Below are 40,802 nucleotides of genomic sequence, written 5' to 3'. Positions count from 1 at the left end.
CCCTACTACAAACAAACAAAAGGTTTGACAATATAATATCTATTTTAGGGCTAAAACCCTACTACAAACAAACAAAAGGTTTGACAATATAATATCTTTGTGGCATTGAGATTCAGTGTTGGGTTTCGTATCCTCAACCCAACCTACAAAGAGCAAATTTTTGGAGATGTCTATTGAAATGAATATAATATTAAAACCAAAGCAATAAATTAATAATAATGCATAGACAAGTTGTTATCAAAATCGAAGAAGGCAGTTTTGAATTAGGTTTTCCTGTTTCCCTGGAGTTTTGGCAAGATGGTAGTATCATTGCCACAGAACGCAAGTGTCCTCAATTGCCCCCTAACCCAGATTTTCCTATAGTTTATGATGAATGGAGAAAGATTTATATTGAGTTGGGAGGACACCGACGAGGGATACATATACCAGATGGGCAAACTACCAACATCTCCAGTTTAGAAGGCTGTCAAAATGCCACTCTAACCCTAGAATCTAATGTCAGAAATTGGTTGGGGCAACCTATCTTTGGAGCTATAACAGCGCGAATTATAGGAGAACTTCAATACAGAACTACAAATGAATCAGTACGAGTTATAATCGATACATCAAATCCTTATCTGCGTAAGTTATCCTGGGATTGTTGGGATTTATTTGAGAAATCATATTTTTTACCCCAGGCAGAATTTTCCCTTTTATCTAAGCATAATCGACCAACAGAAACCTTGGAGAAACCGATTCACATTCTAGCAATTTTTGGCAGCGATGAAGGAGGATTAAAACTGCAAGAGGATCGGGAACTGATTGAGAACTTAAATATACATGGAGCAAGTATTACCTCTATTCCAGGGAGAGCAAATTCTCTGACTCCTCAAGAACTATTTGATACTCTTTGGCTCGGAAATTGGGATATTATTTTTTATGCTGGGCACAGTTCTGGTCAGACTATTCATGTCGATCATGCCTTAAATTTATCAATCGATCTTTTGAGAGAAGCTTTGAGGAGAAATGCTCCTAGAGTCAAGCTGGCAATTTTTAATTCCTGTGATGGACTGGGTATTGCTGAATATTTAGCTGATTTTAATATTCCCCATTTGATTGTGATGCGAGAACCTGTTCCGGATTTAGTGGCACGGCGTTTTTTAAAATATTTCCTGGAAGAATTTACTCAAGGGCAACCTCTCCACACCTCCGTTAGAAAAGCACGGAGACGTTTGCAACAACTGGAAATTGCTATTCCCAATGAATTGTTTTATCCAAGAGCATCTAGACTGCCTGTACTCATCCAAAATCCTGCTACACCTGAACTATATTGGTCTCTACCTGAACCTGAACCTGAACCTGAACCTCCAATAAAACCCAAGCACATAATTCTGTTTTTCTTGACGACCGTTGGTGTTTTGGGAATTTGTCGTTGGTTTTATCCTCAACCTGAAACCCTTGGAGATAACATCAGTAAAGGTGAGGAAATTCTGATAAAACTATTTCAACCACGAGACAAACAAAGGGGTGTGGATGCAGTTGCCCAATGCCAAAAACCATTGAATCATTTTCTACCTATTTGGAATAGTCATATTCGGCAAAAGTGGAATGATTGTTTTGTCACCAAAAAAAGTTATCAGGAGGCAGCTCAAAATCTTCAGCAAAGTTGGAAGACGGAACGAAGAGACCCAGAAACTTTAATTTATCTCAATAATACTCTTTTAGAAGCGACGGGTGTTGATTACTATACTATTGCAGTTGTGGTTCCAGTTTTACAAGATGAAACGGGGAATGTGAGTAATGTAGAACTCGCTGAAGAAATCTTGCGGGGAGTAGCTCAAGCGCAAATGGAAGCTAACTTGAATTTATTTTATCAGGCAAAATCCTCTAATTTCACTTTACCAGATGCAAATTTTCTAGACTTGAAAAGCTTGAATGGAAAAGGTTTAAAAGTTATCATTGCTAATGATGCTAACTTAGAGACTCAAGCGCAGAAGGTTGCCCAAACCCTGGTCAAACGGTCAGATATTTTAGGTGTTATTGCTTCTTGGACCAGTGATATGACGATGGCAACTGTAGATATATATAACCGAAATCAATTAGTATCAGTTTCTCCTGGTGCAAGCACATCTGAACTCACAGAACCACCTAGACCATTTTTCTTCCGAGTTGTCACAACTAATCATCTGCGAGCAGAAGCAATGGTTGATGTCTTGATGAATAAAATTAATCAAAATAGAGCTACAATTTTTTATAATCCTGCTAGTCCCTATTCTAGTGATTACAAAAAACATTTTAAACAAAAACTCTCAGAAAAAGGAGGATATGTTATTGATTTATTTGATATTTCTCAGCCTAATTTTAATGCTAAAAATGCTATCCAAAAAGTCAGAAAATATGGTAAATCAGCTATTGTTCTCATCCCAGATGGGCAAGTGACTAATGCTCTAGTTAATGCTCTGAAAATCATCGAAGAAAATGATGGTCAAAACTGGATAATTGGTGATTCGTCAATTTACAGTCCCAAAACCCTGAAATTCTCTCAACCAGAACTCTTGGAAAAACTGATGATCACCGTTAACTGGCATCCCCTAAGCAATCCAAAATCCTATTTTTCTCAGACCACTGAGCAGCTTTGGGGAGGGTCTGTTAGTAACCGTACAGCTTTGAGCTATGACGCAGCTCAGGTTCTCCTTGAAGGGATTCGGCAACAACCTACCCGCTTAGGAATTCAGAAGATATTAGCAGATAAAAATTTCAACTTTGAGGGGGTAACAGGACAAATTGAATTTAAACCAGGGACTGGCGATCGTAAAGAACAATCTATTGAGTTAGTTAAGGTTGTTCCTTGTCCAACGAGTCAGGAGTACAGTTTTACATTTATTCCTGTGAAGTTTTCAACACCTGAAGATGCAGGGTTGAACTGTTCTATTTCTGTCGATTTCTGACTCCTAATACCAACAGGAATTACGCCAAGACACATATATAGCCTTTAGCACTTGAAGCAATTGCTTCAAGTTAATCTTAATTCTCATTCCTAATTTATTTAGTATTTAGTTAGACCTCTCATATCGCTTATTCCAGGGTCCAAGTATTCCTAAAACTTGATTTCCATCCCATATTACTGTAGCAGTAGTATGACCATGATCAAAGTACGGACAATCTTTCCCAACTTTAAGTATTTCTCTATGTTTTGTTGCGTGAAGTGTCCAGGTTATACCAAGACGATTTTTCCATTGAAGTGTGTTATCATCGATCCGACTAATAGTCACATAATGCCAATCGTTTTTTCCACCAGAATGATACAAATGATTTTCATAGTTTCCCACAATTGAATTGACAACCGAATCAGTACCAACCTTTTCCATCAAGCGGTTCAAGATTACATATCCTTGTGGGTTGACAACAGTCAGGCGGATAATTGATGGATTTTTAGGGCGGTGAGCAATAATATATTTGTGATTTCCGTTTTTAAAGGTATAAGTATAGCCTTTGTTATTCCCTTTAATATCAGGATTTTTCAAAGTTATAAAAGCACCACTTTTTCTAGATTTAGCTTCATAAGTATAGTTTCTGAACTCATCTAATTTCAGCAAAACAACCGAATTTTCCCTATTATCCATGAAAGCTCCAGTTGGACGGACAAAATCGGTAGGCATTGCAGAAGCACTATGAGAATTTCAGGTAATATCTGCGATCGCAGGAACAGATAAACCAATAATAGATGCAAGAGCAATAGCTTTGATGTTCATATTTTTATCTTCCTTTAAGTATTTTGTCAGTTTGTTTTGTTTCCTATCAAACCCAGACAGGAAAATAATTACCAGCGTTTAAATTAGTAATAGCTATAATTCTTACAGAACGAGATATTTAGGGATTTTTTTTAAGCCATAAAGCGACAGGTATATTACTTCTGATCCGAGGCTTTATTATTATTCGTCGCGACATCTACCGGCCTATGGGATTTTTCAAGTTTGTTTAAAAACTTTTTACTTTGAGACAAAAAGACAGTCCCAGTACCTACTAATCCTATTTTATCCATGTTTTCTATTATCCACTTCCAGTTTTTTTTCCAAAAAGCATAAGGCTCAACTGTCACATCTATGTCTAACTCATAAGTCTTTAACTGAAAACTTTCTTGTGACTGATTATCAGTATTAAAACGAGCATAAACCACTAGATAAAGAGTGATATCTTCACCTGCTTCTTTTGCTGTCACACTCCAAACCCATTCAGCTGAACCAGCTTCTGGTAGGGCTTGCTTTCCATCTACGGGATATAGTGGTTTTACTTCAATGTGTTCACCCTCACTTTTTAAAGTTGCCTTCATAAAGTGGCTTATCATTATTTCAGCAGTATCAGAGTTCGATTCAAGATACTCTGATAAATTAGATTCTAAATTTCGAGAGATTCTTAATTTAACTTCTTCAGTATCACCTACCTTCATTTTTTCAGGTGGTTTATTCAGACGAACAAATCCACTTGAAAGATTATCAAAGGCTCTTTTTAAAGCTATTTTTGACAATTCATCAGCACCAAGTCTTGGAGTCTGTCTTGGACTAATTCCAGGCATATCAGGGATAGGCTCTGCTTGAGATGCTGGACTTTGTGATGTAATAGGAGATGATTCTGATAATATTTTTCCTACTCCTACCTCCTTTAAGGCTTCAGGAGTTGGTACGGCTTCAGGAGTTGGTAAGAATTCAGCAGTGTTTTTATGATGTTTAAAATACCAACCAGTAGAAATAAGTACCAATATTCCTATAAGAAAAGAAATTGAGAATTTAGTTGAGATATTTTTTCTTATCATATACAATATTATCCAGAATCCTAATGTTTAGTGCCAACTAATCTTATAATTCTTGTTTGGCAAAACTTTTAATTCCTTACCTAGAAAAGTATGCTATTCCTTTCATCAACTATTTTTAATAAATAGTGAAGACTGAAATCGAGTAAATTCCTTATCTAGTTTGTGATTACAGGGCAGTTGGCACTTAATTACAGTTACCCTAGTTTTACGCCTTTAAGAATGGCAGAAATATTGAGGCGTTTCGGCTGTCGCCGACATGTTTGCGGAGCATTCCGTCAGGAAAAGGCGGAGCAAGTGCGACAGCTATATCGCCTAAATTAGTAGACGCTATGTATAGCGCCCTAGCGTAAGTCCTGATTAGTTTTGATTAGTGAATTCAACTCTAAACATCGATCAATTCTAATCGTTCCCAAGTTTGGGGACCAACAATTCCATCTACAGTTAAACCAGAGGATTTTTGGAAATTCTTCACAGCTTCTTCTGTTGCTACACCAAATATTCCATCAACTACCAAAGAACCAAATCCAATACCATTTTTAACCGTCTTTGTAGATATTCTACATCTTCTCTAGTGCTACCAAAATACAGAGTAGCGCGGACAATTGTATCTACTACTGCCCAAGTTTGGGAACCCACAATTCCATCCGCAGTTAAACCATAGTATTTTTGAAAAGCTATGACAGCTTCCTTTGTAAGATTACCAAATATTCCATCAACTACTAACCTATTATTAGCAACAGTGACATTCAAAACTTTTTGTAAATCTTTCACATCTTCACCAGTGCTACCAAGGGATATAGTAGGACGAGTAGTAGTTGTTTGAGTTGCAGTAAACATAATTTTCTCCTTGTTTTTTGAATTGAGCAGGACTTACGCATTAACGCTATATATAGAGCATTAATTGGTCTTTTTCAAGATAGACCTACTATATTTAGATTCTTTGTGTAAGTCCTGCTCTATATTTTTATCATCTCCTAGTTTTTGGGGAAGTGGGAAAATGTGCATGAGTTATCACAATTAACTTTTTATTGTGGGTGGAGGTGAATTTTCTTACACAATTAACTTTTTATTGTGGGTGGAGGTGAATTTTCTTACACATTGAGCACTCAGGGGTCACATTCTGCCATAACAATAGTTTTGTGAGGAGATATGGTTTAATATTTGAACTTTCACCTATCTGGACTTTAGGAAAAAACAGGTTAAAAATAAGGTCAAACCTTTATACTGTAATGTTTTTACCTGAAATTAAACATTTTCTTGATATATCTAGGTTTCAGCTATTTTAAGCAAGTTCAGGTATTTCCCTTGCTAATACTGGGTTTGAAGCCATTTACACTGTAAAAAATCAAAAAGTCCAGCTATTTAAAAAGAATCAATCCTTTAATTCGACTTTACCTGGTGCAGATTTTCTAAACTCGAAAAACTTGAATGGAAAAGGTTTAAAAGTTATCATTGCTAATGATGCTAATTTTGAGGAGAAAGCAAAGAATGTTGCCAATACAATAGTCAAACGATCAGAGATTCTGGGTGTTATAGCGCTACGCGCTAGGGAATAGGGAATAGGGAATAGGGAATAGGGAATAGTAAAGTGTCAAAGGGTTTCAGGATGTATCAATGTCCTAACCTTAATGCGTAGCGCTATATTGCTTCTTGGACCAGTGAGATGACGATGGCAACTGTAGATATATATAACCAAAATCAATTAGTATCAGTTTCTCCTGGTGCGGCCACATCTGAACTCACAGACCAACCTCGACCATTTTTCTTCCGAGTTGTCACAACTAATCATCTGCGAGCAGAAGCAATGGTTGATGTCTTGATGAATAAAATTAATCAAAATAGAGCTACAATTTTTTATAATCCTGCTAGTCCCTATTCTAGTGATTACAAAAAACGATTTAAAGAAAAATTCCTAGAAAAAGGAGGATACATCGTTGATTCAGTTAATATTTCTCAGTCTAATTTTAATGCTAAAAGTGCCATCCAAAAAGTTAGAAACTCTGAGAAATTAGCAATTGTTTTAATTCCAGATGGTCAAGTGAGTGATGCTCTAGTTAATGCTCTAGAAGTGATCAAAAAAAATAGTGGTCAAAACTGGATAGTTGGTGATTCGTCAATTTACAGTCCCAAAACCCTGAAGATTGGTCAACCCCAAATCTTGGAAAAACTGATTGTCACCGTTAACTGGCATCATTTGAACAATCCCAAAGATAATTTTGCTAAGACTGCTAAAGAATTTTGGAGAGGTCCTGTTAGCGATCGTACAGCTTTGAGTTATGATGCTGCTCAGGTGCTAATCAAAGGAATTGAGTGAGGAAAATGGGGAAAAACATCGTCGGGAAATTAAGAAGATATTGGCAGGTAAAAATTTCCGCGTTGACGGGTAACAGGAGAAATTACATTTCAACCGGGGACTGGCGATCGCAAAAAACACCCCCTGGAGTTAATTAAGGTTGTTCGTTGTGATAATCAAGTGTTTAACTTCGTATTTATTCCTGAGAAGTATTCAACTCCTGAAGATGCAGGGTTAAATTGTTTGAGTTCTAACTAATATTATTTTCTGAATAATAAGTGATAAAAAAGTATATGGTTTGTAGTAGGGCTTTAGCCCTAAGTATAGATAGGGCTAAAGCCCTACTACAAGCTGTAATTATAACTATTTAAAAAGAGATATTAATTTATATAATTACTCAAACTCTGATAAAAATTATGACTGATACTAAAATTTTACACCTAATTAATCGTCTTAGTTTCGGACCAACTCCTGGGCAAATTGAAAAGATTAAAAATATTGGTGTCGAAACTTATATTCAATCTCAACTAAAACCTAATTATATTCCCTATCCAAAAGTATTAACTCAAAAGCTAAAATATCTAGATACATTACCCCTAAATCCCAGTGAAATAATCACAGAATTACAACGACTTCAACAACATGGAAAAAAATTAAAATTAGACCGGATAGGATTAAATAGAATTAAAGGACGTTTTGAACAAAAAATATTTTTACAAGCTACTAAAGGTCGTTTTTTACGAATATTAGAAAGTCCGCGTCATTTAGAAGAAGTGATGGTAGATTTTTGGTACAATCACTTTAATGTTTTTGGTCGTCAAGGACTCAATCGTTTATATTTTAGCTCTTACGAACAGCAGGCAATTAGACCTCATGCTTTGGGAAAGTTTAGAGACTTATTAGGTGCTACTGCTCATCATCCAGCGATGTTAATTTATTTAGATAATTGGCGGAGTCATAGAGGTAGAATAAATGAAAATTATGCGAGAGAATTATTAGAATTACATACTTTAGGTGTGGATGGAGGTTATAGTCAAGATGATGTGATTGCTTTAGCAAAGATTTTTACTGGTTGGGGTCTACCTCCTAATAACAAAAGAGCCGAAGATCCAGATGGATTTTATTTTGATGAAAAACGTCACGAACCAGGAGATAAAATTTTTCTCGGACAAACAATTAAAGAAAATGGCATGGCTGAAGGTGAAACAGCTTTAGATATTTTGGCTAGTCATCCTTCAACAGCTAAACATATTAGTTATAAATTAGCTCAAACTTTTGTTTCAGACCAACCATCAGAGTCTTTAGTAAAAATTTTAGTTCAGAGTTTTTCGGATAGTGAGGGAGATATTTCTGTGCTACTAAATACTCTCTTCAACAGTTCAGAATTTTGGCAGCCATATGTGCATAATTCTAAGTTTAAAAATCCTTATCGGTTTGTGGCTTCTGCCATGAGAGCTATTGGTAATGAGGTTGATAATTTTCGACCTATTAATGGGATTTTAGACCAATTAGGAATGCCTCTTTATGGTTGTGTTACTCCGGACGGTTATAAAAATACAAAAGAAGCATGGTTAGATTCAGATACGATGATTCGACGCAGTAGTTTAGCCATACCTTTATCTGGTGGTTTGCTGGGTCGGGGTAAACCTATTAGTGCAGAAAAATTAATGGCTACTTTGGGTAATAATTTTTCTGCTCAAACTCGTGCAGTAATTGATAAAAGTTCTGCCGATTTAAGGGCAGCTTTAATTTTTGGTAGTCCTGAGTTTATGAGATATTGAAATATAGTGCTAGGGAATAGGGAATAGGGAACAGGGAACAGTAGACTATCAAAGGGTTTCAATATTTAGAAATGTCCGCGCCCTTTGCTTCAACTGCTATAAAGTCAAAAGTCAAAAGTTAAAAGTAAAAAAAGCGGAAATACATTTACAGGAGATTTCAAGTATATGAAGTACAAATATTAACAATTAAATCTTTCTAGTGCGGGCATCTTGCCGACTTCAGGATGTACCTTACCAATGAAATTACCAATGAAATAAAGTCAAAAGTTAAAAGTAAGAAAAGCTTTCAATAATGAATAATGAATAATGAATAATTAATAATTACCTCTCCTTGAAAACGGATAGGATTGACTAATCATGAAAATTTTTATTTATCAAAATCATAAGGGTCTAAAACCCCGCCTTTTAAGGCGAAATATTTTTGGAGCGGGGCTTAAATCCCCGTTACAAAAATCACTGTCTTGAGTGTGTCTTACATTCTGGAGGGGCTGTGTGCGGAAGTAATTCCGCACAGTAGGCGCCCCGTAGGAGACCTCAAAATTACACACTCGCTTCTGACTTCTGACTTCTGACTTCTGACTTCGTTAATATCCCCTTAAAAGGGGAGGCTTTAAACCAAAATTTTTCGGTAAGTTTTTTCCTGATTTTCAAACTTCTTCCTTTTTCCTTTACCCTTGATATGATGATAAAAATTTAGCTTGTTGAATCCATTCTTGAACTAAATCTACCGTCGGACAAAGGTCGCGACGTTGCATAGTTGATACCTGTAATTTGAGGATTTGTTGGTGCAATCTATGAACGGGTATTTGAGCTAATTGGGTAACTGAAGCAATACCAGCATGAAGCACAAGTCCACAGTATTGACAACTAACAGTAGGAACTCTAGCTAAGTCTGCTAATGCCACCCATTTCTTGACATATTGAGGATGAATTTGTAGTTGACTTGCTAGGATTAATTTTTGTTGGGGACTGTGAGTTATTTCTAGTAGTTTTCTAGTAGTGGTAATTCCATATTCTATTAGTAAAGTTTGGTGTTGTTTGCTTAAACCTGGTAATTTTTCAATTGACCAATTTTGAGATTTGATTGAGGGAATTTTTGGCAATTTTTTCATGTTTCCTCATATCTAAATTTACGCTATTACCGAATAATTAATAATTATTAATTAAATAATTCAGGTTAAAAGCCTCTTCTTTCAAGGGAAAAAGCGGTCGTTTGCGGAGCATGACCTTAGAATGGGATGGCGAGGTTTCTCGCTCTTACAGAGCTGCTCCGAAGTGCGCCATATCCAATCACCAATGCGAGAAAAGTGCTAGGATATTTCTTTATATTCAATTCCGTTGCGGTTTTAACCAGAGGTAATTATCCATTATCCATTAATGAAATACTTAGTATATTGTTGTGAGTAATTATCCAGCCATCTTGATAATTAAGATATTTTTAACAGTTTCATAGTAAATATATTTCACAGACATAATTTTGAGGACATTTTGTTAATTTCCAGCATTTCTATACATACATTGATAGTTTCATAGCAAATCCGGTTACTCAAGATATTTAATCTTTTCCTTTGTGTCAAATCCGCTTAATTCCGTATAAAAAAATGTTTCATCTTCAGCCATTAGTAAATCTTTCTAAATTCTCTTCTCTCCAGACTCCTGACTCCTGACTCTTAATTAACTATTCTTATATACCAATGCTACTGGATTTGATATTATGGGTTTAATACACCATCGTCTACAAAGTGTCTACAATTGGTTAGGGCTATAAGAGATGGAGCAGCTTGCTGAAGGCTATACCCATACTCTTTTCCCAAAAATAAAGTTAAACTATTCTACAATTTTATCTGAAAAAGTAGGGGATAACAGTCATTTGCCCCTACTTTAATCCCTCTATCTAATTAAAGCAATCTCTATGGTACTATTTGACTTTTTTTAACACATTAATAATCTCTTCTGGGTCGAGGCGTTTTGTATAATCTGGGTCTACAAAAGCATGAATAACTGTACCATCGGTAGCAATTACATAAGTTCCAGGAATTGGTAATTCAAAACTTTCATCACCGTTATAAGCAGGTAAGTCAATACCAAAATTTTGATAAATTGGGCGTAATTCTTCGGGAACCTGAAAGACTAAACCAAATTCTTTAGCTACTTGATTTCCCAAATCGCTTAATACTTGAAAAGTTAGCTCGTTTTTTTCTGTTGTGGAAAGAGAATTATCTGGAGTTTCTGGAGAAATTGCGATTAATTTTGCTCCTAATTCTGTGATTTGTGGTAGATATTTTTGTAAACCTCTTAATTCCATGTTGCAGTAAGGACACCATCCTCCACGATAGAAGGAAATTACTACAGGATTTTCTGCAAGTAATGATTTTAATTCTACTGTTTTACCTACTGCATTTTGCAAGCTAAACTCAGGAACTTTTTCTCCTACTTTTAAGCTGTTGTTAACAATTCCAGAATCAGCTAAGTCAACTACAGCTTTATTCATTTTTGCTTTTGCATCTTCTGGTAGTTTTCCTTCTATTTCGGTTTGAAGTTGTTGTAAGTTTTCGGTTAAGTTCATAGTATTTGCTATTTGTTTTGAATTTTAATTCCAATTAAGATAAGACTTACGCAGGAACCGGGTTGATCGACCAAACTTCGTGAGAGCGAAAAACAATAATCAGGGCAATAAACTTGGTTTCTTGTTTGGGTGCGTAAATCCTGTAAGACAAAATGTGGATTTTACATTAATTATATCAAAAGTCGTCTGCTTAAGAGCAAGGCTTTAAACCGAAATTTTCGGTAAAATCTAGAATCTAAAAAAAATACTATATAGCACTACCCAAATAGGTCGCAGACATTTATATACCGGTTTTCACAAAGGTAGACTACAGAAACAAGAGAGGTATGTTTAAAGTTTTATAAGTTAGAGACTTGATAGTTGTATTCTATGTTAATGAAAATCGCTATAACTGCTCAAACTTACTCAGGAATTACTTGTGACTTCCAACTTCTGATATCAAATCCGCTCGGGTTCGGTATAAAAAATGTTCCATAAAAAACCATTGCCAAATCTTTCTTTATAGCGCTACTTGAATCGGGAATAGGGAACACTTAACTGGGAACAGTTGACTATCAAAAGGTTTCAGGATTTAGAAATGTCCGCGCCCTATTTGCGTAGTGCTATATCTCCCCACACTCCCGACTCTCCCCACACTCCCGACTCTCCCCACACTCCCGACTCTCCCCATACTCCCCACACTCCCCACACTCCCCATCTCCCCATCTCCCCATCTCCCCACACTCCCCACACTCCCCACACTCCCCACACTCTTTATCTAATTAAACCAATACTACCGGATTTGATATGACTTACCCGTAGCGCTACAGAGCGATCGCCAAGCAACATTTCCTGAAATCAACTTATCAACTGAGCAAAGTAGGCAGCATCTAAGGTCGGAATGCTGGTTAATGTAAGATTTTCTGCCACATGGTTAGGAGATTTCATCCCCACTAGAGCGGAGCATAAACCAGGAACGCTGCGGGTAAATTGGAGAGCGCGTACCGCATCTGTTGCCAGGTTTTCGCCAAGAGCGGTCATAATTTTTTGAGGAAGTTGCTTGAGGTTTTTAGCTTGAGCAATGGAAGCACTGGCGATCGCATTGATTCCTAGTTGGTTTGCTGCGGTAATAGCGGGTAAAATTTTGCCATCTACAAGTTGAGTAGGAGTAATAATTGCTTCTGTCATTGCTAAGTTAACTGGTAGTTGGATGAATTGGAAGCGATCGCCTGTTGCACCTGCTATTTGTTGCGCAATAGATTTCGCTTTGGCTAAGTCAATGTGTTTTGCATCTGTTGGTGGCACTCGAAAACCTTGCCAAGTAGCTATTCCATAAGCAGTTATTTTGCCAGTATCAGCAGCTTTTTCTAGCACTGAAAAAACTGCTTTGAGACGGCGATAAAATTCATCCGCAGGAATAATTCCTAATTGAATTTCTGGATTATGTAAGTAATAAATATCAATAGTCTCTATACCCAAATTTATTAAGCTGCGTTCTAGTTGGTCTTGAATATATTCTGGGTGCATACAGTGAACTCCCGCCACCATATCTGTTGCTTGAATATTAAATTTAGGGTTGTCTATGTATTCTCGTTTAAACCACTCTTCTTTTTGTCGGTTAGGAATAAAACCACCTTTAGAACAAATGATTAATTCTTCTCGCGATACGGTTTTTGATTCTATTAATTTAAGTAGAGCTGCTTTGACACTAATTTCGCCGTGCTGAGACCGATAATTTATGGCAGTATCTATTAAATTTATCCCGTTTTTTACGGATTTAATAATTGCTTCTGTGACTAAATTATCTGTTGCTGCATCTGATGAACCTAGATATGTACCGATACCTATTGAACTGGCAGTAAAGTTATTAAATTCTCGGAAGTGTTCGGGCGGACATTCTGTTTGATGAAGTTGAGCATAAGACTTGGTTTTTGTTGTTGTAGCTTTTCCGGAAATCACTTTTTTGCTCCTAATTTTTTGGTTCAGAAATTTAGATATTTGATTCCTATTTTATAAAGTAATGACAGAATAGTAAAGGTAATTCAATAATTAATAATTAATAATTAACAATTAATAATTACCTCTTCTGATAACGGATAGGATTGGCTAAAAGGATTTTTTTCTTCTCTTGGTCGATTGGAATATGGTGAGGTAACCCATCCATCCCATCCTAGGTCATGCTCCGCAAATGACCGCTCTGTTGGTCGATGGATATGGCGTTTTGCTACGCGACATGAAAAGCGGAGCGGCTTTGTAAGAGCGGGAGACCTCGCCATCCCATCCTAGGTCATGCTCCGCTTTCCGACCGCTTTTTATCGATGAATGGAGAGGCTTTATACCTTAATTTTTCGGTAAGAAGCAAGAAGTTTTAAGTACCAGAAATAAAGTTAGCTTGAAATTAGGAGGAATCAGAATTCAGCCAGGGTTTAGGGAAATGTACTTTATAGAGTTATTTTACTTTGAATTTTTCCTACCTACTTCTAAATAAAGAAGAAAAAAGAGAAACAATGATAGACATAGGTAGGATAACAGGATTGGAGCACCTCCTTGAGGATATATAGCAATCCTATTTAAATTGTAATATTTTGGTGGTAGGGGCGAATGGCCATTCGCCTGTACAGTTAGGAGTCAGGAGTCAGGTTGTCCTTCATTTTCATTGCTGAGGTACTAATCGCTTATAGCTGAATCTTTACTAAGGATTTGGAGACAAAACCTCTACTAACTTCTGATTTAGGAATCATAATTAATTTGTTAGAAATAATACAATACAATATGATTCAGATAAGACCAAAATTTATCTGATAGATAACGTAAAGAAAAGCTATTACACATCACAGTTTTGCCACAACAAATCCTTAACTGAACAGTATCAGGAAATGATATTAATCACCAAGGAAAAGTTGTCACTATCAAGGTCAATATTCAGCTTTTTTGTGAATAATAAGGCACATTTGTTATAGATAGCTAAAGTTAGCTGATTTGCTCTAACCCATACTTTAAATTAGACCTCAGTTTTTCCATACCGATTATAACTTAATTCGGCGATTAAGGTAATAACTAATGGCTGAGTGCTAATGGCTAAATGTTTACAGATAAAGACTATTAATTCCACCTATTTGTGTAGCAAATATATAAACAAATCAGAAATTATTTGGAGAATAACGAAAGTATTAGAGAGAAATTTCCTTGAAGTATAAAGATAAATTTTTCCAACCAAAATACTTCTTTCTGATTCCTTTTATAGGTCATGCTACCCATTCATTTCACCCAGAGAAACAACTACCATGATATTAACGTTCATCGGCTCGTATAACCAATAATACCCTAGTAGTTTTATTAATATCTTCTGGTGCATCTGATAACATAATCATGCTTGTATCTAGATAGTCAATTTTCCAAATATATTCCACACCATCCATTGTCACTCGACCCATTTCATGTTGACCTTTGGGATCATTTTCAGATGTAAAATCAGAAAAATCTTGAATTTCTTTAAAAAGTTCTTTTTGTTTTTTTCTCGGCAATGCTAATACTTGCCGACTCATTCTGTATTCTCCTAAACTTTTATCTCCATTTCTAAAGCGGTCATTTAACTTAGCTATTGTTGTTTCCTTCACTTCTTCTTCTGTTGTTCTGTTCCATAATTCTTGAGCAGAATGTGCTATAGATTTTACTGTATTGAAAGCTGCTAAATCCCAAGACTTTACTGATTCAACTTTGGCTTTCAAACATGACCAATCTATTTGATTATCAATTTTAATCAATCTTTCTGGCTGAGATTTATCTTCTATTAACAATAGAGTTAAATATGGCATTTTTCCCAGTTTATCTAAAGGAGAAGGTAACATATCTCCCCCATAATGATTAATCCAAACTTGATAAATATAATCATTTCCTGATAACTGGAACAGTACATATAGTGGTGCAACAGAAATAGAGCCTACTTTTGTGATAAAAACTCCAGCTTTAGCAGTTACTTTAACAGAACTTTCTAAATCCCAACTTTTCCCAGAAGGAAGTTTTAATAAAAATAATGGTTCATAATCTGTTGTTAAGCCTGCTCCTGTAGAGAGAGGTAAGAAAATTTTACTTTTTTCAGAACGAGGACGAGTTAAAATCCAATTCCAAGTTGATGTACCTATTGGAGACTGACTAAATATTTTAAAAAAATCATTTTGTTGAGGTTCAGGTAATTGTTTATGTTGATTTAATAGTTGTTTATTTCTGCTCATTGTTTCTCCAAATAATTTATTTTTAAATATTCTTTTAAGTTCCTTGGTTTTTATAGTTAAGATTAGCTGTCTATGATTTTTATACTGTGGTTGACACTAGGAATAAATTATACAATAGCAGCTTACCTCCTATATTTTATAATAGCTTACTAGAGAAGAAAATAGAAAAATTGATTAAGATTTCAGTTAATTATGGGTACTAGAATCTAGTGGCATCTAGTATAACTATTTCTGTACCTGGCTCTATGTTAATTTTTTTGGCCAGAATGTCCTATTGCTGAACTTAGTTTGAGTAGTCAAATTTTCTCTAGGTGTGGATGTTAAGTTTTCAAAGGTTGATGGTATATGCAATATATCAAAAGTCATGGAAAATCTGGCTGCAAATATTGGTGGTCGATTCAGGTCAGGAATCAAAATTAAAACTTTATATTTTATATATATTTAAGATGTTGAGAAACCATAGAAAATATTTTATTGGCTGAGGATAATTATGAAAAATTTGCTCCGATAAGCAAGTAGTATTATTAATATAATCTATCTCTATTAATAAATTTAATGTATGTGTTAACTAGGTATTATCTTTTCCTAGGTCATGCTTCCTTTGCCAGCACACAAAAATATACTTATACAATTTCGTGCATACTAATGCTATATCTAGTTTCTATTACCAAAAAATAAGGTTGAAAACCTCTCTTTTTAAGAGGATGAAAAAGCGGTCGTTTTCGGCTCGCCGACATGAAACGCTGCGCGACTGAAAAGCCGAGCTTTCCCTAGGATGGGATGCTCAGGAAACCTAGCCATATCCAATCGACCAAGAGAAAATATTCGGTAGTCCTGCATAGTAATGGTGAAGATATATTAGAACCCATTTGGGGTCTATTGAAAAATAGATGGTGTGATGGGGAGATGGGGTGATAGGGAGAGGGGAGATGGGGAGATGGGGAGATGGGGAGATGGGGTATATTTTTCCATCTTTTTAGTGTATTTCCTATATCTACAGACGACTGCGTACCTCAAAAATTTAGTCCCTGCTTAAAGATACTAAATGGCTTCTATATTTTTTTTAATTTCTTCCCACACTCCCCACACCTCCCACATTCTCTCTACCATTACTATGCACCACCACCAAATATTCACCATACGTATTTCAATCCTGATGCAAAGCGTCGGAGGTAGTGATAACTGATAACTGAAATGACCTATCAATTTCCAATCCCGTTTCTCCCCATCTCTCAATCTCTTCACCTGTATCTATGAATCTTAATTTTAAGAATTGGTATTACCTTATTGCTGAAAAGCCTTAGTTAAAATCTCCAGTTCCTACTATACAAATTCACTTTAAAGATGTCATAAATAGTTTCAAACTATATGTAGCAATCCTATTTCAATTGTAATATTTTGGTGGGAGTTAGGAGTCATAATTTTAAATATTTTTAGTTCAAATTAACTATTATAAAAATTTTCATAACCAATAGGCAGATTGCTATAGAAATCCTATTTTATTTGTGTATAAAAATCTTACTGCTTTTAGGGAACACTTAACACTTAACTGGTGAGAATTTCAGTTTTTTTATCTACTTTTTGATGACCCGCAACCTATGGGCGAATTGCTATATATATATGTGAAATAATTTCAAGTTTTATTTGTGTATAAAAATCTTACTACTTTTAGGGAACACTTAACACTTAACTGGTGAGAATTTCAGTTTTTTTATCTACTTTTTGATTACCCGCAACCTATGGGTGGATTGCTATATATATATGTGAAATAATTTCAATAAATTACTGAGTGTGTCAAAGTTTTGAGCCTATAAAATCTAACTTTTAACTTTTAACTTTTAACTCTCTTGAGTGCGTCTTACATTCTGAGGAAACCTCAGAATTACAAACTCGATGCATGACTTCCGTGAAATGGTATAAGTCGGACAGTTTGAGATGGTTTAAAGATTTTAAACATACCATTTACAGCACTTTTGAGGATGCTGAGGTACAGTCATAAGACTACTTTTATATTCCCTGTTCCCCGTTCCCAGTTAAGTGTTCCCTAGGACAATAAAACTTTGTACCTCACGCGCCTCCGAAACTGCTGTAATTTAAAAGCCGTAAATCCTCAATCTCAAGCCGAGTTGTAATTGCCGCTTCTTTTTTACGATATGATATATAGTATTCCTCCGTGTGGTTATCCAGAAAATATCTTGGAATTAGGGCACAGATAAGTAGGGTAATAATTTCATACTTTTTATCTACTGTCTGGATTTTTTACAAATGATTTCATACTGCTATAATTTTTAACCTAAACTCTTTTTATATTTATCCCTTAATTATTTTTAACATTGAAAATTTTGTATTAAATACTAAATTGAGCTACTATGGCAAATTTAAGTGGAACTTGGCTAGGTACTTATTGGCAACAGGAAAATCCTACAAGGTTTGAAGCTACCTTAATTCAAGCTGGTAATAGTTTAAGTGGCAATATCTTAGATAATAATTATTTAGGAGAAGCGACATTAAGCGGTGAAGTTATTGGACGCAAGATTAGTTTTACAAAGCGATACCTTATAGGTTCACAATACATTATTAATTATGTTGGCACTGTTTCTGAAGATGAAAATTTTATGCAAGGGGAATGGCGAATAAATAGGTTTAATTCTGGCATTTGGGAAGCTCACAAAAGCAATGAAGACCTAATGTTCGAGCTGAAAAATATTTTATCTGAACAGTTACCTCTATCTTTGTAAGCATTTCCTTACCGGAATGCTCTGCAAACAGCTATTAGCTATTAGCATTCAGTAATAAAAATGAATGACGAATTCTTGTAAAATGTCTCAATCTGAAAAATTATTTCTGTAGAATTTGTCTGGTAGATGCCATCTGGTAAGCTGATATCCTTTTATAGCAACTACCAGAAACTTTGCTATACTTGGATTATCTATTTCCAAATATTATTTGTCGGAGTAAATCCTGAGTCTTGACTGGTTATTGTTTTTTTGAAGCTAATTTTTTCCAGCTTCCAAGTATAGCAATAATTTTGATAATTACTATTAATTATTACTCAGTCCCTCAATATTAATTGAGACTTTATCTTGCCATAAGCTGATGACTGAATGCTTACCGAAAAATTAAGGTATAAAGCCTCTCGATTTATAGATAAAAAGCGGTCAAGGGATGGCGAGGAGACCTTGCCATATCCAATCTACCAAGACAGCGGTCGGAAAGCGGAGCATGACCTAGGATGGGATGGATGGGTTACCTAACCATATCCAATCGACCAAGAGAAGAAAAAAAATTCTTTGAATGTCAATCCTTCTATTACAGAAGAGGTAATTATTAATTGTTGAATTATCTTTGAGTTAACCATTAATAATTTGTCCTGTTCTGTAACCAAATAAATTATGCAAAAAAATACTCCTATATATTGTTTTAGAGCAACTTGGAAATCAGAAAGTAAATTTGATACTAATATGATTCCTGAATGGATATGCGTAGAAACTAATTGGCAAGGATACAAAATATCAACTGTTCCTTGGATAGCAGATGTTGCTGTTGCGATCGGGATATTGAATATAGAAAATACCCCTTATGGATGGATTTCATATTTAAAAAAATTTGGATTCCAAGATATTAAACAGGTTTCCTGTGAAGATATATTTGAGGAAAAATTATACTCTTAACTATGATTTGTTTTGATAGTCAATACTTATTGTCACTAATATTAAGTTATTGAAGTCATATCCGTAAATCTATACCATCACTGCTAAATTCATTAATATAAATTTAGGATATAGTTAATGCCTTATGCCAATTTGATAAATTTTTGCTACAAATAGTTAAGTTATTTCTTAGGAGTCAGGAGTCAGGAGTCAGAATGAATAGCTTCTAGATCATTTTATTAGGTCTGAATTTATCTTTTCAGCCAAAAGAACATCTCCTATAAAGTCTTTTAATCGCCCAAATTATTTGTAACATTCTTTTGCTAAATTGGTATTATGCTAGAATACATTAATCAAAACTACTGAATTAGTAGGAAAGTTGAATCAAAAACAACCGTAATGATATTCACCAGAGCAGAACTGTAGAAAATGCTCCAAAAAAGAGTGTTATTAGTTGAAGATAGCTCTACTATTAGGAAAATAATCTCCTACTATCCGATCGGATTAGGAATAAATGTAATAGAAGCTAATGATTGTATAGAAGCAATAGAAAAAATTTATTCTGAGAAACCAGATTTGGTACTTTTAGACATTAAAATACCCAAATTAAGTCAGATCCTAAAACACAGCATATTCCTGTGATTTTTTGCACTAGCAAAAATTATGAAATTTCTTTTTTTATCCCCTTGAAAGGAGAGGGTAGAAGAGATTCAAGACTTTAGCAAAAATCTCAAATCTCTGATAATTACTTAGAAACTTATCCAAACAGTTGTGTTTGACCCTTAACTTGAGCAGACCCCCGATAAATTGTGCGACTACCTTTAGGAATAGAAATCCAACCAAACTCTTGCAGGCGATAAGTTAAATTAGAAATACTCACGCCTAACTCATCTTTCATTTTATAAAGGTTTGACCACTTAGTTAAATCCCTGCCTTGTCTTTTCTCTTCAAGAATTGATTTCGGCATTAATAAACAACCTGCAAAATATTGTGCTTGCCATTCAATAGAGTCTACTTTACTGCCACCTGCACCCCTACAAACAAAAGGTTGTTCTGACTCTTTTGGTTTTCCATAATCACCGAGATCGAGTTCCAATTGTTGAACAACTCCATCTGCTTCGTCTTGGTTAATATGTAGCACCCAATGACCAATTTCATGAGCAAGGGTCGATTCTTGAAACCCTTGAGGTTTGTCTAAAATTTCCTCATTGATTTCAATAAGTCGTTCGGTTGGTAATATTCGAGCAGCGATCGCTCCTTCTTCATCAGGCGGAATGTAATCCCAAACTACTCCCAAATCTAAAAAATCAGCCACTAAGGAAGCATCAAAAGGCCATTTGGGAGCAAAATTTCCGGTTTTGTGCATTTGCCTGAGAATATCATTTGCCCGATGCTCAATCGACTCTTTGTGATAAAAGCTATAGGGTTTGAGGATACTCATACTTCATTCTCCCTTGCCGCTTGAGATATTTTTTGAGCAAATTCAGGATTTTCTTGTACTCGTCGGAATAATGCCAACATCTCTCTTGGGTTTTGCTTGAGAATTTCCTCATATTGTTGAGGAATTCTACCAGCAAGGAATATCAATTCCTCTGGATTCAAATTGAGATTCTTCGCTAATCCGCGAATCACTTCTTCTTTTGGCGCATAGTCTGCGCGATCGTTCTCTAGCTTGGACAAATAGGTGAAGTCTACTCCTAGGTGTTTGGCCAATTCCCTTTGGGAGTATCCTTTGTCCTTGCGGGCCTTTCTAATTAGCTTTCCAAAACTTTTTGCCACGACTTTTTACCTCCTGGTCAGTATTTTAGACCAATTTGACGAAAATTTCAACTTTACTCTTGACGATTAAATCAACAAGCGCTACAATAAATTTAGTTGATAAAAAAATCAATCAAAACACACTACTGGTAAGGTTGAACAGTCAGTCAATTAAAATCATGCTCTATATATAGTGTCATGGTCGAATTTGCTAATTGTAAATTTACCCTTAGTCTTCACAAGTATAGTCCACCTGGAGGATACCATCATGCTAAGAACCTGGACAGACACCCACTACAAACTGGAAGACGAAGATTGGCTGTATGTTGCCACCCATGAAGAACAGAGTTCTGTCTCTCTTGTTTGCCCAGGATATGCAAGGGATGGGGAAGGTTTCAGCATTCACTTTACTCCCGCTCACATAGAAATGTTAGAGCATTTATTGGGAGCATTGCGAATTATTAAAGCTCAGGAAGAAGCAACTACAGATTACAAATATCCAGAACCAGTAAAGTTGTCACATCTTATTAATTAGAAGGAAGAAGGAAGAAGGAAGAAGGAAGAAGTAATATTATTACTTATGCACCACAACCAAGAAACCAGGTTTATTAACCTAATTTAATGCTTGCCCTGTTTCTGCGTAAGTCATGATTCTGTCTGTTAGCGATAGAACTCCGTTCCGCTTACACGAACGCAAAACTTATTCTAGTTTGAAAGGCAAATATTTCTCAACCTTCCTTATTCAAACTTCTAGCATTAGAATTCTCAAAAATTAATCTCAAATCTTTGTCATTCAAGTAGCTCAAATGCGAGAGCTTTTAATCCTCAATTATGCACCTTAAAAAGCTGATAGGTGACTGCTGAATGCTAGTTCAATTAACAACAAAAAATAGGAAATAAATCAAACTCAAATGTCTAATACTAATACAAAACCCAAAATTGATGTTTTTGGAGCTAAACCGAAACAAGCTTTATTAGTACCAGAAATTCCCATTGCAGTTCGTAATAATTGTCAATCAGGACAATGGGTTATTGGAGACACAGATTACGGCTCTAAAGTATCAATGACAATCCTCAAATTCAGCAAATTTTTTGGCAATTTAGGTCAAACAATTAATACTTTGTGGGGTCAACTTTGGTTTGTGGCTGAGTCAGGAGAATTACCTCAAGGAGTGTTGATGGTGACATATATTAAAAGCCGTTCATTGAATGATTTTAATCGTTTAATTGCTTCAGTTCAAGCCAATGGAGTTGAACCAGCAACAGGAATTTTTATTCCTGAATTTGTTAAACATAGTGGTCAAAAACCTGATGAAAATGGTGTTGTAAAACCTATTAATTATTACAGTTTAAAATGGCGTTGGCAAGAACGTAAAGATTGGTCAATTATTCATCAGGCAGCAGCAGTGCTTTCAGAGGAAAGTAATTTATCAAAAATGATTGACTTAGAAGGAACTATAAAAATGGTTTGTTTAGATAATTTATCTGCCCATGAAACTGCGAGTTTGATGGCTGCTCATACTAATAGTAATTCTGATGCTTCGGTGCTAAGTTTAAATGCTAGTAAGGATACAACTTTACCATCTGGAAATGAGTCTGTAGCTACTGCATTATCTTCATAAAAATGTAGAGACGTAATATTAACTACGCACCCAAACAAGAAACCGGGTTTATTACCTTGAATATTGTTGTTTAAATCATAAAATTTTGTCGATAAACCCCGTTTATGTTTAAGTCCTAATATTGCGTCTTTCTTAATAAGAAAAAAATCTGAAAACTCAAAGAAAGACAAATGAGTAAAATTCCTAAATTCACCATTCATCAGGGTGCAAAAACACCACGAAAGCAACGGTGGGAAGACAATTTGCGAGGAAAAATAGAAGTTAAGCATCAAATTCGAGTTGATACTATTAATGACTTGGAAAATTTCAGTCAAGTTATCAGAAAAGCTCACTTCAGAAACTACTAAATTACAAGAAGTTCGACAAAAAGTGGCAGAAGAAATTCAACAATTAAACGATTTGCATAGTTTAGAAAATATTGAGGAAAATACTTTAGATAGTTTGGTTCAACAGTATGAACAAAATGCTAAAGAATTTGAAGCAGAATTTAGTGATCGCCAAGAAAATTTACAACAAGAAATGGAGTCTGGTAAAAAAGCTTGGGAGAAAGAGAAACAGGAAAATCAACGCAGCATAAAAGAACGAAATGAGCAGCAAAATAAAACTCGTCAACGGGAAACTGAAACTTATAAATATGACTTGCAGTTGCAACGAGATTTAGATATTGACGAATATGAGCAAAACAAGAAAAATTTGTATAAAGAATTAGAAGAATCTCAACAACAACAGGAGAAACTTTGGTCAGAAAGAGAGCAGTCTATTTCTGAACGGGAAAAAGAATTTGCCGAAGTAGAATTGAACGTACAAGAATTTGCAAAACAACTAGAAGCTAATGTCAAGAATGGTAAGGAAAATGGGCGAAATCTTGGCAATTATCAGGCGAAGGTTAAATCCGATTTGTTAGCAAAAGAAGTAGAAGGAGAGAAGCAATTTTATGAACTACGCATTCAATCTTTACAACAGACAATTCAAAATCAAGAACAGCGGATTAAAAATTTATCTCAACAATTAGATTCTACTTTAATCCAAGTTCAAGATTTAGCTGTGAAAGCCATTGAAGGTGCATCAAATTCTCGTTCATTTCAAGCTATGAAAGAAATTGTTCTAGAACAAAAGAATCAGCAAAAGAAAAGTTAATTTATAATCTAAAAAATTTAGCGATCGTCAGTCAGCTTTTAGGTATTTACTGACTGCTGATTGCTTCCTTATATTGTAGTAGATGGGCAGAAATAAAGATAATAAGTAATAAAAAAGTTTTTGTTTGTAGTAGGGATTTAGCCCGCCAGATAGATAGGGCTAAAGCCCTACTACGAACTTTAATTATAACTATTCAACCCGACATGATATAATATGCTCCGCAAAAGCCGTTCCTCCTCACACGGAAATGGTACAATTTTTTAACTGTCTACTCCTAAATATTATTTTTTAATCTAAAATCTTATTCAGAGCTTTTTAAAAAAGCGAAAATAAGAGCGATCGCCTGTGCATCTATAGAAACTGTCACTCTACTATCATTCCTATAAATTTATACACCTAGAATCAAAATAAATCAGCCAAAAATATTGATTTGAGGTAGTAATTTTATGACTAATAAATATGTTCAACAAAAAGATACTGCTGCATGGATACTTCAAGTTTGGGCTTCCTTTATTCTCGCTACTTCTGGCACAGCGATCGGCATTATTTACCTACCTGTAGATATTTGGATTAAAAGTTTTATGGGGATGGGTTTAACATTCTCAGTAGGTTCCGCTTTTACCCTAGCAAAAACAATTAGAGATAATCACGAATCTGAAAGAATAACTGCTAGACTTGATGAAGCAAAAGTTGAAAAATTACTCGCAGATCATCATCCTTTAGGCAAATAATATAGCTGAAGTCAGAATTCAGAAGTTATAGCACTACGTTTTTTGCTTAGGAAAATAAATTTTGGTTATCAGAAAACAGGGAATATCAGAACATTGACAGTGGGATTTCTGTGCCCTATTTGTGTAGTGCTTTAATCAAATAAAAATATTGATTTGAGGTATTAATTTTATGACCAACAAATATGTTCAACAAAAAGATACTGCTGCATGGATACTTCAAGTTTGGGCTTCCTTTATTCTTGCTACTGTCGGCACAGCAACTGGCATTATTTACCTACCTGTAGATAATTGGATTAAAAGCTTTGTGGGGATGGGTTTAATATTCTCAATAGGTTCCGCTTTTACCCTAGCAAAAACTATTAGAGATAATTACGAATCTAAAAGTCTGAAAGAATAACTGCTAGACTTGATGAAACAAAAATTGAAAAATTACTCACAGATCATCATCCTTTAGGCAAGTAATACAGCAGTTTCTGAAGTTATGAAGTACATATATTAACGGTTAAGAATTTAGAATGCGCGAATTTAGAATTTAGAGTTTAGAAGTTATCCAGGGTATGACTACTACGAAGTTTACCGGAATGTTTGCAGAGTCAATTGTACCACGTTACTTCGGAACCTATTAGTATTACCATGATTATTTAGGGCTTGCTGATTAAATATCAAAGCATTGACAAATAAAGGCAAGTGCCTTTTTTGGGTCGAAAAAAAGGCTAGCTTTTTAGACCGAAAAGCTGAAAAAGTTGTGATTTTGGCAGAGACTTGGGCGGAAAAATCACTCTGACAATCTTGAGACTACCTGCTTTATAATTCCCCCTTCCTTCTGACTCCTAACTACTCCCTACTCCCTAAAAAGAGCAAAAAGACTTTTTCAGCAAAACCCTATTTACAGAACTTTTGAGGATAGTGAGGTACAGTTTAAGTTTAATACTAATCTCTCTTCCCTATTCCCTATTCCCTATTCCCTCCATACCTAAACTCGTAAAACTTTGTACCTCATCAACTCCAAAACTGCTGTAACTGATATATAAATGTCACTCAAGCTATAAACTCCATCCTTAAAAAACAAGGTTTTATCTAGGAAAATCATAAATTTATTCAGCAACGCCAACAGTTTTGTATCAATTAAATATACTTCTTTTGCAGTGAATTTCTCACTAAACTTGGGATATCAGAAGGTCGTTTTGCTACTGGTATTTTCACTGCTTCAAAAGCTGCAATTTTACTTTCAATCTCACCATTAGAATCATATTTTTCACCAGCAACCCTAGCACTAATTAAACTATTAGCATGACTATGATTTTGATTTATCGGAGCATAAGTACCAGAAATATAAGCAACTACAGGTTTATCAATTGTTTCTGAAATATAAGAAGCTGCTATTTCTTCACTTGCACCCTCAACCTCTCCTATCAAAACAATTAACTCTGTACGCTCATCCTCATCTAATATTTGCAACCATTGGAGAAAAGAAGAACCAACAATTGGATCGCAACCAAGACTCACAGAAATAGACTGCCCCAACCTTGACTTCGTTAGTTCCCAGGCAACTTCATAAGTCAGAGTATTGCTACGACTAATTATACCAATTGGACCTGGAGTATAAAACTGAGTTGGGTGAGTACCTACTAACACCTGATCTGGTACAATAATACCCGCACAGTTTGGTCCAACAATCAGAGTTTCTGTCGCCTCAGCTTTTCTCAATAGCTTGACCATATCTAGGGGAGGCACACCTTCTGTAATAATCACAATTTGTTTAAGACCGGAAGCGATCGCCTCTAAAGCAGCATCTAAAACCTGATAAGCAGGCATAACTATCACGCTGGTATCAATTATACCCACCTTTGCTACTGCCTGCTCTACCAAACTAAAAACAGGAATGCCATGCCATTCTTTTCCCCCTTCTCCAGGACTAATACCTGCCACCACATTTGTGCCACAAGACTTCATCATTAAGGCTATCTGGGTAGATATTTTTTCTGTAACACCCTGAACTATGACTTTGCTATCTCGAGTTAAATTCATAATACTTCAGCCATTATTAATTAAATAGGCATTTATTAAACAGACAATCATCTGTAAATGGTTTTTATTTATTATCTATAATTAATTAAATTTGAGTTGAAATTATCTTATTCCAAACAAGAGGATTGAATAAAAGTATTTTTTGAGCTTTTTTCTCCTTTTTAATTAATAATTCATAATTATTCGTTATTAATTGATTAGTAATCCACCCTTTTTTTACCGTTACTTAGACAGATAAACAGCTTGATTCACTGCATCCTCTAAGTTTTCCAGAACCTCGACTGGTAGACCTGATAAACGTTCCCTAGCTCTGCCAATTCTACCTCCTAATAAACGCAGTACAAACGGAATTGTTTCCCGATCTATACTTTTTAACTTATCAAAATATTCATATATTATAGTAATCAACTCATCACTTGTCTGAACTATACCTATAACATTTATCAAAACCACCTTAACATTTTCTTTTTGACTAACTAAATCCAAAGCTGCAAACATTTGCGATCGTAAACTATCCTTTACTTCCAAATAATCACCCAACTTAATATTCAGAAAATTAGCTGGTTTTCCCTGAGCTTGCATGACCAGATCGACGGTAGCCATTGTTAAACCTTCACCATTACATAAAATTCCGATATTTCCCTGTAATTCTGTAAACTTCAGTCGATAATCTGGAATAATTTTTTCACTACTGACACCATTAACATTACTCGTCACCAATAAAGAATTGTTATCTATTCCCTTTACTTGTTCCTGTTTAATTTCATAGTTATTACTAATATTTTTCCCAACTAAACTTACCAAGTCTGGATGACGACCTAGAGCATAATCGTTAACACTAACCTTACCATCTAAAGCCATTAATTCTCCTCTCGGACTAATACCAAGAGGATTAATTTCTATCAAATCTAAATCCTTTTCGACCAATAATTGATACATTTTTTCCACTATATGGCTCACTGATTCTATCAGTTTTCCTTGTAGTCCAATTTTTACCATTAAACGACGTGCATAAAAAGGGGAAAATTCTTGATTAACAACCACCTGCTGCATATTTTTCATAGCTGTTTCTGTATCAATACCCCCTTGTGCTGAACCAAGAAGTACGGGGCGACGTACTATTGGGTCTAAAACAACTGCCAGATATAATTCCTGGTCAGCATTATATTTTGCCTCTGCTAACAAAACTTCTGGATATTCATCTTTAATTGGCAAATTAAAAATTGTCTGAGCTGCTGCCACAGCATCAATTGTATTTTCAACAAATTTAATTCCGCCTAAGCTACTTCTTTCCCCAGTATGAACTTGAGACTTAAGTACAACTGGATAGGGTATTTTTAATCTTTTTAAATCTTTAGGATAATCTATTCTTTGAGATGGCAAAACAGGTATTCCCATCTCACTAAATAATGCCTTTGCTTGATATTCTAATAGATCCATATCAACTTAATCTTTGTTTTGCTCTAGTTAATAATAGTTTGGGAGATTTCATTTGAGCATTCCCAAGATTTTGATAAATTTGGCAGCTATACTTGACCAAATACTTGCAGATAAAATAGGCATTAATAATGCTAAATTTCTGTAAGGCGTCATGTAAAAATAAGTTGTACAAATTTTATCTGAAATAGATTGTGAAATTTAGCTTCCATCAAAAAAATGTTCAGGTTATTCTTACACGGCTCCTAAGCATTCAGCGGTCAGCTATCAGGTATTAACTTATCCTTTTTGAAGGAAGAATTAGAGTTGAAAGATTGAGGAACAATTAAAAGTTACTCTCAAATCATTCTTTGCTAATCTTTTTCATTAATTACTTAGTGCAGGATTATTACTAAGGAAAAATTGTTTACCTAGCATTCAGCAGGAAAAGCTAAAGGGGAGCTACCTGAATGCTTACAAATTTCTTAATATTATTGAAGGAGTATAATAATTCCTATCACCCATAAATTTATCCATCCAGAATCCAGTTTTCCCAATCTTTTTTTCTCCTTTGCCCTTTTTCTAGCTATTGGATTTTTATAATTCATTTTTGTTATGGACATCAAAAAATAAACATCATTCAAGTATAGCAATTCTCAACCTTAACAATTGTTATGCTTATAACTTTGAGTACAAATATTTTTCTTCAATCATAGCAATTTGTGGGCATATTTGCTACAAAGAGAGCATCAATCATCAAAGATATCCTAGAAATTATCAAAATTAAATCTTTATTTTCTCCATTTTTTATCTCTTTGTTCCCTGTTCCTAGTTAGATATAATTCCTATGCAATCTGCGATATTAATCTTTTAAAAACATTATCAAGAGCTACAGCCACTTGTACAATTACTATCAAAATAAGTCATGGGATAATAACAAGCGTTCTACTAAGAATTGATTGATCGAGTAAATATTAAGAGACTTAATCCCTTGCTAGATTTTGGTTTTGTGAGTTATGGTTCAGTAGATCCTAAATTCCTGAGAGCTAGGTAAAATAAAACTTTTCTTGTGGAATGGTGCGCAAACAACTAAGTTTACACATCAGCTCTAAACTTACCCAAACCCAAAGGTTCCCAGGGAAGCGTTTCGGAGTATTCCTTTAAGAAAGCAATCTCCCAAAATAGAATTTGAGCTTTAGCAGATCCGTTCCTACTTCTATGAGAAGTACGGACTGCAGTCTGTACATTTTCTAGACCAATGCTTATTCTCCGTCGGTACTACACCTACTCATCCATATTGTTTTCTAAATTAACAGCAGCATTAAAGTCTTTGTCCATTTGAGAGCCACATTCTGCACATTGATAAATCTTCTACTAGAAGAGCATTTTCTTTTGATGCCCAGAGTGAGAATATATAGTCATTCTCAATAAGACTGGAGCACTTTTTTAACTGGAATAACTATATTTGAGAACTTGGGTAAAATCTATATGCTTCAGTAGTTAGCCCCAACTTTTAACTTTCCCCATCATCCCCATCACCTCTATGAACTGTTTTTACCCATTTTAGTCGCTTAGGTAATACAGACATCCGAGCAATAGTAATACCCATAACCACAAACCAATGCAACATATAAAAAGTTCCCCGCACGCTTTCTAGGAAAGTCAGCAATAAAGACAATGGATGTTCTTTCCTCAAAGCCAACTCCATCACCTTTTCCTTTTTTGCTAAACTCCTCTGTCGTTTCCGAGTTCGACGTAAACCAATAAACATTCCTAACAAAGAAACCATCACAGTAAACACAGTTAATGGACTGGTTATTGGTAAACGACGTAAAATTATTGACATCAAAAAATCAGGCACAGCAGCAACCGATATTAGATATTGTGTCACCCAAAATTGCCATAAATCCCAGGTTTTACCAAATCCCATTCGGTTACGCAAAATTAATTGCCAGTAGTCTAGATAGCGCTGATATCCTCCTTCAGCCCATCGGGAACGTTGATGCCACAAAGCTATAGAGTTAGTTACTCCTTCTTCCATTACCGCCGGAAAAGCGAGAAAATCTATATCCCATTGATTTAGATGTAGGCGAATAGTTAAATCTAAATCATCAGTAATAGTTTCTTCGTTCCACCCCCCACATTCTTCTAAAGCATTCAGACGCACGAACTGGCCATTTCCTCTAAGTTCTCCAATCCCACCAATGGCAATTCGCTGTTCCTGAAAAAAACCATCTAGGACCATTTCTGCAGATTGTCCCTTTGTCCAAAAGTTTAGACCTGCATTGGCGATCGCTTTTCTTACTTGTACTGCTCCTACTTCTTCCCTAGCAAAAAGTGGTACTACCTGTCGGAGTAAATCAGGTGTTACCTGTGCATCTGCATCAAACACTCCTAAAATTTCTCCCCTCACAAAAGGTACAGCAGTATTTAGAGCACCTGACTTACCTCCCCCAGCATCTGGACCTCTTCTAATCACTTTTAGCTGTTGATATTCCTGAGCCAACTGTTCTAACAATACAGGGGTTTTATCTGTACTATTGTCATCTATTACCCACAGTTCGTAATTATTAGTGGGATAATCCAAAGCACAGATATTTTTTACTAATTTGCTAATTACAGCTTCTTCGTTTTTAGCTGCTACTAACAGAGACACATAAGGCCAGTCTGCCAAGTTTTCTTCTGATAGAGGTTTTGGAGCTAGTTTTGGTTTAGCAAATAGTATTCTCAAAAGTTGAACTGATAGTAAACCTGTCAAACCCAGAATTATCCAATATCCCCAGGAGAGCAAATGCAGTATTATAGTAGTAGTCCATATCAGCGATAGCATAAATGCTGCTTTACCTCTACGACCATCGTAAATATTCTGATTACTGAGCTTTTTTGTATCCACAACTTCCGTTTTTTGCTCTATTTGTTTAGCATCTGAACTTTCCTGTTTTTCTGATACCTGATAATTTTGCTGTTCATTATCTGAGGTATAGTTTTGATAAATTTGGGTTTCCTGATAGTAATCGTTTTTTGGCCAAGAACTGTCCGGCATAATTCAACTAATCTTAAAAGATCCAACAACTAATAATTTTCTTATGTTTAAGAGACTAACCTAATTCTGTCCTAAAAAACTATAAAGATGGTCTTTTTACTTCTGGAGTGGAGGTTTAGAGGAGTTTTGGGTTGAGAATTTTAGTTTTTGATAATTTCAGCACTTACACCTCTTTATAGTTGCAAGCTAATCTATATATTAAATGCTATAGGGGTCTGTCAACTTGGAAATAATGGATAAATTTTTGTAACTTTGATTTAGGGGCAATCCTTTTGACAATTGGTTAATCCTCAAAACTATTTTGACAGCCTAATAGTTATTTTTTCATATATCTAGTGTTTTGCATAAGTCATAAATTTGTTGCAATGATTTGATTTCTTGGAATGGGGAAGTTAGTCTCATCCAATAGCTCGATCTAAGAAGTAGTTCCTCTTTTTGATTTTTCATCCCCAAATCTGCTATATCCTATTTTCAGCTATGACCATTAAATTCAATCTATAATACCAATTTCATAAAATATTGCTACGGTCAAGAAAAAAGGTACACTGCCTCTGGGTTATGGGTAATAATAAGTATGCAAAAAAGGTTTAATTTTTACAATTTATCAGAGGTCTAAAGTGTAAAGTTGCAGGCATAAATCACAGATTTATAAGTAACCACCTTGGGATAATTTTTCATAATAAAAGTAAGATTTAAAATATACTCGGAGTTTTCATTATTGGCTATTTTAGTCTCATATTTGTATGATTTTTTGATGATTTATATATAAATAAAGATAGTTTTGAGTATTCCTAGAACTAATACCAGTTGCAAAAAATATTGCTACAAAGTATTGGGGTTTTAGTCTTAGTGAGTCATTAGCTATGAATTCATATCATTTATTTGGCATTAGACTAAAACAGACTCATAATTAACTAAATACAATTTACTAAGTTTAAGAAATTATTTTTAGATCAATGGCATAATTACATTTTTTACTTCATAGTAGGCAACAAATAGATATATGAACATTTTTGTACTTATTTGACTATAACTATCTATCCATGAATTTGATATAAAATTACCGGTCTTCTCCGCCCAGACTATCCAAGCAGATAAATCCAGGTTGCTTTTTTTCTTAATGAACTAATTTTTTTTAGTAATAGTTAAAATTAGATCCAACTACATTAATAACGACTTGTTCAATAATTAACAATTTTCATGTCGGCGACAGCCGAAACAATTATCTATCCTTAAAAAATAGAGGATTATTGACGAACAGGAAAAATTTTTCTTTTCTCTTGCTCCATTAGATATGGCTAGGAAACATCCCCATCCCTACACCGCTTTTTATCGTTTAAAGGGCTGAATCCTCAGACCCTAATAACATAAGACAATTCCAGGATGATAGCTGTATAAGCTCAAATCTCAAATATAGCACAATACGGTTCAGATAAGACCAAAACTCATAAAGTATAGAACCATTAGATGAGCTTTTTAGATTACATAAATGCCCAAAAAATTCGTAACTGAGCTGTATTAATCTATAGACTCATCTACTTTCCTTTTTCCTTTTTCCTTCTTCAAAAAATCCCTAACTGAACCGTATTGAAATATAGCAATCATATTTCAGCTATAAGATTTTAGTGGTAATTAGCAGTCATAACTCAGAATATAAAAGGATTTTGATTGCTCTTAATTGTTCTTAAATATCTATCAAAATCATTCCTAATTGTTATATAATAATTATAAATATACTTGCTAAATTGCCTAGTTATATAAACAGAAAACGACTAGGCTTTGATAGGTAGTATTTATTACGGAGATGATAAAATAGGATGCCACAAATTAATCAATTAAAGCCAGCCGAGAAGGGAGAAATAGCTGTTTATGCTCCATATTACACAGATAAAAGACGTAAATATCTCGGTCTTGCTATTAGCCTATACAAACAAAAAAATTTAGAAGGAGCAAGAAATATAGAAGGAGGCGAAAATATTCCTTTTGTTATTACCTGGAATGTTTCTATATTACCTGCAGACATAACTCGTTGCAGAATGCAGTTTGATGGTAATCAAGAACTCAGCTATGAAATTATGATGGCTACTTATGAGTTTATTGATTTTTTAATCGATGTCTTACTGAATTATAACAAAACTCGCACTATTGATTTTTCTAAGACTTTCTACGGAAAGCTACTTCGCTACGAGTAATTTAGGTTTGATACTCACTTCTAAGACTGACTCTTGAAAATAGGATTTCAAGTCTCACAATTTTATGGGAGTTCTGACTATCGTTATCAAAACCTTGGCTTTTATACCCGCACTCTCCTGCAAGGGATTGTCTTATGGGAAGGCCCAGCAATTTTGCCCTTTTACCAGAAATTTTCTAGCCTAGATAATGGTGTCTGACTAGCAATTTCGGGAGGAAAAAACCTCTGGACTTTTATACACTGATTTGCTTTGAACAAACTTATTCATAAAAAACCAATCCGGCTAAAGGACTAAGCAACAGGTTACTGCTAACTTTGGACCTATTGTACTAAATCGACCACAATGTTTGCCATATATCCTCAAAAAAGGTTTTATATCCTAGGTTGGAGATATAAACAGGAATACTTGCCCTAAAAATGCGATAATTTCCAAAAGTTCATTAATTGCAGGAGTGAGGATGTGCCAAAATCTGCAAATTATTTGCTAATTGGATCGACTGAACCTTACAGTGGCAAGTCTACAATTACTTTAGGAATAGCCCATGAGTTACAAGGGCAAGGTATAAGCATTGCCTATGGAAAACCTTTGGGAAACTGTTTAACTCCAACATCTATTCCGACAGATGCTGATGTACAGTTCATAACTGAAACTCTCAAGCTTTCACAAAATTGTATTCGACCAACTCTGTTGATGCTCGATCAAAGTACTATAGAGAAGCGGTTGCTCGGAGAAGAAAAAACAGATTATCAAAAATCTCTAGCCCAATATCTACAGATAGAGGGAGAGGATTTAGTAATATTAGAAGGACCGAGTACCCTGGATGAGGGTAGTCTTTTGGAATTATCACTGCCACAAGTTGCGGAAATTCTTAATGCTTCTGTAATTTTGGTAACTCGTCCAAATTCACATTATTATATAGACTCTTTACTCTCAGCTAAACAACGTTTAGGTAGTTCCCTTCTGGGTGTAGTCATTAATGATGTCCCAGGATCGGCACAAGAAACAGTAACTACATTAGTAAGACCTTTTCTCGAAGCTAGGAATATACCTGTATTAGGAATATTGCCTAGAAGCAGTCTCCTACGCAGTGTCACAGTTGAAGAATTAGTTAAGCAATTAAAAGCCCAGGTACTTTGTCGTCCTGACCGCCTGGATTTAATGGTAGAAAGCTTGACAATTGGTGCAATGAATGTTAGCGCAGCGATAAAATATTTCCGTAAGACTACAAATATGGCGGTAGTTACGGGGGGCGATCGGACAGACATTCAGCTAGCAGCTTTAGAAACTTCAACCCATTGTCTAATTTTAACTGGGCAACTTCCACCTGATGAGTTAGTGCTGCGTCGTGCTGAGGATGTAGAAGTACCTGTTTTGTCAGTGGACTATGATACTCTATCTACTGTGGAAATTATAGATCGAACCTTTGGTAGTGTCCGTCTACATGAACCTGTCAAAGTAGAATGTGTTAAAAGACTAATGGCACAAGATTTTGATTTTGAACACTTGTTCAATCATTTTCAGCTACGCTCATAGCTGGGAAATTTGGGAAATTATTGAAATTTTAATGGATCATTAACCCCTGAGAAAAAGGGGGAGAAACAGAAGCTGAAATCTTACCCCAAGATACTTAAACATACTTTTTTTCAGGCATTGCTCATGGTATGGTTCCCGCTGATTTTAAGCCTTTAGAGAGTATAGGTTACAGCCTTCGGGACATTGCAAAGCGCTGAAGCAGGAAGCTTGTCTCCAAAACTCAACTCTCGGTTTGGGAGGTTTTTTGCCTAAATGAATGCTGCGCAAACACTTCTCTCGCAACCTTCGGTTTTGGGTTAAGTTCATAAAAACGGCTAAAGTTCTATATCAGTAGCATAAATATGTTCCATGGGAGAGAAATTTGGCCATAATTTGGCTGTAGTGAGGGTCTGGGTTTCATGGTTAAAACAACCGCTTGCCCCAAACATTTCTCTACTAATATCTACTCCTGGTTTATGAACTAATAGATTAAGTAAAAATGAGCACTCATACACTAAAATCTATGTACCTAATTCTGGTTGCCAATTTCATGCATTGCCAAAGGTTTTGACCTTCGTAAAAGCTGGCAGTACTTGAAACCTACAGGGGAAATGAAAAATATCAGATTTATATCTGGTATTCTGCTCTTTCTTTTCAGAGAACAGTAAACAGCTCATAGTTATTGACCCCCTAAATCAGAGGACTTAAAATTTACTGCTAGAATTGCCCCATCTCCATTAAACCAATGTCCTACTACCTGGACAATTCCGATATAAACCTAAAGAATGATGGGAGGAATTACGCAGTCCCCGCTTTAACGGCTGGTTGAATAACGACATACAGGATTATCCCTTAGTAAAAATCTGCTATACTAGAGGAATAAGGAACAAGGTTTGTCGCCATGACCTCTAGCTAGTACGGTGAGATTCCGGTTGACAGTATAAGGCGAATTAATTTCCTAAGACGGCTGAAAGCAAGCAAGGTAGCTAAAGCAGCGATTTATTGCTCCAACACCTACAGAGTAAAACCACTCGGAAAGCTCAAAAAAAGTAAGCTCACAGCTAGATAATGGTCTATCCATGCCAAGCAAGGAGTCTAGAAGTCTGTTGACAAGCTTAAATAAAACACAGATTTATTCTGTTTTCGGTGGATTCGCCACATAATCCAGGGTGTTTTAACTCCTGGAGATGTCAAAACTCCTTAATCCAGAAGGTACAATACCAGAAATAATTGCTAGGGGAGTGGGTGGAAATTCTTGAGCTAATTTAGCCAAGGATTTTGCCTCTCCTGATTTTTGTCTTGATTGATTTTTCAGGCTCAATTGTTATTTTTCCCACAAAATAAATGTACAAAAAGATATTTACTTGTTATAATCCCTTTGGCAGTTTTATTACAATAGATAAAATCTTTGAGTCAATCAATTGATATACCTAAGGTAGATGATTTTTTAGAGGAACTTTTAGCAATCCAACAAACAGGTTCTAAAAGAATTGCTGTTTTGGGTTCTCGTCATGTTCCTATTACTCATCAACAATTAATTGAGTTGTTAAGTTATGCTTTGGTGTTAGGTTCAAATCATATTATTACATCAGGTGCAACGGGTACTAATTTAGCAGCAGTTCGGGGGGCAATGAGGGCTGACCCTAATTTGATTACGGTTATTTTACCTCAAAGTTTGGGACGACAACCAAGAGAATCTCGCCAAGAATTGGAGAAGGTCATTCATTTGGTGGAAAATCCTAAAAATGATCAATTATCATTAGCTGAAGCAAGTTCTATTTGTAACCAAGAAATTGTTTCTCGATGCCAACAGTTGATTTGTTTTGCTTTTCACGATAGTCATACTTTATTGAAGACTTGTCAAGATGCAGAAGAACAACGTAAAGTAGTAACTCTGTTCTACCTAGATTAATTTTTCTAAAAAAATGAGTTTGTTGGAGTTAGCAGCACCATCTATTTTACTTGATGCCATCGTAATAGGAGCAATGCTAGTTTACGCACCTTTTTTAGTAGTAGCCTACGGTCGTGTTCAAGTAGGCTATGATTTGGGTGCGCCTCGTGCTTTGTTTGAGAAATTGCCTGATTATGCTAAGAGGGCAACTTGGGCACATCAAAATTCTTTTGAAACTTTTATTTTATTTGCAGCAGCTTCTTTTATGGCATATTTGACAGAACAAGATTCTGTGTTAGCTATAGGAGCATCAGTTGCTTTTGTGATTGGACGATTTTTTTATTCTATATTTTATATTTTGGACGTACCTATCGGGCGATCGCTTATGTTTGTTATTAGTTCTTCTGGTACAGCTATTTTGTTTATCCTGAGTTTAATCAGTGTGAATAATTTTTAGTAAGCTGTTTTTGTGATAGGAATTTTTATTAAGTAAAATCAAAATAATATCTGAAAAAATTATGGCATCTACATCATCTTTTGATATAGTCAGCGATTTTGATAGGCAAGAATTAGTTAATGCTATAGATCAAGCGGAGCGAGAAATTAAAGCTCGCTACGACTTGAAAGATTCTAATACAACATTAGAGTTAGGAGAAGATACAATTACGATTAATACCAGTAGTCAATTTAGTTTAGATGCGGTTCATACTGTTTTACAAACTAAAGCAACTAAACGGAATTTATCGTTAAAGATATTTGATTTTGGTAAAGTTGAATCTGCTAGTGGTAATAGAGTTAGGGAAGAAGTAAAGCTGCAAAAAGGCATTAGTCAAGAAAATGCTAAAAAAATTACTAAGTTGATTAAGGATGAATTTAAAAAGGTTCAAGCATCTATTCAAGGTGATGCGGTGAGAGTTTCTGCTAAGTCGAAAGATGAATTACAAGCAGTAATGCAAAGATTAAAAACAGAAGATTTTCCCATGCCATTACAATTTACTAATTATCGTTGATTAGAAAAGAGGGAGTAGGGAGTAGGGAGTAGGAGGAGATAATTGATGATTTATTAGGGATAATTTATTTTATTTCGTATTATTGGAAATATCTAACCAGAGTAAATTTGGTTGTCTATTGTAATTATTTTGGTCAAGGGAGAAGTGGGAACACCTTGCTCTATTGCTATATTTTTATCATCCATATCTAAAATTACTATAACTATGCAGAACTACAGTACATTTTTGGGATAGACTTGACAAATTTGAGATTAATTAATCATCCGGAAATTGCCAACAAGAAATACGCTCAATATGGGTACTATTACAATTAGGGCATATTGCTTCCCAGGATGAGTCTACCCATTCATATTCACACCCATGACAATGACAAAATATATTATTAACATTAGCGTCTTGAATTTTTTTCTGCCAGGCTTGTAATAGAGAAATATTTTGTTGTTTGTTATTATTTGACATTTTTACAATACTTGGAAATATATGTTTACTACAAGATTTAATTTTTGGGCATTTTTGTATAAAATCCGCTTATAGAATAACGTATTTACTACCTATATTGAATGCAAATCTTTCTTTATGCTGATTTCTGATATTATGGTCAGATAAACTGAACATGATATGATTCTCAAAATAGAGGTTAAACTGCAAAAAGACATTAGTCAACAAATACATAAAAAAATTACTAAGTTGATTAAGAGACTGTTTCTAAAAGGAATATTGAATCTAGGCTTAGGGTTGGTTTTACTGGCGCAAAGCTTTCCTACGGAATGCTGCCTCTTCCAGAGGAGCTGCGCTAACGCAAACGCTTTATATGTCCCAGAGCGAAACGGCTGTCGCCAATTCAAGTCGGCGACAATACTTATGAGTTGCTCCGCAAACTCTTAACTGGGAGCCGTAACCCACCGAAAATACCGAAGATTAATTCAATACGCTGTCTTAATTTTTGCTTGTGCATTCACTCTCTAAGGATGAGATGAATTGAAAAAAGTTTAAGCATCTATTCAAGGTGATGTGGTGAGAGTTTCTGCTAAGTCTAAAGATGAATTACAAATAGCCCTGTTTCTGAGGTTGCGTTTAGCCGAGATAGTAAGACTTTAGTGAGCTACGGTTTTAACAGGGAGTATATTCATGTCTTTGAAGACCAAGGAATTTCAAACCAAAAGTCCATTAGGATCATGAAACACTATTGCAGGCATAACTCAGATAATGATAGTGATACCGCAGTTTCCGAGTTGGTTGAAGACCCGCGCTCTCCCGTTGGCGGAGCCTAGCGGCAGCTATTAGGGGAGCGTCGCATGGGAAAACCAATCAATAAGAGCGGTTTTTACAATAGTGTGTTATGGTAAGTCAAACTAGGCTGCTGGGCTAGCAGTGTCAGTCTGTGGAGCGACCGTAAGACCAGAAAGAGGTTTGGCCTCGGAGGCGGGTGCTATGTTTCGCTACGCGACATGAAAAGCGCAGCTCCTCTGCAAGAGGCAGCAGAAAGCCCCTATCAGTGATGTTAGGGAATCCCGCGTTGTCGCGTCAGCGCAACGTAGGGAGGATGTCAAAATTGGTGGTTATGACTCAAATATCAAAATTTGGAATTTGACTTCTCAAGAGGAAGTTACGACTATTCCAAGCAAGCAAGGTACAATTAGAAAGCTGATATTTAGTTATGATGCTAGGCAACTTTTTAGTAACTGTTAGTAGCTATACTGATGACGAATTAGGTACAAATAACTCTGTAAGAATTTGGCTACCTTTTTAGATTAGGGCAAAAAGAAAAAACTATCAGGATAACTTACTCAGGTTTAATTTCCCTTGCCTTCTCCCAACTTTTATTCGCCTCTTCCATCAAACCCAAATCTCTCAAAACATTTCCTCGCTCATACCAACCATCATAAAAATTAGGCTTAATTTCTAATGCCTTGTCATAACAATTAACCGCTTCTGTAAAATTTCCCAAACTAACCAAAAAATTAGCCTTATTATACCAAGCCAAATAATAATTTACCTTAATTTCTAAAGCTTTGTCACAACTAGCGATTGCCTCTTGCCATCTCTCCAATTTTCCCAAAGCTTCTGCACGGTTATTCCAAGCTAAATAGTCATCAGACTTAATTTCTAAAGCTTTGTCATGGCTGGCGATCGCTTCAGACCATCTTTCTAACTGTAGTAATGCTTTGCCTCGGTTGTACCAAACTTGATGATAATCAGGCTTCAAAGCTAAAGCACTTTCCCAACTATCAACTGCCCCAGCTAAGTCTCCAGCTTTTGCTTGCTCTAAACCCAACTTAGCCCATATTTCCGAATTTTGCTCGGCAGACTGTTGCAGATCTTTCACTCCTACCCCAAGCTGATTAACCATTCCCTGAATAACTACTCTTGGGTCACTTGTCTGTATACCTAACTGTTGCGCAACAGTTGCAAATAAATTTGGGTCTTCCTGAAGCTTAACCACCAAATTTTCCAAAGCTTCATTTTCTTGATTTTCTCCTAAAGGTGGTTGAGAAGGAGAGGAGACAACAGCATCAGGCCCATCATATTCCCAAATTGCTCCACTATCATCCCGACTTAAAAGTTCAGTTCCAATATTATTAGCTAGATTTCCCAGAGATTCTAGAGAAGGGAGCAATCGAGTCAAGGTAGCAAAACTAACCATTCTCTGAGCTAACTCATCATTAGGTTTCGGGGATGCTAATAATCTTTCTCCAAATCGTTGTAGCCATTCTTGCCAAAGTTCAGGTTTACCTCGCTCTCCCAGGTCGTCAAAAAAATTCTTTACTCTTTCAGGAGACCAACCTTGGGTAATACCTTCTAAAAGTTGACCGAAGAGAAAATCATAATCTGTATCTGTTAAAGGTGGAGGAGACTGAGAGAGTGGTTGAGTTTCTGAAGAGTTTGTTTGAGGTTGAGAGAATAACCCCAAAAGTTTTTCCCATAAACTTTTTAGCCATTGCCAAATTCTGCGAAACATTTTTTGGTTAGTATATTTTAAAATAAGCTAGGAAAATTATATAAAAGTGTAGCGCGATAGTTTTCTATCTATAACTCATCTTTTATAGGTGAAATTATTAATCAAAAAGGGAAATGATATTTAATTTACTCTCTAGGGTAGATGTTGAGAAGATACTCTTATCTGGAAAATTCCTCGGAACTATTGCGCAATAGTTTTGAATCTGTATATCTG

The 40,802-nt window shown here is 35.4% G+C and carries 36 protein-coding genes; 19 read left to right on the top strand and 17 right to left on the bottom strand.

Going from position 1 to position 40,802, the window contains the following annotated elements; translation table 11 throughout:
* The first annotated feature begins 218 nt into the window (after positions 1 to 218).
* On the top strand, positions 219 to 2,927 hold the full coding sequence (locus ACP6PM_RS34680; RefSeq protein WP_426580960.1) for an ABC transporter substrate-binding protein: 2,709 nt from the start codon (positions 219 to 221) through the stop codon (positions 2,925 to 2,927).
* Positions 2,928 to 3,032: 105 nt separating this feature from the next.
* Here the strand turns inward: ACP6PM_RS34680 and ACP6PM_RS34675 are convergent, their stop codons facing one another.
* The 4 genes from ACP6PM_RS34675 to ACP6PM_RS34660 all read right to left on the bottom strand — a co-directional run bounded on the left by ACP6PM_RS34675 (position 3,033) and on the right by ACP6PM_RS34660 (position 5,626).
* Positions 3,033 to 3,638, bottom strand: coding sequence for a hypothetical protein (locus tag ACP6PM_RS34675; protein WP_426580962.1), 606 nt, complete (start codon positions 3,636 to 3,638; stop codon positions 3,033 to 3,035).
* Positions 3,639 to 3,886: 248 nt separating this feature from the next.
* On the bottom strand, positions 3,887 to 4,789 hold the full coding sequence (locus tag ACP6PM_RS34670) for a hypothetical protein (RefSeq protein ID WP_426580963.1): 903 nt from the start codon (positions 4,787 to 4,789) through the stop codon (positions 3,887 to 3,889).
* A 382-nt stretch (positions 4,790 to 5,171) separates the two neighbouring features.
* Entirely contained in the window at positions 5,172 to 5,303 is a 132-nt protein-coding gene (locus tag ACP6PM_RS34665) for a peptidoglycan-binding domain-containing protein (protein ID WP_426580965.1), read from the bottom strand.
* Positions 5,297 to 5,626, bottom strand: coding sequence for a peptidoglycan-binding domain-containing protein (locus ACP6PM_RS34660; RefSeq protein ID WP_426591414.1), 330 nt, complete (start codon positions 5,624 to 5,626; stop codon positions 5,297 to 5,299). The genes ACP6PM_RS34665 and ACP6PM_RS34660 overlap by 7 nt, the downstream gene beginning before the upstream one ends.
* Positions 5,627 to 6,431: 805 nt before the next feature.
* On the opposite strand from ACP6PM_RS34660, the gene ACP6PM_RS34655 reads away from it, so the two are divergent.
* Both ACP6PM_RS34655 and ACP6PM_RS34650 read left to right on the top strand, forming a co-directional pair.
* Positions 6,432 to 7,103, top strand: coding sequence for an ABC transporter substrate-binding protein (locus ACP6PM_RS34655; protein ID WP_426591417.1), 672 nt, complete (start codon positions 6,432 to 6,434; stop codon positions 7,101 to 7,103).
* 395 nt (positions 7,104 to 7,498) lie between these two features.
* On the top strand, positions 7,499 to 8,863 hold the full coding sequence (locus ACP6PM_RS34650) for a DUF1800 domain-containing protein (protein WP_426591413.1): 1,365 nt from the start codon (positions 7,499 to 7,501) through the stop codon (positions 8,861 to 8,863).
* A gap of 668 nt (positions 8,864 to 9,531) precedes the next feature.
* On the opposite strand, the gene ACP6PM_RS34645 is transcribed toward ACP6PM_RS34650, so the two are convergent.
* Complete coding sequence (locus ACP6PM_RS34645) at positions 9,532 to 9,975, bottom strand: DUF4332 domain-containing protein (RefSeq protein WP_426591412.1); 444 nt, start codon at positions 9,973 to 9,975, stop codon at positions 9,532 to 9,534.
* Positions 9,976 to 10,781: 806 nt separating this feature from the next.
* The gene (locus ACP6PM_RS34640; RefSeq protein ID WP_426591411.1) at positions 10,782 to 11,429 is read right to left on the bottom strand and encodes a peroxiredoxin-like family protein; all 648 of its coding nucleotides are present in this window, start codon (positions 11,427 to 11,429) and stop codon (positions 10,782 to 10,784) included.
* 577 nt (positions 11,430 to 12,006) lie between these two features.
* On the opposite strand from ACP6PM_RS34640, the gene ACP6PM_RS34635 reads away from it, so the two are divergent.
* Positions 12,007 to 12,219: a hypothetical protein gene (locus tag ACP6PM_RS34635; RefSeq protein ID WP_426591410.1), complete on the top strand. Its 213-nt coding sequence runs from the start codon at positions 12,007 to 12,009 to the stop codon at positions 12,217 to 12,219.
* Positions 12,220 to 12,266: 47 nt separating this feature from the next.
* On the opposite strand, the gene ACP6PM_RS34630 is transcribed toward ACP6PM_RS34635, so the two are convergent.
* Positions 12,267 to 13,367, bottom strand: a complete 1,101-nt coding sequence (locus tag ACP6PM_RS34630) for an aldo/keto reductase (protein ID WP_426591409.1) — start codon at positions 13,365 to 13,367, stop codon at positions 12,267 to 12,269.
* A gap of 1,331 nt (positions 13,368 to 14,698) precedes the next feature.
* Complete coding sequence (locus ACP6PM_RS34625; protein WP_426591408.1) at positions 14,699 to 15,640, bottom strand: DUF3768 domain-containing protein; 942 nt, start codon at positions 15,638 to 15,640, stop codon at positions 14,699 to 14,701.
* Between the two features lie 2,369 nt (positions 15,641 to 18,009).
* Between ACP6PM_RS34625 and ACP6PM_RS34620 the strand changes: the two genes are divergently transcribed.
* The 3 genes from ACP6PM_RS34620 (at position 18,010) to ACP6PM_RS34610 (ending at position 19,932) form a co-directional block, all read left to right on the top strand.
* On the top strand, positions 18,010 to 18,378 hold the full coding sequence (locus tag ACP6PM_RS34620) for a hypothetical protein (RefSeq protein WP_426591407.1): 369 nt from the start codon (positions 18,010 to 18,012) through the stop codon (positions 18,376 to 18,378).
* A gap of 654 nt (positions 18,379 to 19,032) precedes the next feature.
* Positions 19,033 to 19,311 carry a hypothetical protein gene (locus ACP6PM_RS34615; RefSeq protein ID WP_426591406.1) on the top strand — a complete coding sequence of 93 codons (279 nt, stop codon included), beginning with the start codon at positions 19,033 to 19,035 and terminating at the stop codon, positions 19,309 to 19,311.
* Between the two features lie 408 nt (positions 19,312 to 19,719).
* Positions 19,720 to 19,932, top strand: coding sequence for a response regulator (locus tag ACP6PM_RS34610; RefSeq protein WP_426591404.1), 213 nt, complete (start codon positions 19,720 to 19,722; stop codon positions 19,930 to 19,932).
* Between the two features lie 115 nt (positions 19,933 to 20,047).
* Here ACP6PM_RS34610 and ACP6PM_RS34605 read toward each other — a convergent pair whose 3' ends face one another.
* Both ACP6PM_RS34605 and ACP6PM_RS34600 read right to left on the bottom strand, forming a co-directional pair.
* Positions 20,048 to 20,731, bottom strand: coding sequence for an ImmA/IrrE family metallo-endopeptidase (locus tag ACP6PM_RS34605; RefSeq protein ID WP_426591403.1), 684 nt, complete (start codon positions 20,729 to 20,731; stop codon positions 20,048 to 20,050).
* On the bottom strand, positions 20,728 to 21,069 hold the full coding sequence (locus ACP6PM_RS34600; RefSeq protein WP_293103213.1) for a helix-turn-helix domain-containing protein: 342 nt from the start codon (positions 21,067 to 21,069) through the stop codon (positions 20,728 to 20,730). The genes ACP6PM_RS34605 and ACP6PM_RS34600 overlap by 4 nt, the downstream gene beginning before the upstream one ends.
* A gap of 247 nt (positions 21,070 to 21,316) precedes the next feature.
* Here ACP6PM_RS34600 and ACP6PM_RS34595 point away from each other — a divergent pair, with 247 nt between their 5' ends.
* The 6 genes from ACP6PM_RS34595 to ACP6PM_RS34570 all read left to right on the top strand — a co-directional run bounded on the left by ACP6PM_RS34595 (position 21,317) and on the right by ACP6PM_RS34570 (position 24,935).
* Positions 21,317 to 21,583: a hypothetical protein gene (locus tag ACP6PM_RS34595; protein ID WP_426591402.1), complete on the top strand. Its 267-nt coding sequence runs from the start codon at positions 21,317 to 21,319 to the stop codon at positions 21,581 to 21,583.
* Between the two features lie 376 nt (positions 21,584 to 21,959).
* Positions 21,960 to 22,670, top strand: a complete 711-nt coding sequence (locus ACP6PM_RS34590) for a hypothetical protein (protein WP_426591401.1) — start codon at positions 21,960 to 21,962, stop codon at positions 22,668 to 22,670.
* Between the two features lie 170 nt (positions 22,671 to 22,840).
* The gene (locus ACP6PM_RS34585; RefSeq protein WP_426591399.1) at positions 22,841 to 23,017 is read left to right on the top strand and encodes a hypothetical protein; all 177 of its coding nucleotides are present in this window, start codon (positions 22,841 to 22,843) and stop codon (positions 23,015 to 23,017) included.
* The gene (locus ACP6PM_RS34580) at positions 22,962 to 23,807 is read left to right on the top strand and encodes a hypothetical protein (RefSeq protein WP_426591398.1); all 846 of its coding nucleotides are present in this window, start codon (positions 22,962 to 22,964) and stop codon (positions 23,805 to 23,807) included. The genes ACP6PM_RS34585 and ACP6PM_RS34580 overlap by 56 nt, the downstream gene beginning before the upstream one ends.
* A 446-nt stretch (positions 23,808 to 24,253) precedes the next feature.
* Positions 24,254 to 24,538 carry a YiaA/YiaB family inner membrane protein gene (locus tag ACP6PM_RS34575; protein WP_426591397.1) on the top strand — a complete coding sequence of 95 codons (285 nt, stop codon included), beginning with the start codon at positions 24,254 to 24,256 and terminating at the stop codon, positions 24,536 to 24,538.
* 169 nt (positions 24,539 to 24,707) lie between these two features.
* Positions 24,708 to 24,935: a YiaA/YiaB family inner membrane protein gene (locus tag ACP6PM_RS34570; protein ID WP_363274205.1), complete on the top strand. Its 228-nt coding sequence runs from the start codon at positions 24,708 to 24,710 to the stop codon at positions 24,933 to 24,935.
* 728 nt (positions 24,936 to 25,663) lie between these two features.
* Here the strand turns inward: ACP6PM_RS34570 and ACP6PM_RS34565 are convergent.
* The 3 genes from ACP6PM_RS34565 to ACP6PM_RS34550 all read right to left on the bottom strand — a co-directional run bounded on the left by ACP6PM_RS34565 (position 25,664) and on the right by ACP6PM_RS34550 (position 31,025).
* Positions 25,664 to 26,566 (bottom strand): succinate--CoA ligase subunit alpha, encoded by a 903-nt coding sequence (locus tag ACP6PM_RS34565; protein WP_426591395.1) that lies wholly within the window; start codon positions 26,564 to 26,566, stop codon positions 25,664 to 25,666.
* Between the two features lie 222 nt (positions 26,567 to 26,788).
* A complete protein-coding gene (locus tag ACP6PM_RS34560) occupies positions 26,789 to 28,006 on the bottom strand; it encodes an ATP-grasp domain-containing protein (RefSeq protein ID WP_426591394.1) in 1,218 nt (405 codons plus the stop codon).
* A gap of 1,489 nt (positions 28,007 to 29,495) precedes the next feature.
* On the bottom strand, positions 29,496 to 31,025 hold the full coding sequence (locus ACP6PM_RS34550; RefSeq protein WP_426591392.1) for a glycosyltransferase family 2 protein: 1,530 nt from the start codon (positions 31,023 to 31,025) through the stop codon (positions 29,496 to 29,498).
* Positions 31,026 to 32,842: 1,817 nt separating this feature from the next.
* Here ACP6PM_RS34550 and ebsA point away from each other — a divergent pair.
* Positions 32,843 to 33,217, top strand: a complete 375-nt coding sequence (ebsA, locus tag ACP6PM_RS34545; RefSeq protein ID WP_426591391.1) for a type IV pilus biogenesis protein EbsA — start codon at positions 32,843 to 32,845, stop codon at positions 33,215 to 33,217.
* 459 nt (positions 33,218 to 33,676) lie between these two features.
* On the top strand, positions 33,677 to 34,750 hold the full coding sequence (locus ACP6PM_RS34540; RefSeq protein WP_426591390.1) for a phosphotransacetylase family protein: 1,074 nt from the start codon (positions 33,677 to 33,679) through the stop codon (positions 34,748 to 34,750).
* A 314-nt stretch (positions 34,751 to 35,064) separates the two neighbouring features.
* Here the strand turns inward: ACP6PM_RS34540 and ACP6PM_RS34535 are convergent, their stop codons facing one another.
* Both ACP6PM_RS34535 and ACP6PM_RS34530 read right to left on the bottom strand, forming a co-directional pair.
* On the bottom strand, positions 35,065 to 35,244 hold the full coding sequence (locus ACP6PM_RS34535; RefSeq protein ID WP_426591388.1) for a hypothetical protein: 180 nt from the start codon (positions 35,242 to 35,244) through the stop codon (positions 35,065 to 35,067).
* Positions 35,245 to 35,903: 659 nt separating this feature from the next.
* Positions 35,904 to 36,050, bottom strand: a complete 147-nt coding sequence (locus ACP6PM_RS34530; RefSeq protein ID WP_426591387.1) for a hypothetical protein — start codon at positions 36,048 to 36,050, stop codon at positions 35,904 to 35,906.
* An 87-nt stretch (positions 36,051 to 36,137) separates the two neighbouring features.
* Here ACP6PM_RS34530 and ACP6PM_RS34525 point away from each other — a divergent pair, with 87 nt between their 5' ends.
* From ACP6PM_RS34525 to ACP6PM_RS34515, 3 genes are all read left to right on the top strand, one after another.
* Positions 36,138 to 36,641: a DNA recombination-mediator protein A gene (locus ACP6PM_RS34525; protein WP_426591386.1), complete on the top strand. Its 504-nt coding sequence runs from the start codon at positions 36,138 to 36,140 to the stop codon at positions 36,639 to 36,641.
* Between the two features lie 13 nt (positions 36,642 to 36,654).
* Positions 36,655 to 37,077 (top strand): MAPEG family protein, encoded by a 423-nt coding sequence (locus tag ACP6PM_RS34520; RefSeq protein WP_426591385.1) that lies wholly within the window; start codon positions 36,655 to 36,657, stop codon positions 37,075 to 37,077.
* A 61-nt stretch (positions 37,078 to 37,138) separates the two neighbouring features.
* Positions 37,139 to 37,630 carry a YajQ family cyclic di-GMP-binding protein gene (locus ACP6PM_RS34515; protein ID WP_426591384.1) on the top strand — a complete coding sequence of 164 codons (492 nt, stop codon included), beginning with the start codon at positions 37,139 to 37,141 and terminating at the stop codon, positions 37,628 to 37,630.
* Positions 37,631 to 37,885: 255 nt separating this feature from the next.
* Here ACP6PM_RS34515 and ACP6PM_RS34510 read toward each other — a convergent pair whose 3' ends face one another.
* On the bottom strand, positions 37,886 to 38,089 hold the full coding sequence (locus ACP6PM_RS34510) for a hypothetical protein (protein WP_426591383.1): 204 nt from the start codon (positions 38,087 to 38,089) through the stop codon (positions 37,886 to 37,888).
* 540 nt (positions 38,090 to 38,629) lie between these two features.
* On the opposite strand from ACP6PM_RS34510, the gene ACP6PM_RS34505 reads away from it, so the two are divergent.
* Positions 38,630 to 38,728: a hypothetical protein gene (locus ACP6PM_RS34505; protein ID WP_426591415.1), complete on the top strand. Its 99-nt coding sequence runs from the start codon at positions 38,630 to 38,632 to the stop codon at positions 38,726 to 38,728.
* Positions 38,729 to 39,413: 685 nt separating this feature from the next.
* Here ACP6PM_RS34505 and ACP6PM_RS34500 read toward each other — a convergent pair.
* Positions 39,414 to 40,589: a tetratricopeptide repeat protein gene (locus tag ACP6PM_RS34500; protein WP_426591382.1), complete on the bottom strand. Its 1,176-nt coding sequence runs from the start codon at positions 40,587 to 40,589 to the stop codon at positions 39,414 to 39,416.
* Positions 40,590 to 40,802: the final 213 nt, after the last annotated feature.

It is taken from the genome of Dapis brunnea BLCC-M229, from assembly GCF_050015995.1.
Classification (GTDB): domain Bacteria; phylum Cyanobacteriota; class Cyanobacteriia; order Cyanobacteriales; family Microcoleaceae; genus Trichodesmium.
This window is presented reverse-complemented; position numbering and strand designations above follow the sequence as displayed.

Coding starts and splice junctions, on each gene's coding strand:
- ACP6PM_RS34680 (WP_426580960.1), top strand. CDS start 219: ATGCATAGACAAGTTGTTATCAAAATCGAAGAAGGCAGTTTTGAATTA.
- ACP6PM_RS34675 (WP_426580962.1), bottom strand. CDS start 3,638: ATGCCTACCGATTTTGTCCGTCCAACTGGAGCTTTCATGGATAATAGG.
- ACP6PM_RS34670 (WP_426580963.1), bottom strand. CDS start 4,789: ATGATAAGAAAAAATATCTCAACTAAATTCTCAATTTCTTTTCTTATA.
- ACP6PM_RS34660 (WP_426591414.1), bottom strand. CDS start 5,626: ATGTTTACTGCAACTCAAACAACTACTACTCGTCCTACTATATCCCTT.
- ACP6PM_RS34650 (WP_426591413.1), top strand. CDS start 7,499: ATGACTGATACTAAAATTTTACACCTAATTAATCGTCTTAGTTTCGGA.
- ACP6PM_RS34645 (WP_426591412.1), bottom strand. CDS start 9,975: ATGAAAAAATTGCCAAAAATTCCCTCAATCAAATCTCAAAATTGGTCA.
- ACP6PM_RS34640 (WP_426591411.1), bottom strand. CDS start 11,429: ATGAACTTAACCGAAAACTTACAACAACTTCAAACCGAAATAGAAGGA.
- ACP6PM_RS34635 (WP_426591410.1), top strand. CDS start 12,007: ATGTCCGCGCCCTATTTGCGTAGTGCTATATCTCCCCACACTCCCGAC.
- ACP6PM_RS34625 (WP_426591408.1), bottom strand. CDS start 15,640: ATGAGCAGAAATAAACAACTATTAAATCAACATAAACAATTACCTGAA.
- ACP6PM_RS34620 (WP_426591407.1), top strand. CDS start 18,010: ATGGCAAATTTAAGTGGAACTTGGCTAGGTACTTATTGGCAACAGGAA.
- ACP6PM_RS34615 (WP_426591406.1), top strand. CDS start 19,033: ATGCAAAAAAATACTCCTATATATTGTTTTAGAGCAACTTGGAAATCA.
- ACP6PM_RS34610 (WP_426591404.1), top strand. CDS start 19,720: ATGCTCCAAAAAAGAGTGTTATTAGTTGAAGATAGCTCTACTATTAGG.
- ACP6PM_RS34605 (WP_426591403.1), bottom strand. CDS start 20,731: ATGAGTATCCTCAAACCCTATAGCTTTTATCACAAAGAGTCGATTGAG.
- ACP6PM_RS34595 (WP_426591402.1), top strand. CDS start 21,317: ATGCTAAGAACCTGGACAGACACCCACTACAAACTGGAAGACGAAGAT.
- ACP6PM_RS34590 (WP_426591401.1), top strand. CDS start 21,960: ATGTCTAATACTAATACAAAACCCAAAATTGATGTTTTTGGAGCTAAA.
- ACP6PM_RS34585 (WP_426591399.1), top strand. CDS start 22,841: ATGAGTAAAATTCCTAAATTCACCATTCATCAGGGTGCAAAAACACCA.
- ACP6PM_RS34580 (WP_426591398.1), top strand. CDS start 22,962: ATGACTTGGAAAATTTCAGTCAAGTTATCAGAAAAGCTCACTTCAGAA.
- ACP6PM_RS34575 (WP_426591397.1), top strand. CDS start 24,254: ATGACTAATAAATATGTTCAACAAAAAGATACTGCTGCATGGATACTT.
- ACP6PM_RS34570 (WP_363274205.1), top strand. CDS start 24,708: ATGACCAACAAATATGTTCAACAAAAAGATACTGCTGCATGGATACTT.
- ACP6PM_RS34565 (WP_426591395.1), bottom strand. CDS start 26,566: ATGAATTTAACTCGAGATAGCAAAGTCATAGTTCAGGGTGTTACAGAA.
- ACP6PM_RS34560 (WP_426591394.1), bottom strand. CDS start 28,006: ATGGATCTATTAGAATATCAAGCAAAGGCATTATTTAGTGAGATGGGA.
- ACP6PM_RS34550 (WP_426591392.1), bottom strand. CDS start 31,025: ATGCCGGACAGTTCTTGGCCAAAAAACGATTACTATCAGGAAACCCAA.
- ebsA (WP_426591391.1), top strand. CDS start 32,843: ATGCCACAAATTAATCAATTAAAGCCAGCCGAGAAGGGAGAAATAGCT.
- ACP6PM_RS34520 (WP_426591385.1), top strand. CDS start 36,655: ATGAGTTTGTTGGAGTTAGCAGCACCATCTATTTTACTTGATGCCATC.
- ACP6PM_RS34515 (WP_426591384.1), top strand. CDS start 37,139: ATGGCATCTACATCATCTTTTGATATAGTCAGCGATTTTGATAGGCAA.
- ACP6PM_RS34510 (WP_426591383.1), bottom strand. CDS start 38,089: ATGTCAAATAATAACAAACAACAAAATATTTCTCTATTACAAGCCTGG.
- ACP6PM_RS34500 (WP_426591382.1), bottom strand. CDS start 40,589: ATGTTTCGCAGAATTTGGCAATGGCTAAAAAGTTTATGGGAAAAACTT.